The following is a 57,671-nucleotide window of genomic DNA, read 5'->3' as shown; positions in this document are numbered from 1 at the left end:
CTCGTGTTTCACGAGATTTCGGGAAGGTGTTGGCCGCCAGGAATACACCTGCTGCACCGTCACGCAATACAAAATAAGCATCTGACTTTTCGCAAGGCAGTTCCGGTAATGGAACCGGATCTTCTTTCGGCGGTGCAATATCGCCGTTGCGTAAAATTTTACGGGTATTTTTACAATCCGCATTGGTACAGCCCATGTATTTACCAAAACGCCCTACTTTCAGATGCATTTCGGAGCCACATTTCTCACATTCAATTACTGGGCCGTCGTAACCTTTAATGCGGAACTCACCCTCTTCAATCTCATAACCATCACATTCCGGGTTATTACCACAAACGTGAAGTTTACGCTGATTATCGATCAAGTAGCTGTCCATTGCCGTGCCACATTTTTTACAACGATGACGGGCACGCAATGCGTTAGTTTCTGCATCATCCCCTTCAAGCACGTTCAGCACTTCAGATTCAGGGATCAGGTTAATAGTCTGCTTACAGCGCTCTTTCGGCGGTAATGCATAACCAGAACAACCCAAGAACACACCGGTACTGGCGGTACGGATACCCATTTTACGACTACAGGTTGGGCAATCGATAGAGGTCAGCACTACCTGATTTGGGCGCATACCGCCTTCTTCAGGCTCCTGTTCGGCTTTCTCCAGTTGGTTATTAAACTCGCTGAAGAAATTGTTCAGTACCGTTTTCCAGGACGCTTTGTTAGTTGCCACGCTGTCCAGGTCGTTTTCCATACGAGCGGTAAAATCGTAATCCATTAAATCACGGAAGTTCTCTTCAAGACGATCGGTAACGATTTCACCCATTTTTTCCGCATAGAAACGACGGTTTTCCGTATGGACATAGCCCCTGTCCTGAATAGTCGAGATAATCGACGCATAGGTAGATGGGCGACCAATACCGCGTTTTTCCAGCTCTTTAACCAATGAGGCTTCGCTGAAGCGCGCCGGTGGTTTAGTAAAATGTTGTCCCGGCAGTAACTGTTCCAACTTCAGTGCAGTACCTACTGCGATTACCGGTAAGGTTTTATCCTCATCGTTTTTACGTAATGCAGGCAGCACTTTAGTCCAGCCATCAAAACGCAGCGTACGCCCTTTGGCTTTCAGCAGGAAGTCACCAGCTTTGACCGTTAACGTAGTAGAGTCATATTTTGCCGGAGTCATCTGACAAGAGACAAACTGACGCCAAATCAATTGGTACAGACGCTGTGCATCTGATTCCATATCTTTTAATTGTTCAGCCTGAACATTCACATCAGAAGGTCGAATCGCTTCGTGCGCTTCCTGTGAATTCTCTTTACTACTGTACTGATTTGGCTGTTCAGGCAAATATTTATCACCAAAATTGTCGGTAATATAGCCACGAACCATTACCAACGCATCCTGACTCAGGTTGGTTGAGTCAGTACGCATATAAGTGATATGACCAGCTTCATACAAACGCTGAGCCATCATCATCGTTTTCTTCACCCCAAAGCCCAGGCGAGTACTGGCAGCCTGTTGCAGCGTAGAGGTAATAAATGGTGCACTGGGTTTACTGCTGGTTGGTTTGTCTTCGCGCTCCAACACTTCGTAGTGCGCTTTTTCCAGCAGTGCTACCGCTGCGTGGGTTTCATCACGCGTAACCGGCTTGAACGCTTTATCATTAAAATGAGTCACCTGCATTTGCAGAGGAACATCTTTACCATGACTTAAATCAGCATGCAGTTCCCAATACTCTTCGGGAACAAAGGCTTTGATTTCACGTTCACGTTCCACCACCAGACGCACAGCAACTGACTGTACCCGACCAGCTGATAAACCGCGGGCAATCTTTTTCCATAATAACGGAGAGACCATATACCCTACGACGCGATCCATAAAACGACGCGCCTGTTGGGCATTAACCCGATCGATATTCAGTTCGCCCGGCTCTTCAAACGCCTGACGAATCGCATTCTTGGTAATCTCGTTAAACACAACCCGACGATAGCGATTATCGTCACCACCAATCACTTCCCGCAGGTGCCACGCTATAGCTTCCCCTTCGCGGTCAAGGTCGGTTGCGAGATAGATGGTATCGGCTTTTTCAGCTAACGCTTTCAGTTCAGCAACGACTTTTTCTTTACCAGGCAAAATTTCATAATGTGCTGCCCAGTCATGATAGGGATCGATTCCCATTCGGTTAACCAACGCCTGTTTAGCATCCTTTTTTACTTTGGTGCCTTTTGTTGCAGGGCTGCTTTTAGTTACCGAACCACTCGTTGGCAAATCCCGGATATGACCGACGCTGGACTTAACCACGTAGTCATTTCCTAAATATTTATTAATCGTTTTGGCCTTAGCCGGGGACTCCACAATGACGAGCGCTTTACCCATAATATTGTTTACCTAAATTAGTCCTTCTAAATGAAACTCAACATTTCAATTTCAGCAAAATGATGAGAAAGCATGGCTTCTATATTGTAGCGAAAATACAGGATCTCAACCTGCAACGCTAAATTTCGGGTGATATTGATATTACTTACAATCAGTTAACATCACCAAACATCATGCTGACTCTGCCGTTGAAAGCCCATAACTGTACCTGATAAAAAGCGCTACGCAACAAAATTAGCATATTGATACCGTTTTTATCGGTAATAGCCCATCCTGTCAAACCAGAAAAAATACGCTACCGCAACCCATTTAACACGTTGCCCTGACAAGCTCGGGTGTCTAAAATAGCCCATCCGTAAAAATTGAATGGAGGTATTTATGCTTAACCAAACATCACCTATTTCCCGTCAGGCATTACTGACTGAAGCGAATGATATTATTCGCAACCATGAGGATTTTCTTCACGGAATGGAAGCCACAGATGTAGAACAAAAAGGCGATGTACTGGTTTTTCGGGGAGAGTTTTTCCTGGATGACGATGGACTACCTACCCCTAAAACCACTGCCGTTTTTAATATGTTTAAACATCTGGCACATGTGTTATCCAACAAATACCATCTGCAAGATTAATCCTGTTCTTTTACCAGCAACTCAGCAAATGGGTTGCTGGTTAACCTGGCATCTGTGACATATCCATATACACTAATTCCCAAACATGCCCGTCCGGATCGATAAAACTATGCCCATACATAAATCCATGATCCTTGGGCTGGCGATAGGTACTTCCACCTGCGCTAATCGCCTTTGCAACCTGACTATCTACCGCTTCCCGACTCTCACAAGAGAGACAAATCAGCACTTCATTAGCTTCATGACTATTACAAATAGCTTTAGGAGCAAAATCACTAAAACGCGCCTGTGTCAGTAACATCACATAAATAGAATCACTGACAATCATGCAGGTCGCATTCTCATCAGTAAATTGAGGATTAAAACTAAACCCTAACTGAGTAAAGAATTGAACGGAACGAGGCAAATCCTGAACGGCTAAATTGATATAAATTTGCTGAGTCATAACACCACCTCCACGAATCCAGTCTGTTCAGTGTAGTTGGTTTATAACGGTTGTGGCGGCAAACGTCCTTAACGTCTTTCAAAATTAGCCTTCGCTAATGTCTATACAGGCTAGCGCCTGCCCTTCGGGGCAACGCAAGCGTTGTCCGTTGGAGTTGTAGCAGCGTTAGCTGCCCCTGGAGAATTTAGGCTCAACACACCCCGAAGCTAAGTACAAATCGTCTTCCGGCCGAGCACCATAATGATATGAGCACAATGTCATTACGGCCGGAATATCCTCAAAATCCAATTAATACACTGAAAAATAACAACTACACTAACGGCTTCTGTCCCCGCTGCCACCATCTTAACAACAAGCGGTCAGCACCTTCAGCAACACTACCCGTCAGACGATCTATCAACTTTTTACGTTGAGCATAGGTAACACCAATCACATCGCGATCTTTCATTTGAGCAATAACCAAGTCATCACTGGTGCCAATATCGTCGATTAAACCCTTCTCTTTTGCCTGAATACCAAACCAGTGCTCTCCCGTGGCAACCTGATCGATATCCAACGATGGACGTTGTTCACGCACAAAGTCTTTAAACAGTTGATGTGTTTCATTCAACTCTTCGCGGAATTTTTCACGTCCCTGTTCGGTATTTTCACCAAATAACGTCAGAGTGCGTTTAAATTCCCCGGCAGTATGTAGCTCCACATCAATATCATTCTTCTTCAGTAAACGATGGAAGTTTGGCAACTGCGCAACAACACCAATAGAACCAATTACCGCAAAAGGCGCAGCAACAATATGGTCAGCCACACAGGCCATCATATAGCCACCGCTGGCAGCAACCTTGTCCACCGCCGCCGTCAGTCGAATACCGGCTTTACGTAAACGATCCAACTGTGATGCGGCCAAACCATAACCGTGTACCATTCCACCAGGACTTTCCAGCTTCAACAGCACTTCATCACCCGGCTTAGCTACCGCCAGAATCGCAGACACCTCTTCTCTTAAAGACTCAACTTCATGGGCATCAATACTACCTTTAAACGACAACACATACAGGCATGGCTTCAGCGTTTCCTTTTCACCATTTTTGGCCGCCAGCTTCGCTTTTTTGGCCTCAGCTTTATCCTTTTTCTTTTGTTCCTTATGCCACAACTTCTGTTCCACCGGTTGCAAACGAGCAAACTGCATATCTTCCTGCATATTGCGATACTGTTCGCCTAAATCAACCAGCGTTAACTCTCCGCGACGCCCGGACTTACGTTGAGTTATGCTCACAACAACTAATGCCGCCGCTGCTACCACCACCACAAAAGTCACAATTTTTGCCAAAAAAAGACCGTACTGAGAAATCCACTCCACAGACATATTCCTATATAGTTGAACCAAACTCGCAATGAACTAACATGATGAACAATAACTCATTAAGTATAGCTATTTACTTTTACTACTCATGCAAAAGTTTGTTTAAACGCTACAATTCTATATTCGCTATACCGTGTCACTTAGTTCGTGATGCCGACAAATATACCGTAAGGAGAGACTATGCACTACCAGCCACCGTCCAATTTACTCAACAATAAAATTATCATGATAACCGGAGCCAGTGACGGTATTGGTAAAGAAGCGGCGCTAACCTATGCACGCTATGGCGCTCAGTTACTCTTACTTGGTCGTAGCGAAGCTAAACTGAAACAAGTGCAGCAAGATATTGCCGTTCAGGGTAGCCATCCTGTGCTGATTTTTCCTTTTGATTTACTAACGGCAAAAACCAGCGACTATCAGGCTCTGGCAGAGGACATAGCCAATAAAATTGAACATCTGGATGGGTTATTACACAGTGCTGGCCTGCTGGGGGAAATCGCCCCGATTAGCACTCAGGATCCAGAACTTTGGCACCAGGTTATGCAGGTAAACGTCAATGCCGGGTTTATGCTTACACAGGCATTATTACCGCTATTGCTCAAATCCTCTAAAGCGTCACTGGTCTTCAGCAGCTCTGGCGTAGGCCGTAAAGGTCGCCGTGGATGGGGAGCTTACTCGGTATCGAAATTTGCTACCGAAGGGCTAATGCAGGTACTGGCGGACGAATATCAGGGGACTTCACTGCGGGTTAACTGCATTAATCCGGGAGGAACTCGTACCAGTATGAGAGCTTCGGCTTTCCCACAAGAAGATCCCGGCCTGCTGAAAACCCCCGCTGATATTATGCCAACCTACCTGTACGTCATGGGAGACGACAGCAGCAATGAATCTGGCGTCAGCTTTGATGCTCAACCGAATCGGATTCCCGGTGCAGCAAAATAGTTTAGCTCACAAGCTTTAAATGCAAAAAAGCCGCCTGTAAGGCGGCTTTTTAATCACATCAATGCGATATTTATTTAGTCATCAGTTTTTGCAGGCAGCCAATGAACAGATTTGCAGCGGTTTCCAGCTGTTTCTCGTCAAAGTCAAACTCTGCCTGATGATGGCCTGCTTTCAGATCCGCACCCACAATAAAGTACAGTGACTTACCACCATGACGCTGAACGCGTTTAGCCAGTACGGTCGCATCTTCACTACCACCAAAGATACGCTCTGGTACTACGGTCAGCTCAGGGTTTTGCTGCACAACGCTGGTTAACAGGTCAACCAGCTCTTTATCGTTTTGCAGATCAACCGCTTCACCCATGACTTCGCTTTCTAAACGTAAGTCAAAGCTATGAGCCGCACCGGCAGCCATACGCTCTACCTGCTCAGCCATGTAGGTGTTAATGGACTCATCTTCACCACGTACTTCAACCTGAAGCTCACCATAAGCTGGAACAACGTTACGACCTTCACCGGCACGGATAACGCCCACGTTAATACGGGACATACCTTTACCATGGCGGGAAATACCTAACATTTGAGTTGCTGCATGACAGGCACCTGCCAGCGCATTACGACCTAAATGAGGCTCTGCACCGGCATGAGCTGGTGCACCGTAGAAACGGAAGTCATACTTGGTAGTGCAAAGGAAGCTATTTGGATTAACGACGATCTCACCAGTTTTAGCAATAAAACCGAGGTGCATACCCAGGAAGTAATCAGCATCGTCTACGATACCGCTTTCCGCCATTGGTCTTGCACCACGAACGCCCTCTTCAGCCGGTTGGAAGAGTAGTTTCACTTTACCGCTCAGTGAACTGCCATTCTCAACTAACCATTTGGCAATACCTAAACCGATGGACATGTGGCCATCATGGCCACATGCGTGCATCAGACCAGCGCTTTTCGATGAAAAGCCCTCTTTATTAGGAACGTGCTCACCCGCAGCACACTCCTGCACGTTAACGCAGTCAATATCAAAACGCAGAGCAACTGTCGGACCAGGTTTACCACTGTCAAATGTTGCCATACAGCCGGTTAATTCATCCATTTCAGCTAACAGTGCTTCGTCAACACCTCTTTCTCTGGCCAGCTCCAGTCCACGTGTTACTACGTCAGCTTTACGACCACGAACAAACTCACGATTAATTACCTTTGGACCAGCGATAACTTCCAGCCCCATCTTACGTAATTCAGTAATTAAACGCGCTGTAGTAGTAAATTCGGACCAACCGATTTCAGGAAAACGGTGAAGTTCACGACGCCATGTTACTAATTGGTTTAAATCAATAGTCGACATTACTCTTCCTTCCTTATTATCTGATAGTTACTGCATAACGATTTACAACATAAACAGAGCCACGAAACATACGGCGATAAGCATACCAGGAGCGGTACGTTTGATTAGCTCAACCGGGTTTGCTGCTGCTAAACCAGCACAAACAATAGTTACACCGGCAATTGGTGACATAGTACGGCCTAATGCACCAGCGATAGCGGCCGCCATACCCAGATCAGGAATGGTATATCCCAAATCGGCTGCATGACGGGTAACGGTTTCGTTAAAGGCTAATGCCGCAGCATCACCAGAACCGGTAATGATACCCATCAGGAATGGACCAATAGTACCGCCCCAGCGAGCCAGTTCAGGATGGTGAGTCAAGAAGAAAATGAAGCTGTCGATTAAGCCAGATACTTTCAGACCTGCAGCAAACACTGCGGCTGCAATGATGATACCCAGAACGTCACCGTACGCATTTCCCATACCGCTGAAGAACTGTTTGGTCATTGCAGTTGGGCTACAACGAGTAATAACCAACGCATAGATAGCACCGATAACCATCGCTGATGGAACGGTCATTTTAACCGCGCCAAACCAGTCGGTTAAACCGGCAATCAACAGCAGTACTAATGGAACAAATGGAGCGGTAGCATACAGGTAGTTAGCTTTTGGCTTCTCTTTAACTTCAGCACCTTGTGCTGCGCCTTCAGCCAACTCAATGCGGAACTCTTTACGAACCAGTGCCACAACTGACAGAGAAACGGCACCAATAACACCTACAGCAATGCTGATTGGCGCATGGTGTTTAATCAGATCGATAACTTCCATCTTGGTGAAACCTTCGGTACCAACCATAACTTCGTTATACAGGTTAGATACAAAGGCGTTATGCGACATACCCGGACTTAAGAAAGAACCGATGGTACCACTCAGTACCGCAGCTCCGGCAATGGCCGGATGGATACGAGCACCGATCAGTAATGGGATTAACGTTGCCCCTACCGCTGCCGCACATCCGGCTGCTGAAGGAATAGCAATGTTGATAAAATAGGTTACCACCACCGTCATTGGGATCAGGAAGAAACCCATACGGCTCATCATACCGGTTAGTGTACGTACCAGGTGTGTATCACACTCGGTGTACTTCATCACGTAAGCAAAACCCATACTCGCACAGATTGCCTGTATCAGGCTGCCTGAGGTCATACGTTCACTGAATGCATCCAGACCCGCCATTGGTGTCAGTGCTAACAGACACATTACCAAGCCGGAGCCAATTAGCACCATCCGCGTTTCATACTGTTTTATCAGTAAATAAATAGTAATTGCGACAACCACCAGGGAAATTATTTGTAGCATATTATACTCACCATCTGCTTTATTAAAATTGCAATCGCTTGATTGCTTCCACACTTAATTACAAATATATCAGAACTATAATTACCTAAGACTTGGTACAAATAAACTATAATCTCAAAATTCTATTTCCGCACTACTGCACTATAGCAACTGACCCGTTGATATCGTTGATGGATGTCAAAAAAAAAGAAATTGAATAACTAAAAAGAGTATGTGTATCAAAGATGTAAATGATTACCTTATTTTGAATAATGTAAGCGTGGTTATCATTTATTATTAACCATCTGTAATTTAATATTAAAAATATAAATATCGCCTGATTATGTCTTGATTGAAGGCTACAACATGTCTATAACATTTGATTTTTTACTATCCGGAAATAGCCACCATGATGGGATTGTGTACAATTTTACAGCATTATTGATTTTGATTTTTGCCAACGAATTAACAGAAGCGAAGTGAAACCTGCAATAACCATTATGTTATCAGGGTTTATTCTATTATCAGGAATCATTATTAATACTATTCAAATTACAAATAAATGGCATAACATTCGTAATTAAAAGAATTAGTTAATCATACCGTTACTTAACTGATCCGACACTATTATCACACACTTTTAATAATAAGTACGGTAACGCTATGCGCTTCGACCAAGGCTATCTTTTGCAATCACCTGAAAATCATTAAAACTTTTACTATTTAGTAGTCTTTTAGTCGCCTTTTCTCGCACAAAGGTGACAAATAAATCATAAATTGCCATCGCTTCCTCATACTCAGCCTTGCTGATTGCCAGCAGAAATATCACATTCGCGGTCTCTTTCTTATCTTTGTTCCACTCAATACCATTGGGTGCCAGTATAGTAACGACCACGGTTTTATTAGCCAGCAGACCCAGCGAGTGTGGTAAGGCAATCCCCTCACCCAATAGCGTTGAAACAATAGATTCCCGTTCAACTAATGAAGGATAAAACTCCTTGGTAATATACCCATCAGCCTCAAGCTTTTTACACACACGCTTAAACAAGGCTTCCTGAGTCATTTTACCTTTAACAATCATAAAGTGTCGTTCATCAAAGAAACGCTCAAGAATATAAGGCTTGGTTCGATCTATCATGGCCAGTCGCCCTACCTGTTCCAACTGATATGGCGTTGGAAATGGGGCTATTTTCACAATCGGTTTATCTTTTTCCGTTAGCCTGACGGTGGTGATAACAAAATCCTCATCCACTGACACCAGTCCTTCGTACTCTTGCAGGTCGATGACCCGACTTAACTTAAGCTGAGGGAACTCCCGTACGATTTTAGCTTCAATCATTCTGACGGTAGAATTACCAGAATCCGTCACCACTAAAGCGTGAGGATGGCGGGTATATCCCACACTGTAATTCCGTTCCAGGCCAACACCAATATGTACCGCTAAATATCCCAGTTCATCTTCACTGATAGGATAAGGCAGTTTATGTTCAACATTAGCCATTGCACTCAGCGTAACGTCATAGGCGAAGGGATAATATTGTTTAATATCTGACAGCAGCGGGTTTTTGCTATTAATTTGATAGCGTACACGAGTCAACATTGCCGCCAGATGAGTCGAGAGATCGGTTTTTAGCTTGGTATCATTACGTAAATCGTAATTATAAGAGTCATTGATATAGCTAAGGATATAATCCACTAACTCATCACTGTTACTTTCACTCTCTGGTTCCGCCGAAGCGACGTTATTAGGAATACGCCGGGCAGAGATCTGTACACTCAGATACTCCTCTTCAGCAAATGAAACATCATTTCCCAGAAAATAGACGAAACCTTTAGAGATTTCACTGGCGGTGCTTCTAATCACGCCATCAATACCGTCAGCGTCATAGCTAACAATTTCATGACCGCGAGTAATACGTAAAATAGAGACAGCACAGTTAATAATCAGATACTGACGCCCTTCATTAGTCAGGCGAATATCAAAGCGATTAACGCTGTTTTGCAGCACTTTTTCAATATAGGTTAGATCGATATTGGCCAGAATTTCTTGCTTAAAGTTATTCAGCGAGCGTTCGTTTTCCATAGAAAACTGATGCCATAAAATATCGGTAATACAGGCGCGAATAGCCGACTCGCCCCCCGCCAGTTTAATCCCCTGGCGAGGTACGGTATCCAGCGTTAACTGATATTTACTTAACTGTTCCCTTACCGACGTCATATCATGTTGTAGCGTTCCCCGACTGACAAACCATTCTTCGGCGATGTCATCCAGCTTAATCGGTAAAGACGCCATCAAAAACTTCAATAGCAACGCATCTACCCGCTCTTTTGCCGTGCGCGGGATGCTTTTCACCTGATATTTCTGCATCGGTAATGCGGCAAAAGCCTGTGGGTCATCCACTTTCAGACGATAACCTAATCCTCTTTCATAAGTTACGCTTGCGCCATAACTGGCCAGAACATCATTTAAAACCGCTACATCAGTACGAATCGTTCGTGTTGATACATCAAAACGTTTAGCCAGCTCCTCTTGTGGCAGGGTTTCAGACTGAATGGCATCAAATAGATAAGCAAGTCGCTGATAGGGAAATAACGTCACGAATAGGCCTTTTGCTTAGAATAAAAATAAAACCAATAACTAGCCTTTCTGAATAAGAAGCTTCAAGGTAGCAAAGACTAAAAAGTTAATCGTCAGGAGAGACGGGCGTGGGGGTCGACTTGGCGTAAGCCAACGACAAACAGGCAAAGCCTGTTTGAACAGCGCTTGCGCTGACCCCTAAGGGTGAAACACCGCAAGGTGTTTCATAACTGCCCGTAGCCCGGCTAGGCCCGACGCGCTCAAAAGCTAAGTACGAAGGTTTTTAATCTTTTCCGGCCGGGCATGAACTTTAAATAAGCACAATGCATTTACGGCCGGAATATTCTCTACTGCTGATTAAAGTAACTTTTTAGTACTCTGAAGCTTTTCTGTACAGAAAGGCTTCTATCATACAAAGATTACAATCTTAACCAACAAGCTTCTTCACCATCGCCAGTAATGTTTTCACATCTTCCGGGCGGGTGTTGCCAGTTTCAGAATCGATGATGGAACTATAAATGTGTGGGATAATTTTTTCCACACCGGCGTCCAGAGCGATTCGCATAATTTCTTCAAAGTTTTCTAAATCAATTCCACCCGTTGGTTCCAGATAGAAGTGACTTTCAGCACAGGCTTTAGCGACGTAAGCAAACTCATCTTTATAAGTCAGGCCACGCATATTGAAGAATTTAATTGAACTGGCACCCATATCTTTCAGCATGGCAATCGCGGTTTCAACCGGTACGATTGCATCAGGGAAAGTAGAACTTAATGGGCCGGTAGAAATCTTAACCCAACCCACTTTACCCGTTGGTGAAACCAGCGCGTTCACGACGGTTTCATTTTGGCCCAGTAGTGCACGGCTGACTGGTGCGCCGGTAAATACCTGATTGACGTGTTGTGGTTGAATAACTTTTGAAATCTGAGAAACCATGTCTGACTGGTTAGGATCACCTGCTCCCAGGCCAACAGAAACAGCATTTTCGATATCATTGGCATACTTAGTCATATCTTCAATGGCGCTGGCCAAATCAGGATAGTTTTTTGACAGTACGCCAACCACCACATGCTTTTCTGCTGCTGCATACACTTCACGGGCATTTTCTCTGGAACCCGCCAGGACGTTAAGACAAACACGATCTTTATAATAATTAGGACTTAATTTCATTACTTATGCTCCGGTAACCAATTTACGAATAGAAGAAGAAATAACATCTAACTGCGGCGCGGATACGCTACGCACATCAGCCTCAACTTTGCCTTCATTCGCTTTGTATTCGCGGAAATAAATGGCGGTATCGCCCTGCTTTAACAGTTTCATTATTTCGAATGTATTCTTGCCAATGGCTTTCTCATCAAAGGAGATTTCCGTTCTGGCGATATCGCGTCCGGCGGCGTCCCAGACCACTCTGGCAGAGATGCCTGGAATCGCATTCAGGTCATTAATAAACGGTGTCATTTTTTCCACCATTTCCTGACCGGTCTCTTTTTTCGCAGTCAGATAGAGTTCAATTGCCAGCGTCAGACCAAGAATACCTTCTTTACCTACTTTCATTGCACGGCCGATACCGCTGCTTTGCTGCTTAACCCACTCAACATATTGCTTTTTACCAATCACCAGACCGCTGGTTGGCCCTTCAATCGCTTTAGCACCACTGTAGATAACTAAGTCCGCGCCCATATTGTAATAAGCGGTCAGTTCTTCTTCCGCTGCAGCGTCAACGATTAAAGGTAAGTTATGTTTTTTAGCTACCGCTGCGGCATCAGTCACCGTTAGCATACTTTTCTGTACCGTATGGTGAGATTTGATATACAAAATAGCAGCAGTTTGCGGCGTAATTTTCGCTTCAACCTGAGCTGCACTGCACTCATTGGCAAAACCAGCTTCGATTACTTTACCGCCGCCCAGCGAAATCATAGTATCAACCGGCGCACCAAAGTTTACGTTGTGCCCTTTAGGAACAATGATTTCACGAGGAACAACCTTATCGGAGCTGTGCAGGTTTAACAGCAGATCGCTGTCATCTTTCACAATCACCGCGGCAACAGACTGAGCAATACCAGCAGAAGCACAGGACACCACTACGGCATTTTCAACACCCAGCAGTTTGGCAATATATTCGCCGGTCTTATTGACCAGATCTTTAATTTCAAAATACTGGTTCAGCCCGTAAGAAACCACATCAACCACTTCGGGTTTAGGGGTAGAAACACCTAATGCGGTCATTCTGCCTGAAGCATTAATCACATTCTTTAAGTGATACTTCTCATAAATTGATTGCATATTCTGACTCACCTTCTTTAGTTGCAATACTTTCCCCCGCAACAATCGCCGCGATAGGAATAAATTTTTGAGTGCCGATTCTTACCTGACCTTCTGCATCAGAAAGTTCGATTCGCTCATCTTTAATATCGAAAATCGTCACATCACCGTCATAGCCAACGTCCAGATGCCCTTTTCCTTTCAGATGAAGCAAATCTGCGGCTTTAACCGTGACGCAATCAAGAACCTGTTTCAAACTAAAACCCATGCACAGGAATTTAGTCATTACTGCCGCCAGGCTATATACCGGGCCATTAATACGGTTTTTGTGATAGATATCTGAACTGATAATGTCAGGATAGGTACCAATTCTCATGGCCTGTTCGGCAACAGAAAAACTAAAACTCTCACCACCGTGCCCTACATCGAGGATCACACCGCGCGCTAACGCACGTTGAATAGCCGGTTTAAGGTTACCATCCTGATCGAGGATGCGGTTTGGCTTGCCGTTAAAGCAATGGGTGATAATGTCACCTTTGGTCAGTAAATCTGCAATTTCATCCAGATTAGGCGGGTTATTACCGATATGTACCATCAGTGGTAAACCGCTCTCTTTTTGCATCTCTTTAGCGCGAATCAACGGCAGAATGCCGTTCTCACCGACCACGCTCTTACTCATTCGGGCTTTGATACCCACAACGAAATCAGGATGGCGTTTAATCGCCTTCTGTAAGCTTTCGTCGTCAATTTTGCTCATATCTGAGAGTTCGTTTTGAGCAATGATGCCAATTCTGGCAATGTTCAAAAACGAATAAACATTGGTCTTCGCCTTTTGCACCAGAGAATAGAAATGGTCGACATCATCAGCACCAACGCTGCCTGCATCGATCATGGTAGTAACACCACAGGCAGCACCGGCTAAATCCGGCTCATCAAAATAGATGGGGGAAGCCGGATAACAATGGGTGTGAGCATCAATCCAGCCAGCACTGATATAGTATTTTCCGTCGAGATCGATCTGTTTCTTTGCCGTCAGCCCGTTACCCACTGACGCACCAATTTCACGGATTTTCCCCTCATTAATGACCACGTCCACCACGTCGCCATTAATAAGTTTTGCCTGCTTAATGATTAAATCGTTCATGATATCTGCTCACTTATTAAAACTATGACTTATGCTGCTACCAGCGGGAAGAAATAACCGAACACCATGGCGCCCAGAATCGCACCACCCGCAACCGGTTTTTTCCATACATAGAAGATCAGCGCACCAATCAAAGAACCAATACCGATTGGAATAGATGCAGCCATGGCAGCAAGGATAATCAAAGGGCCAAGGAAACGACCGGAGGTGTTACCTGCACCCATCATCACGTCTGCACCAAAGGTAGAGTTACCTTGTCCTACGGTAAATTTACGCGCCAGAATAATCAGTAAACCTACCATTACCCCTAACACCATGCCGGTAACCAGCGAAGCGTAGAAGTTAGTCACCAGGAAGTCGAAACCACCGGCCAGTAACAGTGCCGGAACCCCCAGACCTAAACCCGTCTGAATCGCACCACCGATATCCAGAATACCGACCAGAGAGCCTTCGATAATCCGCGCAAACAGGAAGCTGGCACCAAAGGCCGCAACTGCCCCATAAACCCCGGTATCAATACCTGAACGTAACATGGCAACGAATGCCACTTCGTTAAAAGCACCAAAGCCGTGTACCACGTACATATGTGTACCGGCGAATACACCGGCAGACAACAATCCTACAAACAGAGGGAATGTCCACTCTGCGTACCAAAAATCACTTTTCAATTCTGTATTCATCATCAAGTCCTGGTAATTACATTTACTGTCGTTGATTTATATGATGACCGAGAGAGCCGGTTCCTCATTGCCACACACCGAGGAGCTCATTCGACTTAATTATTTACCGCTTAATACGTTATGGACGTGCTGTAACCAGTCTGGTACACCTAAGGCGAAAGACTGCAGCAACTTAACGTCGAAGCCACGGAAGAAACCACTCAGGACGAACAGCAGAATCACTGCGATCATCATAGTACGAGTAATTTTGTTCCAGCCGTTGTCATCAACGCCTTTACCAATCAGGATACCAAGCACTAAACCAGGAATAGCGTTACCCATGATTAACTGAGCACAACCACCAAACAGGGTTGCCCAGAAACCAGAACGACGACCCGCATCCATGGCAGCCAGCCAGAAAATAACTGGCATCACGGTATTAACCAGCAGGTTAGCCGCAGGAACCAGTACGTTAGTCGCAGTGGTTTGCAAAGATGCAGGAACCGCAGAAGCCGTAGTATTCAGGAAGGCAACCACCAGCGCACCGATAATCCCACAGGCAATCGCCATTTTTCTTGGGTTATGCAGTGTTTCAGTCACGTTGCGGTTTTTGATCATCAGTGCAGCAGCACCCCAGTTAGGAATGATGCGGTGGTCAACGTCTTGAGTAAACGCACCCGCGGCAACAGATGATGCCCAGGCGTTAAAGAAGAAACCTAAACCAAAAGAGAAGTGAGAAGCTGGATCCCCTTCACAGGAGTTCAGCTCGCCCAGGGTACGGAATGCACCCATTCCTTGAACCGTTGGAGCATGGAACATACGAGCAGCGCCGGCACCCAGGCCGAAACCGCAGAGACCACCGATAATCAGGGACTTTATCAGTATCTCAAAAACAGAAACAGTGGTATTTGCATCCATTTGTTTTTCCTCTAAAACATTTCTGCCGGTCGTTAAACCGGCTCGAAATGTATCTCTTGAACATTCAGCAAGGTCACATCTAAAGCTACATCTAAAACAACAGAGTAGAATTCACGTTTACGCGGCAGAAAGAAAAACAGGAACTTCTCGTTACTCACTTTCACCGTGGCGTTAACGATTTCTACATCTTGAGGTTCGATACGCAAAATGATGTTGGTGCTCTCTTTCAGAACCGTACGTTGTACGGAGTTCAATGCATCAGCGATGGCTTTTTGTTTAGTGTCGCCCTTACCGCTGACGCGAACCGATGTTTTAAGATGCTCTTTCATTATGCGTTGCCGTATTTTTTATTAAATGCTTTAACTAAACGCTCACCCAGCTCTTCTTTATCCATAAAACCAAAGCCCAGTACGGTGCAACCATCAGCAATAGCGGTTTCACCCTCTTCCACAGAACGCATACCGTGACGCACTTTGTAGCCATATTTGTTTTGAGCAGTAATAGCACCGGCACCACCGCTTCCGCAGAAAGAGATTCCGATATCGCCCTGCTCTGCATTCATCACATCGCCCAGTTTCATATCTGCGGCTACGCCAGGAATAACGATGGCTTTACCACCGGCAGCTTCAACACCAGCGGCAACTTTTTGTCCTTTACCTAAACGGTCACCAATCACGACTACGATTTGTTTCATGTGTTCTATCTCCAATAGGATTAAGCGTTTGAACGCGCAATTTCAAAATGAACCGACAGCAGATAAGCTTCTTCAATCGGTAAGCCCGGCAGCGCGTTTACTGCGCGCTCGGCCAATGCCATTGACTCTGCAGAAATCTCATCAAACAGGGATTTATCTACTTCCGGCAGGGGTTCACCCGTTTTAGCCCTCAGGACCATTGCCTTGACGTGTGACTCCAGCATTTGCTGCTGAACGTCGGTGGTGTAAGCCCCTTCCTGTTTTAACCAATCATCAATCACCGTCAGAAGTTCACTGGTAACGACTTCGGGTTCCAGATTGTCTTCCACCATGTTGAAACGAATATGACTCTCACTCATGCAACTTTATCTCTAATATTCAAACTCATTAATTATGGACGAATATCGGAATTTTGCCGCTAAACCATCTATGAAAGCAGACACTCTCAGCACGGCACTCCAAAATCAGTAATTTATACAAAATAAAAAACTACTGTTACTGACCGGGTTCATTGTTACTTCCGATGTCAGCACACTACACATTTTATTTATTGGTTAGGAGACTGACTTTTTCCGGTTCAAAGTGGAAATAAAGTGGAAATGGACAATAAGATTGAACATAAAGTGGAAATAAGTGGCAATACAACATGAAGGCGTTGTAACAATATCCATAGATAAAAAGAGGGTTTGATTTTTATAAATAACAAGTTGAAATATAATAATAAATAGATAGTTTATCAGATAAAAAAATAGCGCCCTGAAAGGCGCTATTCTCATCAATACTGGTTATTAACGCTTCGGTTGAGCGCTTCTTCTACCACTATTTCTGGAAGCTGGTCTTTGGCTATGTTTCTTCACCGCACGGCGAATTTGATTTGCTTTTGTGCGACGACGGTCACGTTCCACTGGCAGCTTACTTTGAGTTTCTGGCGGTAAACCAACCATTTCACGCAGGTAATTTGTTGCGTTCAGATCGAGTTCAGTCCAACCACCGCGTGGCAGCCCTTTTGGCAAGCCCAACGCACCGTAACGAATACGAATCAGGCGACTCACCTGAACATCTACCGCTTCCCACAAGCGACGAACTTCACGGTTACGTCCTTCTGTCAGCGTGACGTTATACCACTGGTTCATTCCCTCACCACCCTGGAAGCTGATAGTGCGGAATGCGGCCATGCCGTCTTCCAGCTGTACGCCTTTTCTTAACTGTTTGATTTTCTCTTCATCAACCTGACCGAACACGCGCACTGCGTATTCACGTTCAACTTCACGGCTTGGGTGCATTAAACGGTTTGCCAGTTCGCCATCGGTAGTAAACAGCAGCAGGCCTGAAGTATTGACGTCCAGACGCCCTACAGCAACCCAACGGGAACCGCGCATTTTAGGCAGGCGGTCAAATACGGTTGGACGGCCTTCCGGATCTTTACGGGTACAGAGTTCCCCTTCCGGTTTGTAATAGGCCAACACACGACAGACGGTCTCTTCGGGTTCACGTAGTGCAACCACATGACCATCGATACGCACTCGGATTGATGCACTGACTTCAATGCGATCGCCCAAAGTGGCAATTTTGCCGTCAACGCTGATTCGGCCAGCCTGTATCATCGCTTCGATTTCGCGACGAGAACCGTGACCAGAGTTAGCCAGAACTTTTTGTAACTTTTCGCTCATTGAGCAACCTCGTTTGTCGCCTTCACAGGCGTCATAATAGTGATAAATCGGTCGTAGTGATTAACTTATCAGTGGATCTGAATCATACCTTATGCGGCCCTATCCATCAACGAAACGGTGTTGGATCCCCGGCACCAACTCTCACCACGACCGGTGAGTCATCAGTCAGGTCAATGACCGTGGTAGGCTGTTGGCCTAAATAACCGCCGTTGATAATTAAATCAACGTGTTTTGACAACGTATCGCGAATCTCTTCCGGATCGGATTCCGCAAAGTCATTGCCCGGTAGCATCAGTGTGGTGGACATCATCGGTTCGTTGAGTTCAGCCAGCAGCGCCAGTGCTATTGGGTTAGAGGGGACTCGTAGCCCAATGGTTTTACGTTTTTCATTCATCAGACGACGTGGAACTTCTTTTGTCGCTTTTAATATGAAAGTGTAATTGCCCGGCGTATTGTTTTTGATCAACCGAAAAGCCGTGTTATCAACGTGAGCATAGGTGGAAAGTTCAGACAGATCGCGACACATCAGAGTGAAGTTATGGTTACTGTCCAACTGACGAATGCGACAAATACGCTCCATAGCGTGTTTATCTTCCAGCATACAGCCTAATGCATATCCGGAGTCAGTTGGGTAAACAATCACTCCGCCTTTGCGTAAAAACTCTACCGACTGGCTAATTAGCCGCGGTTGGGGGTTATCCTGATGGATATAGAAAAACTGACTCATGGGAACTCCTGTGGTACCTGGCGGTTAGCGATGTTTATGTTGTGGATCGGGCGCTAACGGCTTAAATCGATAATTTATTACAAAATCGTTTATTTTGGTTCTGTGAATATTCCGGCCGTAAAAACCATGAACGACTATCGCCATAGTGCTCGGCCGGAAGACCGTTTGTACTTAGCATCGGAGATGCGTCGAGCCTAGCCCGCCAATTAACTTTGTCATTAATATTATTAACAAACTAATTTTATCGGGTTTAACTTATTCTAACCATCAACTACACAAACCAGTTATGCCATACCGGAATGACTTTATCCGGTAGGAAAAGTCGCCGTCCCAGTTCAACCCAGGCACAGGGGTAGTGAAAATCCGAGCCCTGAGAAGCCAGTAGCTGATATTCCTGAGCATACAGTGCCAATTGTGCGCGTTCCTGTGGGGCCTGCTGGCACTGAGAGACTTCCATTGCATCACCGCCAGCTTGTTTAAACTCGATGATTAAACGTCGTAACCATTTAGCTGACAAATCATAACGCCCCGGATGAGCTAATACCGCCTGTCCACCGGCAAGATGAATGGCTTCCACTGCTTCTGTTATTGTACACCACTGAGGTGGTACATAGCCGGTTTTCCCTCGCGCCAGGTAGTTTTTAAATACCTGAGCCATATCAGAGGCTTTGCCTAATTCAATCAGATAGCGGGCAAAGTGCGCGCGGGTAATAGCTGCATCACCGGCAAAACGTTGTGCTCCGCTTAGTGCATCAGGGATATGGTGCTTTTCCAGCCGTCGGGCTATTTCTTGGGCTCGTTCTGCCCGTCTGATCGCTTGTGCCGCTAACAGCTCGGTCATGGCTTTTGAATCAGGATCGATATTCAGGCCAACAATATGAATATCAAAACTTTCCCAGCCTGTTGAAATCTCTACGCCGTTAATCAGATGCAGTGCCAATCCCTTTTCTTCAATTGCCTGCTTCGCAGCCGTTAAAGCGCTGGTGGTATCGTGGTCAGTAATGGCCAGCACGCTAACTCGCATTTCAACGGCCCGCTCAACCAACTGCGCTGGTGTTAACATACCGTCAGAGGCGTTAGTATGACTATGGAGATCGTACAGTGGAAAACGCGGCAGCTCTGAAGAGGTTATCGCTGAACTCTGTTCGTTCTCTTGTCCATCAGAGGGTATTTGTGGGCTATCTAAAGGCATGGGAATTTAAAATGGTCCTGCTTTACTGTCTGGTGGCGTAATGAATCTCTTCAACCAAATTATAATGTTCTGGTTGGGTAATATTCGTTTATTTGCCCTCTATGATAGCGCTTAATACGGATAGCCCCTAACAGATAATGGGATTTATTTCCGATTACCGGCAATATTAGTTTCACCTTTTATTGGGGGAAATATCAGTTATCAATCAGAAATAGAAAAAACTGCGAATCCAGTCCGGTATTCTTCAACAACCTTCGATATAATCACGCCAATTTCCTGCTGAATGGTAACTGAAACGATGGATTATCAACTTGATTTAGACTGGGATGACTTCTTAAACCACTACTGGCAGAAGCGTCCGGTGGTATTGAAGAACGTTATCAAAAACTTTATTGATCCAATCTCGCCGGATGAATTAGCAGGGTTGGCTATGGAGAGCGAAGTTGACAGCCGTTTGGTGAGTCAACCAAATGGTCACTGGCAAGCCAGCAATGGGCCTTTCGAAAGCTATGATCACCTGGGAGAAAAAGGCTGGTCATTACTGGTGCAGGCAGTTAACCACTGGCATGCGCCCTCTGCCGCTCTGGTTCGTCCTTTCCGTAAGTTGCCAGACTGGCGTCTTGACGATTTGATGATCTCTTTCTCTGTTCCTGGCGGTGGCGTTGGCCCACATATCGACCAGTATGACGTATTTATTATTCAGGGTATGGGCAGCCGCCGTTGGCGCGTAGGGGATAAAAAGCCGTTAAAGCAATATTGCCCACATCCTGCCTTACTACACGTAGAACCTTTTGATCCCATCATTGATGAAGATTTAGCGCCGGGCGATATTCTGTACATTCCACCGGGATTTCCGCACGACGGCTTCACTCATGAAACGGCACTGAACTATTCCGTTGGCTACCGTGGGCCTAATACCCGCGATCTTATCAGCAATTTCGCCGATTATGTGCTGGAGCACGATTTAGGTGGTGAGCACTACAGCGATCCGGATCTGAAGCTGAGAGAGCACCCGGCATTAGTTGAAGAGTATGAACTGGAACGCCTGCGCGGCATGATGATTAATCTGATTAATCAACCAGAAGATTTCAACCAATGGTTTGGTCGTTTCGTGACAACGTCACGCCATGAGCTGGATATTGCCCCTGCTGAACCCGCATACCGATCTGATGAAATTTATGATTCATTAGTTCAGGGTGAGAGTCTGATTCGCCTGAGCGGTCTGCGCGTGCTGCGCGTTGGTGACCTTTGCTTCGCAAACGGTGAGCTTATTGATACGCCGCACCTTGAAGCCGCTGATGCCCTGTGCCGTTACCCATTAATCAGCCAGAAAGAGTTGGGTGATGCACTGGAAGATCCGGCGTTTGTTGCCGTGCTGGCGCATCTAGTGAATAGCGGTTATTGGTATTTTAACGACTATTGATGCTATCTGTTGATGGTAAGTATAAGGCCTCGCATAATGCGAGGCCTTTTCATATCCATCTTACCAATGTGTGTCTACCTCGAAACGCTATACGGCTTTATCGAGGCTACAAACCTTATTTTCCTCATCCTGCTCCACGGCAAAACAGGCAATTAACTGCCCGTCATAGTTCTTCAGTGCTGGTTTAACTTCAAAACAAGTATCAAAGGCGCGCTGGCAACGAGCGTTAAAGGCACAGCCTTGAGGTGGATTTAACGGACTCGGTAGTTCACCGGTGAGTTTGATTCTTTCACGACGGACATCCGGATTTAAACGCGGAGTAGCAGAGAGTAATGCCTGAGTATAAGGATGACGCGGATTATTAAAAATCTGGTCTTTGGTACCCTGCTCTACACAACGCCCTAAGTACATCACCATCACATCATCGGCAATATGTTCCACTACCGATAGATCATGGGAAATAAAGACATAGGAGAGTCCCATTTCCTGCTGTAAATCCATCATCAGATTCAATACCTGTGCCCGAACGGAAACGTCCAGCGCCGATACCGGCTCATCCGCCACGACAATATCCGGATTAAGCATCAATCCACGAGCAATAGCGATACGCTGACGCTGGCCGCCGGAGAACATGTGCGGATAACGTTCATAGTGCTCGGTTCTCAGCCCGACTTTAGCCATAATTGCCAGTGCCTTTTCACGCCGTTCCGCTTTAGATAATGAGGTATTAATCCGCAGCGGTTCTTCCAGTATCTCACCTATCTTCTTGCGTGGATTCAGCGAACCATAAGGGTTTTGGAACACAATCTGAATTTTCTGACGACGCAGTTTTTGCGCCGCCGGATCGTGTTTCAGTAAATCCTGCCCCTGATAGTAGAGTTCACCCTCAGTGGGCACTTCAATCATGGTCAACATACGACCCAGCGTTGATTTACCGCATCCGGACTCACCAACCACCGCCAGCGTTTTCCCTTTTTCCAATGTAAAAGAGACCCCATCCAGAGACTTCACCTGCTGTTGAGCAGAAAACAGCCCATTTTTAACTGAATAATATTTTTTCAGACCAATAGCCTGTAATAATGGATATTCCTGACTCATAGCGTTGGCCTCCCCTGATCGTCAAGCGGCGTATGGCATTTCACCTGTCTTCTGGCTTCCCCTTTTAGTTCCGGCTCCTGCTGACGGCAGAAATCGGTAGCATAGGGGCAGCGAGGGCTTAATAAACAGCCTTTAGGTCGATCGTATTTACCGGGAACTACGCCTGGCAATGAGTTTAAACGCTCTTTCTCACTGGAAAACTCAGGTAATGCACGTAACAACGCCTGTGTATAAGGATGGCGTGGGGTACGGAAAATCTCTTCCGCTTTACCGCTTTCCATTACCTGACCGGCATACATCACGATAATGTACTGTGCAGCTTCAGCCACCAACGCTAAATCGTGAGTGATCAGAATCAGCGCCATATTTTCGCGGCGCTGTAGTTCCAACAGTAATTCGATAATTTGCGCCTGAATGGTCACATCCAGCGCGGTTGTTGGTTCATCAGCAATCAGTAACTGAGGGCGACAGGCGATAGCCATCGCTATCATTACCCTCTGGCTCATACCACCAGATAGCTGGTGAGGATAGTTATCCAGACGGGACTCCGGAGCCGGAATGCCAACCTGAGTCAACAAATCAATGGCACGCTGGCGGCGCGTTTTTCGGTTGCCGCCCTGATGAATCTTCAACGCTTCCATAATCTGATAACCCACGGTATAGCATGGATTAAGGCTGGTCATCGGATCCTGAAAAATCATGGCGATTTCATCACCTACAATCTGACGGCGCTCTTTTTCAGAGATAGTACGCAAATCCCGACCGTCAAAATGCAGCCCGTTAGCCATGACTTTGCCGGGAAAATCAATCAGTCCCATGATGGCCAGAGAACTAACCGATTTACCTGAGCCAGACTCCCCTACAATGCCAACCACTTCCCCTTTCTCGACGCTGTAGCTTACGCGGTCAACCGCCCGAAACGGGGTGCTGTCGTCACCGAAATGAACCGATAGCTGTTCAATATCTAATAGTGCCATTTCTTCCCCCGATTACTGCTTAAGTTTAGGGTCGAGCGCATCACGTAGGCCGTCCCCCATTAAGTTAAAGGCCAGTACGGTAAACAGAATGGCCAGTCCCGGGAATGTCACCACCCACCAGGCACTTTGAGCAAACTGTAATACGGAAGAAAGCATGGTTCCCCACTCTGGCGTTGGTGGCTGTGCCCCCATCCCCAGGAAACCCAATGCCGCCATATCTAAAATGGCGTTAGAAAAACCCAACGATGCCTGAACGATCAGCGGTGCCAGACAGTTTGGCAGAATATTGATAAACATCTGGCGCATTGGGCCTGCGCCCGCCACACGAGAGGCCGTAACGTAGTCGCGACTCACCTCAGACAACACCGCTGCCCGAGTCAAGCGCACATAGTGCGGCAATGATACAAAAGTCAGGGCCAGTGAAGCATTAACGATCGAAGGGCCAAAAATCGCCACCAACACCAACGCTAACAGTAAGCTGGGCAGCGCCAGCATGATGTCTGCCACACGCATAATCGCGATATCGATAATGCCACCCAGATAACCAGCGATAACCCCCAGAATCACCCCAAGGATCAGCGACAAACTCACCACCAAACAACCAACCAGCAACGATAAGCGGGTACCGTACATCAGACGGGAAAGAATATCCCTGCCTACGTCATCGGTACCTAAAATATGCTGCATACTGCCGCCGTCCTGCCAGGCCGGTGGCGTTAACAATGCATCACGGAACTGTTCTGCCGGTGAATATGGTGCCAGCCATTGAGCACCAACGGCAATAATTAGCATAATGATGATATAAATCATCCCCACTACTGCGCCTTTATTGCGACGAAAGTAGTGCCAGAACTCCTGCAGCGGCGTCATTGGTTTTGGCGCAGATACGGTTACTTCACTCATGATGCGCCTCCTATTTTCTATGCCGAATACGTGGGTTTACCACGCCGTAGAGAATATCTACCAGCAGGTTAACCAGAATAATCATAATGGCGATCAGTAATACGCCACCTTGTACCACCGGGTAATCCCGGCGCTGTAAACCATCAATTAACCAACGCCCCAGCCCTGGCCAGGAGAAGATAGTTTCAGTTAAAATTGCACCCGCCAACAGCGTACCTATCTGTAATCCAATAATAGTTATTACCGGCAACAGCGCATTACGCAGTGCATGAACCACAATCACCCGAATACGACTCAGCCCTTTGGCTCGTGCGGTACGAATATAGTCTTCCCCCAGCACTTCCAACATTGACGAGCGAGTCATACGTACAATGACCGCTAAAGGAATAGTGCCCAGTACCAGAGCAGGCAGAATAATATGGTGAACCGCATCCCAGAAGTCACCAGGTTCCCCATACAATAAAGTATCCACCAGCATTAAACCGGTTAATGGTTTACTGTCATCAAGAAAAATAAAATCACTGATACGTCCGGAAACCGGCGTCAGATTAAAGTGAACGGAAACCAGCATAATTAGCATCATTCCCCACCAGAAAATAGGCATGGAATAACCGGTTAATGCAAGACTAACAGAGACATGATCGAATACCGAACCACGTTTTACCGCGGCCAGTACGCCAACCGGAATGCCGACTGCGATAGCGAATAACATCGCACAGAAGCCCAGCTCAAACGTCGCCATAAAACGAGGAACGAATTCATCCCAAATAGGGATTTTAGTATTGATGGATACCCCTAAGTCGCCATGCAACAAATTAACCACATAAGTGATGTATTGCTCATACAGCGGCTTATCCAGTCCCAGTTGAGCCATCATCTGCGCATGACGTTCTGCTGATATACCCCGCTCGCCAGCCATTATCATTACCGGATCGCCGGGAATGACATGAATAAAAGCAAAGCTTAATAAGGTAATTCCGATGAAGGTTGGAATAATTAATCCGAAACGTCGGAGGATGAATTGAAGCATAATTGTGTATCTCAGTAGTTATTATAATTACGACAGATTATTGCTCTGTTACAGAGAGACGAGGTTTAGTCGACTGACCCCGAATCAGCATTAATTACTGATACGGGGTCAGAGTTAACTACTTTTTATTTTTCAACGGACGCGGTAGCAAAAGCGTGACGACGGCCATCAATCACGTAGCCTTTCACCTCTTTACGTACCGGTTCAGACACAGTTGAGTGTGCAATCATCAGTGCCGGAGCCTGATCGTGCATCACTACCTGAGCTTGCTTATACAGCTCAATACGCTTGTTATGGTCAGATTCAACGCGGGCAGCCTGAATCAGATCTTCAAACGGCTTATAGCACCAGCGAGAATAGTTTGAACCATCTTTAGCGGCATCACAGCTAAACAGGGTAGCGAAGAAGTTATCCGGATCCCCATTATCTCCCGTCCAGCCAATCAGCATCGCCTGATGTTCACCATTTTTAGTACGCTTCAGATACTCGCCCCACTCATAGGTAACAATCTTGGCTTTCACACCGATCGCCGCCCAGTCGGATTGAATCATCTCAGCCATACGGCGCGCATTCGGGTTATAAGGACGCTGTACCGGCATTGCCCACAGATCGATACTGAAACCATCTGGCAAACCTGCTTCTTTCAGCAGCGCCTTCGCTTTAGCCGGATCGAATTCATAGTCTTTTACGTCATCGTTATAAGACCACATTGTCGGTGGGATCAGGTTTTTCGCTGGCTGACCAGCCCCCTGGAATACTGCATCAATAATTGATTTTTTATTCACCGCCATGGTTAACGCCTGGCGAACTTTCAGGTTATCCAACGGTGGTTTTAACATATTGAAAGAAAGATAGCCGATATTCAGACCCGCTTTTTGTTGCAGAACGATATCTTTATCCTGCTTCATTTTTTCCAGATCCGCAGGGTTTGGATATGGCATTACCTGACATTCATTTTTCTGAATTTTTGCATAACGCACAGAAGCATCAGGGGTAATCGAGAAGACTAAACGATCGATTTTTGGCTTAGTGCCCCAATACTGGTCGAATGCTTTATACAGAATGCGGGCATCTTTTTGATACTGCATCAACTGGAATGGGCCAGTACCGATAGGTGACAGATCCACTTGTTCTGGCTTGCCCGCTTTCATCATGGTATCGGCATATTCTGCAGAGAAGATAGAGGCAAAATCCATCGCGATATCGGCGATAAATGGTGCTTCCGGACGAGTTAATACTATCTTAACGGTATAGTCATCTACCTTCTCAATACTCTGAATCAGATCCTTCATGCCCATATCGCCAAAGTAGGCATAGTTGCCGCCTGACACTTTGTGATATGGATGATTTTCGTCTTTTTGGCGCATAAAGGAGAAAAGAACGTCATCCGCATTAAAATCGCGGGTTGGTTTGAAATCTTTATTGCTGTGGAACTTCACGCCTTTGCGCAGATGGAAAGTATAGGTTTTACCATCGCTGCTCACATCCCACTTCTCGGCCAGGCCAGGAATGGTTTCTGTACCACCAATTTTAAACTCGACTAAACGGTTATAAATAGGTACCGAGCTGGCATCAAAGGTTGTACCACTGGTATACAGTTGTGGACTAAAGCCTTCAGGCGATCCCTCAGAGCAATATACCAATGTATTTGCCTGTGCCCCGGCGACAATACCCAGCGCAGCCAGTCCAATACTCAGATTAAGTAACTTCTTTTTCATTATTAACTCCCACGATAATAGGATGTTGTTTGCTTGCTTTGTTTACGATCCGGTTAACGGCTGTTTCTTTGCATTTTAATAACGCAATTTATTATTTATATTGATAGTTTTTAAATCTGGCGATCAAAAAACAATCAGTTGCCAGCATAACCCCATATGGAGATAAATAACAAATCGCATAAAAGATACATTTCATTAACATTTACGCAAATGAAGTATAGTCATAAAATTTAAATCAGAATAGTTGGCGTGATTTTGTGTTTTTACGCTAAAAAATAATAAAAATTTAGTTTTTTAAATCGTTAATGTTATTTTTTAGTTCAAAATACCAGATGAGAAATCGTTGTAATCTATTTTCACAGAAAGAGAAAAATAAGAATTAGGTAATGCAGGAAGGATTACTTTTAAAACTCTGAATATCATCACACTTTCTGAACCGGTTGGTTCAGAAAATAAACAAAAAAGGTTGCACTTAATAGTGACAGCGTCACCTACGGTGCAACCTGATTAATTTTTTTAACTCAAAAAGTATGCGTTTTTGCTTTATCCGCAGTTAATTCTGCAATACGCATAATAACTGACACCGCCTTTTCCATACCATCAACCGTAACAAACTCATGTTTACTATGAGCATTGTAGCCACCGGTAAAGATATTCGGGCAAGGAATTCCCATATAAGAAAGCACTGCCCCATCGGTTCCCCCACGGATAGGATTTATTATTGGCTCAATATGGTTATCCAGCACCGCCTGGCGTGCAATATCAATAACGTGAGGATGGCGTGCAACTTCATCACGCATATTGTAATAAACATCTTTAATGTTAACTTCAATATGACAGTCCCGGTGCAACCCTTCTCCTACCTGCTGCGCAACCTCAATCAACATACGCTTACGGCGTTCAAAACCATCACGTTCAAAATCACGGATTAAGTAGCTCATTTCGGCGTAATCAACGCTGCCGCGCATCGCATTTAAGTGGAAAAAACCCTGATGCCCATCGGTGTGCTCAGGCGTCTCCAGAGCGGGAAGTGCCTGTTGAAAACGCGCAGCCAGAGAGAGTGCACTAACCATTACCCCTTTTGCCCGGCCAATGTGTACCGCATTACCTACAATTTTGACCGTCGCCTGAGCGGCATTGAAGTTTTCACATTCCAGCTCACCCACCCCACCACCGTCTACGGTATAGGCCCATTTAGCGCCAAACTGTTCAACATCAAAATTCTTCATGCCTTTCCCCACCTCTTCATCTGGGGTAAATGCAATTCGAATATCGCCATGGGGAACATTACTCCCCTTAAGGCGTGCTATCGCGGTAATAATTTCTGCGATACCGGCTTTATCATCAGCGCCAAGCAGGGTTTTGCCATCGGTGGTGATCAGCGTGTGGCCATATAGCTGATGTAATATGGGAAACATCACGGGAGACAACACTTCATCACCAATGCCCAGCGCAATATCGCCACCGCGATAATTTTCTACGATTTGTGGTCTTACACCTTTGCCTGAAACTTCTGGTGATGTATCCATATGGGCAAGAAAACCAATAGTGGGAACTGACCAGCCAACGTTAGAAGGCAGCGTTGCCATCAGACAGCCACTGTCACTTAACACAACATCTGTTAATCCCAGTTCAATCAATTCCTTTTGCAGGTTTTTTGCCAACACGGTTTGCCCTTCCGTACTTGGAATCTGACGAGCATTAGGCCTTGACTGAGTATCAAACGAGACATAGTGAAAAAAGCGATCGAGTAGTCTGTCCATTTTTATCCCCTTAAATATATTCTTTCATTATGCGTATCCCTTGGTTCAATATATTGCGTCAAGTCAGTTTTAGACCTGTTTTTGCATGATATTTAAAGGAAATAGACAGTAAAAAAATAACATCCAAATGCCAATTTCTTCTCTTCGGCAACTCGTTGTTAACCATTAAAAATTTTACTGATAAAAAAACAGACAATAATTGCCGAAATAGGCTTTCATTTATTAACGTCAGGGTCTATTATCCGCGCTCGAAAAATCGAATGGGGTCACTGGTTTTGGATTGGCAGAAATAAGCGGAATAAGTCAATTGCGCTACACTTATGTTTATCCATGCAGTCTTTTCCAGTGATGGTTCTATCTGCCTTAATCCACGGGATAGAGTAACTAAATTAAATGACTGATAACACCTCTATTTTACCGGTTGTCGAACTTAAAAACGTACGTAAAGCATTCGACGGTCGTGACATCATTAACCATTTTAATTTAACGATTAATGATGGTGAATTCCTGACTATCCTGGGCCCTTCCGGCTGCGGAAAAACCACAGTACTTCGCCTGATTGCCGGTTTAGAAACCGTCGATGAAGGACAGATTTTACTGACTAATCAGGATATTACGCATCAGCCAGCGGAACAACGGCATGTGAATACCGTCTTCCAGAGCTATGCGCTATTCCCTCATATGACGATTTTTGAAAACGTCGCTTTTGGCCTGCGTATGCAAAAAACGCCGGCTGACCAAATTACGCCTCGCGTAATGGAAGCATTGAAGATGGTGCAACTGGACTCTTATGCCCAGCGTAAACCTCATCAACTTTCTGGTGGTCAACAACAGCGCGTTGCCATTGCTCGTGCCGTAGTCAATAAACCAAAAGTTTTACTGCTGGATGAATCACTCTCCGCACTGGATTACAAATTACGTAAACAGATGCAGAGTGAGCTACAGGCATTACAACGCAAACTGGGTATCACCTTTGTGTTCGTGACTCACGATCAAGAAGAAGCCCTGACTATGTCTGACCGTATTGTGGTTATGCGTAACGGTCAAATCGAACAAGATGGTACTCCTCGTGAAATTTACGAAGAGCCAAAAAATATGTTCGTTGCTCGCTTTATCGGTGAAATCAACGAATTTGATGCGGTAATTATCAACCGTATTGACGAAAAACGCGTCTGGGCTAATGTTGAAGGCCGGGAGTGCGGTATTCTGACCGATCTGGATGTACAATCAGGGGATAAAGTTAAAGTTCTGCTTCGTCCTGAAGACCTTGCTGTTGTAGCCGTGAAAGACGGTGAAAAAGTGGATGGTCTGGTTGGCTATATCCGCGAGCACAACTACAAAGGAATGATGCTGGAATCTGTGGTTGAGTTAGAAAGCGGTAAAATGGTGATGATCAGTGAGTTCTTCAACGAAGACGATCCTGATGTCGATCACTCACTGGACCACAAAGTCGCAGTGACCTGGGTTGAACGCTGGGAGGTGGTACTGGCAGATGAACTCGCACAATAAGCCGTCACAGCGTAAGCTGTTTCAACAGGTTTCTATCGCTATCATCGTATCCTGGTTGGTACTGTTTGTTTTCTTACCTAACCTGATGATTATTGGAACCAGTTTCCTTACCCGGGACGATGCGAATCTCATCTCGCTGGTATTCAGTCTGGACAATTACAGTCGACTGTTTGACCCGATGTATCTACAGGTGATGTTGCACTCGCTAAATATGGCGCTGATCGCGACATTCTTCTGTTTGATTATCGGTTATCCGTTTGCTTACTGTATTGCCAGCATGCCTAAACGTGCCCAGCCGATTATGCTATTCCTGTTGATTATTCCATTCTGGACTAACTCACTGATTCGTACCTATGGTCTGAAAATATTTATCAGTACCAAAGGAATATTGAATCAGATTTTGTTAGGTATTGGTTTAATCGATGAACCACTGCGTATCATGTATTCGCAAGAAGCGGTCATCATTGGTCTGGTATACATTTTGCTGCCGTTTATGGTGCTTCCTCTCTATTCCAGCATTGAAAAACTGGATAAAAACTATATTGAGGCAGCCCGTGACTTGGGTGCGAAAAAGGTTCAAACCTTTGTACGCGTGATTATTCCATTAACCATGCCGGGAATTATTGCCGGTTGTTTACTGGTTTTACTGCCGGCAATGGGCATGTTCTATATTGCAGACCTGTTAGGTGGTGCGAAGAACTTACTCGTCGGTAACGTAATAAAGAACCAGTTCCTGAGATTGCGCGACTGGCCATTCGGTGCAGCAACCAGTATTAGCTTAACCATTTTGATGGGTCTGATGCTGTATTTCTATTACCGCGTAGCTAAGTTACTTAACCGGAAGGATGAACTGGAATGATTGGACGCCTTTTCCGTGGCGGCTTTATGACCGCCGTTTATGCCTTTTTGTATATTCCGATCGGTATTCTGATCGTTAACTCCTTTAACTCCGCGAAGTATGGCGTGACCTGGAAAGGATTTACTACCCAGTGGTATGAAATCCTGATGAACAACGACAGTCTGTTACAGGCTGCCGGTCACTCAGTAGTGATTGCGACTTTCTCTGCCACCTTTGCCACCCTGATTGGCTCACTGACGGCAGTAGCGTTATATCGCTATCAGTTCCGCGGTAAGCACTTTGTCAGTGGCATGCTATTTGTGGTGATGATGTCGCCGGATATCGTGATGGCAATTTCGCTGTTGGCATTGTATATGCTGTTGGGGTTATCGCTGGGCTTCTGGTCACTGATGCTGGCTCATATCACTTTCTGTCTGCCTTTCGTGGTAATTACCGTTTATTCTCGTCTGAAAGGTTTTGACGTCAGAATGTTAGAAGCAGCTCGCGATCTGGGTGCTACAGAGTTCACCATTATGCGTAAAATCGTATTACCTATCGCTATGCCTGCCGTGGTAGCCGGTTGGTTACTGAGCTTTACGTTATCAATGGATGACGTTGTGGTCTCCTCATTTGTGACCGGGCCATCCTATGAAATCCTACCGTTGAAGATTTACTCAATGGTGAAAGTAGGTATGTCTCCGGAAGTGAACGCGTTAGCCACTATCATGCTGGTGTTCTCGCTGTTCATGGTGCTGGCCAGCCAACTGGTTATGCGCGATCGCAATACCAAATAAGTTTGTCGCCGGGGCCCTGCTCCGGCGTTTAATCTCCAACCGCTCCCTTTTAAGGAGATACGCTGAATGAAAAAGTGGTCTCATCTGCTGGCTGCAGGAGCCATGCTGCTCTCTATCGGTGCTGCACAAGCCGATAAAGATGTCGTTTATTTCTATAACTGGTCTGAATATGTTCCTCCGGGATTAATGGATGATTTCACCAAAGAGACCGGTATTAAAGTGATCAACTCATCATTTGAGTCGATCGATACCATGTATACCAAGCTAAAAACTTACAAAGATGGTGCTTACGATTTAGTGGTACCTTCCGCGTATTTCGTTGCTCGTATGCGTGATGAAGGTATGATTCAAAAGATCGATACCAGCAAACTGAAAAATTTCAAAAATATTGATCCGGCATTACAGTCAAAACCTTTTGATCCAACCAACGAATGGTCTATTCCCTATACCTGGGGCGCTACGGCTATCGCGGTAAATACCGATGTTATCGATCCTAAAACCGTGACCAGTTGGGCTGATTTGTGGAGCCCACGTTTTAAAGATCGCATTCTGATTCTGGACGATGCCCGTGAAGTGTTCCCAATTGCTTTACAAAAACTCGGTTATTCCATTAACACTACCGATCCTAAGCAAATTCAGGAAGCCTACGAAGAATTACGTAAGCTAATGCCTAATGTGGTGGTATTCAACTCCGATGCACCAGCCAACCCTTATATTGAAGGGGATATTGATATTGGCATGCTGTGGAACGGTTCTTCTTATATGGCTCGTCAGGAAGGCGTTCACCTTCAGTTTATCTGGCCTAAAGAAGGTGCCATTTTCTGGATGGATAGTATGGCTATTCCATCAAACGCCAAGAACGTTGAAGGCGCACTGAAATTAATTGATTACCTGTTACGCCCTGAAGTTGCAGCTAAAATTGCCAATGAAATTGGTTATCCAACGCCAAACATTGAAGCCAGAAAGCTATTACCTAAGTCACTAACAGAAGATAAATCTTTGTACCCTGATGAAGAAACGCTTAAAAACGGCCAATGGCAAGGTTCTGTCGGTGAGTCTGGTTTATTGTATGAAACACTATTCCAGAACCTGAAAGCAGGCGGTTGATAAACGTTATTTTATTATCGCAACACAGGTTAAATAACAGTGCCGGAGAATGCGTTATATCGTTTTCTCCGGTATTTTTTTATCTGTTACCACCCTTTCATTTCTGCTCGTCTTACTGCTCTATGTAAGGCGGATATGATGTATATCAAGTCAATGCTGAAATTAGACTGAAGTCTAAATTATCCCTTGTTATGATGATCGGGCATATTGTTACCGTTAATCATATTGTTTCACATGCGTGGGTTTATTTATTTCATGGTTTACTGATATAAAGAATAAACACTCATCGCAATACTAAACATCCTGAAATTTGAGGATGACAAGAGGATAACTGGAATGGTTCAAGCACTAACAAAGCAATCAGCTCTCGACCTTTTTGAACAAATTACTGCCTTCAGCGTTAATGATTCAACACCCGGAATTACCCGTCTGGCCTACTCAAAAGAAGACGAGCAGGCCCATAAAATGATGATCGAGAAAATGCAGCAAATGGGGCTGCAAGTACGTCAGGATATGATGGGAAATATTTTCGCTCGCCTGCCGGGTAAAAATCCGGAACTACCGGCTATCGGTACCGGCTCTCACATTGACTCAGTACCTCAGGGCGGAGCTTATGATGGTGTTATCGGCGTTATTGCTGGCCTGTACGCTATCTCCCAGTTTAAACCTCAACAATTAAAACGCTCCCTTGAGTTGGTGATCTTCCGTGCAGAAGAGTCCAGCCGTTTCGGTTTTGCCTGTATGGCCAGTAAAGTCATGGCAGGTCAGGCCGACTTTGATAAGTGGGCAAAAAATACCGACAGTGAAGGAAATAATATTTTTCAGGTGTTAGATAACTGCGGTTATCAGAGCCAGAAACTGGATGAGTGCCGCCTGCCCGCGAATTATTTCGATGCTTTTATCGAAACCCACATTGAGCAAGGCAAAGTGTTGGAACATCAACATAAGCGTATTGGTGTGGTTAACGGTATTGCGGCTCCGTGTCGCTATCGCGTTGAAGTTCACGGTCATGCAGACCACTCAGGCGCAACCCCCATGTCTCAACGTCATGATGCGTTAGTAGCCAGCTCCGCGATTATTACCGATATCAACACCGCCGCCTGTTATGAGTCAGCGTATGGCACCGTGGGAACGGTTGGCCGCCTTGACGTGACGCCTAATGCGATTAACGTGATTCCTGGTGATGTGACTTTCTATGTGGACATTCGTGGCGTCGATAAAGCCAGTGTAAACCGCGTAGTGGCTAAATTTCTCTCATCCGTAGAGCATGCTAAAGCAGCACAGGATGTAGTGATTCACGTTTCTGAGCTGGCGAATGATATGCCGGTGTTGATGAAAGATGAGATTGTGCAACGTCTGGAGCGTATTTGTCAGGAACACAGTGTTCCTTACGTTACCATGATGAGCGGCGCAGGTCATGACACCATGTATATGGCGCAAGACTTCCCGGCAGGTATGTTGTTTATTCCTTCAAAAGAAGGCGTGAGCCATCATCCGGATGAGTATAGTGAGTTTGAGGATGTGATTCTGGCAGCGGAAATTCTGCGGCAGGCGATGGGCGAGTTAGCGGACGCTTGATATTTGACAAGAGCTTTTAAATTGGCTTTAAAGAATATTCCGGCCGTAATGGCAATGTGCTTATATTGCCGATGTGCCCGGCCGGAAGACCATCAGTACTTAAGCCCGGTAAGCGCCGGGCTTGCCCGCTCAATTAAAATCGCCCTGTGAGGACATTCCGGCCATAATGGCAATGTGCTTATATTGCCGATGTGCCCGGCCGGAAGACCATCAGTACTTAAGCCCGGTAAGCGCCGGACTTGCCCGCTTAATTAAAATCGCCCTGTGAGGACATTCCGGCCGTAATGGCGATGTGCTTATATTGTCGGTGTGCCCGGCCGGAAGACCATCAGTACTTCAGCCCGGTAAGTGCCGGGCTTGCCCGCTTAATTAAAATCGCCCTGTGAAGACATTCCGGCCGTAATGGCAATGTGCTTATATTGCCGATGTGCCCGGCCGGAAGACCATCAGTACTTCAGCCCGGTAAGCGCTGGGCTTGCCCGCTTAATTAAAATCACCCCGTGAGGACATTCCGGCCGTAATAGCAATGTGCTTATATTACCGGTGTGCCAGGCCGGAAGACCATCAGTACTTCAGCCTGGAGCGCGTTGGGCCTAGTCCCCCTAGGGGCGCTCCGGCAGCTAAAGCTGCTACGACCCCAACGGCGGCCTCTCCCAACGATTTGCTATAGCTAAAAAAGAAAAAATATTCAGGGCAACGCCCTGAATACTAAACAATCCTTTGACCTTCTTCTGTTGACCTTTAAGAGCACTGGAATTCAGCTGACGACTGAGAGAGGCCAGCACGGCTGGCATGAATGCCAGTCGAGGCACTGCTTCGCCGGGAACGAATCAGTGCCGGTGCGTTGAGGCCGAACGAAGAAGGAAGGGAGTCGCGTAGCGACCTGAATTCGTGTGCGAAGGCGCGGAGGTGCAGGAGGCGTTCGCCTTAACGCCTCCTGCTCGTCCACTCGCACAAATGCTCAGACAGATTCTGTTCTATTAGTGGACGAAACTTACTCTGTTCTAAATGCCCTACTTATAACGCAGTTTTCTTCAACCTCAACCGCAATATCGGATATGCCTTCCCCATACCATCCAGTTCAGAGCGCCCCGCTACCTCAAATCCACAATTAAGATAGAAACCCACTGCCTGTGGGTTTTGTTCGTTCACGTCTACTTGAGTGATATGTTTCTGAGCAATGGCATAGTTTAATAACCGTTTGCCCAATCCCTGTCCACGATAGTCAGGATCGATAAACAACATTTCAACTTTATCTTCCGCTATGCCAATAAATCCGCTGATGCGGCTCTGCATAGTTTTGGTGCAAAACAGCGTTACCATCGGAAGAAATTCATTCAATATCAGCGGGCGAAAGAACTGAATATCCTCTTCCGGTAAAAAATCATGAGTGGCTCTGACAGAGCGTTCCCATAGTTCGGTGACTTCCGGATACTCTGATGCAGTAACCGGAAATATCAGGTTATTGTTCATCGCGTCTTGCCTTTGTAATTGATTTTTTTTAGTTAAAGATGATCGGGTATATCAAATAATTAAGATTTTATGGTTAATAAATAATCCCCTTATTTATTAACCATCTACTATTATTATTTCTTTACACAATCAGTTGTAAGCATGTTCAGAAACGTATCCTGAATATATTTCGGTACCACTTCACTGGCTAAACCATAGTGTTTTTCTGTAAAGCTACTGCCAACCTGACTCTCTTCCAGATTCAGCTCTACAGTATGGGCACCATATAAACGGGCACTGCGTACAAACCCGGCGGCAGGATAAACGTGCCCCGACGTGCCAATGGCAATAAAGTAATCTGCTTCTGCAATAGCCTGATTGATTTTATCCATTTCAAACGGCATTTCACCAAACCAGACAATATGCGGACGCATCGGTTGCGGAGGCTGGCAACAGTCACAGCGGTCGTTAACTGACAAATCCCCTTTCCACTCGCTAACTTTGCCCGACTTAGTACAACGAACTTTCATTAACTCACCGTGCATATGGATAATTCGCATATTACCGGCACGTTCATGTAAGTTATCGACGTTTTGCGTAATCAGCAGAAAATTATTACCTAATGAGTCTTCCAATTTAGCCAGTGCTTTATGCGCTTCATTGGGTTGAATTTCAGGATTGAGCAATTGGCGGCGGCGGGCGTTATAGAATGTCTGAACCAATTCAGGATTGGCTTCAAAACCTTCCGGAGTTGCGACATCTTCAATGCGATGCTCTTCCCATAATCCATCTGATGCCCGGAAAGTACGGATTCCGGATTCAGCAGAAATACCGGCACCGGTTAATACCACTACCGATGGATTTTGGCTGGCTTTCACCTCTTCACAGGCTGAACACAATACGCTGTGATAATAACGCATACGATGGCGCTGATGTCGTATATGTTTCACTCTCGAACGAAACAAACGGCGATGAACTCGCATTGCTACAAACTCCTTTTATTACCCGGATTTAATCCAATAAATTTAAAAACGCGGCACCACGAACACCGCCAGAATCGCCCCAGCGAGCTTTTTCGATGCGAGGTACTGTTGCCACGCTTAATAAGTGTGGCTTAATTCGCTCTGGTAACAAAGGATACATCTCATCAAAGTTGGATAATCCACCGCCAATCACCACCAGATGTGGATCGAGAACGGTAAAAATATTGGCCAGACAAACCGCCAATAAATCTAAGAAACGCTCAACGTGTTCAACCGCCTTCGCCTCTCCAGCACGATAGTGCTGAATAATTTGCTGAGCTGATAATGCCTTCCCAAAAAAATGCTGGTACACCCATTCAAAACCCCGACCAGAAATATAGTTCTCAATACAACCTGCATGCCCACAGCCGCAGGCTACCCGAGGTATATCTCTGCCAAGTACTTCCAGCGCATCAACCGGCAATCTTAAATGGCCAAATTCACCGGCAATATAGTGGCGACCGCTAAAGGTTTTTCCATTAATAACAATACCACCACCAACGCCGGTACCCAGAATAATCCCTAATACGCTGGCATATTGACGGAACTCACCATCCCAGGCTTCTGACAGGGCAAAACAGTTGGCATCATTGTCTATTCGTACCGGACGTTGAATTAAAGTGGCTAAATCCGTAGCCAATGGTTTACCCATTGCGGCGGGAACATTTGCAGTAAATAACTTTCCTGTTTCCCCATCGGGCATACCGGGAATACCAATACCTACTTTGCCCTGGCATCCTAATTGACTATCTGCCTCGAGAACCAACTCTGATAATACCTTCAATAAGGCCGGATAATCATCACGAGGAGTGGGAACCCGTTTTTGAATCAGACGATGATGTTGTTCATCAAAAGCACCGAACTCTATTTTGGTACCGCCCATATCAAAACCGTAGTACATATTCCTTCCCTTATCGCTTCTCAGGTAATAATAGCGGTTACTGTCCGCTCAGTACGCGTGCAGGATCAATGCGGCTTGCGCGTCGGGCTGGATACCAGCTGGCTATCAGACTCAGAATAATCGAAGTGACCAGTACGCTAATCACATCAAGCCAATGCAATTCAGATGGCAAGAAATCAATAAAATAGACGCCACCCGATAAGAAATGGTGCCCAATCATGTTTTCTATCATCTTTATAATATTAGTGAGCTGCATGGATACGATCACACCGACTACTACACCACTAATACTCCCAATCAAGCCCGCCATTAAACCGTACCAGATAAACACCGAACGAATCAGCCGGTCTTTCGCACCCAGGGTTCGCAACACAGCAATATCTGAGCTTTTATCTTTTACTGCCATCACCAGCGTTGAAACAATATTGAAGCAGGCAACACCAATTACCAGAATCATCGCCAGATACATAATGCTGCGAACCAGTTGAATATCGCGGTACATATAACCATAGGTCGAAATCCAACTGCGGTAATAGGCATATTTACCCGTCGCTTCTACCGCACGCTTAGAGACCACATTGGCAGTAAAAACATCATTCGCTTTAAACGCAATGCCTGTAACACTATTTCCCATCTCCAGATATTGCTGAGCATCACTTAAAGGCACCATTCCAAAGCTGTGATCGAGCATTCCACTCAGTTGTAAAATGCCCGCAATATGCAGTCGAATGCGCTGCGGCTGACCAATTTTCATCTCACCGCTTGGGTCACTGCTTGGGATCATTACTGTCACCCAATCCCCTTGCTTTACATTTAGCTCATCAGCAATGCCTTTACCTAAAATCAGCTGTTGCTCACCGGCTTTAAACGCTTTCCAGGCGTTATTCTGCACAAATTGCGGCAAAGCACTGAGCTTTTCTTCCTGATCCGGTTCAACACCACGAACCTGAATCGCACGCAATTGAGTCCCGCTTTCCACCAGACCAGTAAATGAAATAAAAGGCGCTGCCGCAGCTACACCGTCCGTCTGCTCAACCTTTTTTAATGCAGCAGGCCAGTCATTAAATGGCTGATCAACAGCCTCAATTTCACCATGAGGAACTACCGCCAGAATGCGATTTTTCAGCTCACGTTCAAAACCGTTCATGGCGCTCAAGCCAATAATCAATACCGCTACACCCAACGCAATACCAATAGTCGAAATGATGGATATCAGTGATACCATCCCACTACGGCGTCGCCCACGGCTAAAACGAAGTGCGATCTTTAACGATAAAGGCGCCGCAGACATTACTCAGCCTCCAGCATCATTGACTGCTGACTCAGGTGGCCGTCACGCATTTCAAGCTGACGATCGAGGCGACGAGCCAGTTTCAAGTCATGAGTGACTACCAGAAACGCCGTGCCCTGCTGGCGATTCAGGTTTCCTAACAGTTCAAAAATACTGTCGGCAGTACGTTGGTCGAGATTACCTGTAGGTTCATCCGCCAGTACCAGTGCCGGATTGTTAACCAGTGCCCGGGCAATCGCCACACGTTGGCGTTCCCCACCGGAAAGCTCCGATGGACGGTGTGCCGCTCGTTTTTCCAATCCAACCGCCGCCAACATAGCTCTGGCACGATCTTCAGCTTCGGAAGGTTTCACCTGACCAATCATCAATGGCATAGCCGCATTTTCCAGAGCGGTAAAATCTGGTAACAAATGGTGAAACTGATAGATGAAACCCAGTTGTGTATTACGCAGTTCAGCTTTGGCCGTTGAACTCATAGAACTTAAAGAGCGGTCTTTAAATATCACATCACCGGAGGTTGGGGCATCCAATCCGCCCAGCAGATGCAATAGCGTACTTTTACCCGAGCCAGAGCTACCGACAATCGCCATCAGCTCACCTGGAGCCATTGAAAAGGCAACATTCTTCAACACTTCAGTTTTCAGTTTGCCTTCCTGATAGGTTTTGCAAAGGTCTACACATTGCAGTAACAAAGATTTATTCATAGCGTAATGCCTCTGCGGGTTGTACGGCGGCGGCCCGCCAGGAAGGGTAAAGCGTGGAAAGCAGCGCCAGTCCCATAGAGAACAGCGCAATAATAATCACTTGAGAATAATTGATAACTACAGGTAAACCCGCCCCGGACAAGGAACGCCCAATAAACGGCATCAGTAAATTCAAGTTACTGGCGAGAAGAACGCCCAATAATGAGCCCAATAATGCACCAATAATGCCTGCCGTTGCCCCCTGAACCATAAACACGCTCATAATATGGCGGCGTTTAAGCCCCTGAGTTTTCAGGATAGCGACTTCCCCCTGCTTCTCCATCACCAGCAGGCTAAGGGAGGTAACAATATTAAAAGCGGCTACGGCGATAATCAGGCCAATCAGCAACCCCATCATGTTTTTTTCCATCCGAACTGCCTGAAACAGCTCCCCTTTGCGCTCCCGCCAGTCTTTCATCACCAGCCCTTCGGGCAATGGCTGTTGGCTAAGAGAAACCACATCCAGTGGTTTTTGCATATACAAACGCCAACCGCTGATATTACCCACCGCATAACGCATTAAGCGGGAAGCATCCTGCTGATTCACCAGCAATTCGCTGGCATCTACTTCGCTACCGGCAGCAAAAGTACCAATAACGGTAAACAAACGTTGGCTGGGAATGCGCCCCATTGGTGTAAATTGACTGGCGCCGGTTACCATGACTCTGATTTGATCGCCGAGCTTTATGCCCAACTGCTCTGCCAGCTTCTCACCGAGAATCGCCCGATAGCTACCTGGCTCTAACTGCGAAACGTGGGCACCATATACGGCTCCTGCCAGCGGGTCATTGTCTTCTTTATTGATACCCAACATCACGCCAACGGAGAGGCCTTTGGCGCTTTGTAAAATGACATCACCAGTGGTTAACGGAACAATGCGTGTTATGCCCGGCAAGGATGATAGTTGGGCAACCGGATACTCCTGAGGATTGATATTCCCCTGCTTAGTGGTGACCAGAGCCTGTGGCATCAGCCCCAAAATATTTTTTTCCAGTTCCTGTTCGAAACCATTCATTACCGATAACACAGTAATCAATGCCATCACACCGAGGGTAATACCGATGGTGGACAACCACGATACAAACTGGCTAAACCGGTCTGTCGCTCTTCCACGCATGTAGCGCAGACCTATAAATAACGCAACGGGTTGATACATTAAGATCTATTTACTCTTTTTATGGACGCTTACCTTTAAAATTTTCCCGGTAAGTCAGTCAGCCAGTAATAAAAATCATCGTATTAGGACGAAACGCTTTCATTGCATTATCGCTCAGGGATAATAAAGGCTGATGGCACTTTATGGAACCTTTAAGCGCTTATCTGCCGATATTTCTTTCGGGCACATTTTATCATTGATATACCAATGGAAAAATCCCCGTTACCCGAACCTTTACACAGATTTAAATCTTATTTCACCGGACAACACCCCATAGATTAGATTAAAATAGATCTCACCATGACCTGTGCCATGAGGCACTGCGTTACATACACTCAGCCAGATTGGTATGGGATAGCGCCTTAAGCGCCCATCCCTGCAGGTTTTATAACCTGCCAGATAAAGAGATTTTATTACAGAATGTCCCTTCAACATGGTTTTACGTTACCAGAGCGCCCGGGTGATCTGCGTCAGATCGGTCGTTTATACGGTTCTTCCATTGCGGTTATCAGTGCTGAAATTATTAACCGGCATTCTGGTTCGGTTCTGTTAATTGCTGCGGATATGCAGCAGGCTCTGCGTATTAACGATGAACTACGTCAGTTTACCCGCAAACCTGTCACTGCACTGCCTGATTGGGAAACGCTGCCTTATGACAGTTTCTCTCCTCATCAGGAAATTGTCTCTTCACGTCTCTCCAGCCTGTATCAACTACCACAGATGCACGATGGCGTGATGATTCTGCCGGTAAATACCCTGATGCAGAAAGTTTGTCCTCATTCATTTTTGATGGGGCACGCACTGGTGGCGAAAAAAGGCGATCGTCTGTCGCGGGATAATCTGCGAGCACAACTTGAACAGGCTGGATACCGCTCGGTGGATCAGGTGTTGGAACACGGTGAGTTTGCTACCCGTGGCGCCCTGTTGGATCTCTTTCCTATGGGAAGTGAAGAGCCTTATCGACTGGACTTCTTTGATGATGAGATCGACAGTATCCGCCTGTTTGATGTAGACACTCAGCGCACCCTGAATGAAGTGGAGCATATTAATCTCCTTCCGGCCCATGAGTTCCCAACGGATAAAAATGCTATTGAGTTATTTCGTAGTCAGTGGCGTGAGCAATTTGAAGTACGACGTGACCCGGAACATGTTTATCAGCAAGTCTCTAAAGGTGTCTGGCCCGCCGGTATCGAATACTGGCAACCACTATTTTTTAGTCAACCTCTTCCGGCTTTGTTTAGCTATTTACCAGAGAATACCCTGCTGGTGAGTCTGGGAAATATTGAACAAGCCGCTGAACGTTTCTGGGCGGATGCTTCACAGCGTTTTGATAACCGTCGCGTTGATCCTATGCGCCCTCTTCTGTCTCCGGACAACTTGTGGTTACGCGTTGACCAACTATTTGCTGAATTAAAACAGTGGCCGCGTATTCAGCTTGACCATGAAAGCGTTAGTAAAAAAGCAGGCAGCCTGAATCTGGACTATCAGCCGCTACCGGATATTGCCGTTCAACATCAGAATAAGTCACCGTTAGATAATCTGCGTCGCTTTATTGAGTCTTTTGAAGGGCAAGTTGTGTTCTCGGTGGAGAGTGAAGGTCGCAGAGAGACATTGCAGGAACTGTTAGCGCGCATCAAGTTACGCCCTGTGTTAATAGATGAACTAACCCAGGCACAACAGCCCGGCCAATATCTGATGATTGGCGGCTGTGAACACGGTTTTCTTGATAATAACAACCAGCTTGCCGTCATATGTGAAAGCGACCTGTTAGGCGAGCGCATTATGACTCGCCGTCAGGATAATCGACGGACAATTAATACCGATACACTGGTGCGTAATCTGGCGGAACTTCGCCCGGGACAGCCGGTCGTTCATCTTGAACACGGCGTTGGCCGCTACGCGGGGCTGACCACATTAGAAGCTGGTGGTATTAAAGCTGAATATTTAATTCTGACTTATGCCGGTGAAGACAAGCTGTACGTTCCAGTCTCTTCTTTGCATCTTATCAGTCGTTATTCCGGCGGTGCCGAAGAAAATGCGCCGTTGCATAAACTGGGTGGTGAAGCCTGGAGCAAAGCGCGGCAAAAAGCGGCAGAAAAAGTACGTGATGTGGCGGCAGAACTACTGGATATTTATGCCCGTCGTGAAGCCAAGCCGGGATTCGCTTTCAAACAGGATCGTGAACAGTATCAGCAATTCTGTGAATCATTCCCTTATGAACCAACGCCAGACCAAACCAATGCCATTGGCGCCGTATTAGGCGATATGTGCCGTGCTAATGCCATGGATCGTTTGGTATGCGGTGATGTTGGCTTTGGTAAAACCGAAGTAGCAATGCGCGCCGCATTCCTTGCGGTTATGAACAATAAGCAAGTTGCTATTCTGGTACCCACTACGCTGTTAGCCCAACAGCATTATGATAACTTTCGCGATCGTTTTGCCAACTGGCCGGTACGCATTGAGGTGATGTCGCGTTTCAGAACGGCTAAAGAACAGCAGCAAATTTTAGAGGCTGCCGTCGAAGGTAAGATTGATATTCTGATTGGTACCCACAAATTACTCCAAAGCGATCTGCGCTGGAAAGATTTAGGCTTACTGATTGTCGATGAAGAGCACCGCTTTGGTGTCCGTCAGAAAGAACGCATTAAGGCAATGCGTGCCAATGTGGATATTCTGACATTAACCGCTACCCCTATTCCACGTACGTTAAATATGGCCATGAGCGGTATGCGCGATCTGTCGATTATTGCCACACCACCAGCTCGTCGTTTAGCGGTAAAAACCTTTGTCCGCGAGTATGATGACCTGATTATTCGCGAAGCTATTTTGCGGGAAGTGTTACGTGGCGGACAGGTCTATTATCTCTATAATGACGTGGCCAGCATTAATAAAGCAGCAGAACATCTGACTCAGCTAGTACCAGAAGCTCGTATTACTATCGGCCACGGCCAAATGCATGAGCGGGATCTGGAACGCGTCATGTCAGACTTCCATCATCAGCGTTTTAACGTTCTGGTGTGTACTACCATTATTGAAACCGGTATTGATATTCCCAATGCCAATACCATCATTATTGAACGTGCTGACCGTTTTGGTCTGGCGCAACTTCACCAATTACGTGGACGTGTGGGTCGTTCTCATCATCAGGCTTACGCCTATCTGCTCACACCACATCCAAAAGTTATGACTACCGATGCGGTTAAGCGTCTGGAAGCCGTGGCTTCACTGGAAGATTTAGGGGCTGGTTTTGCGTTAGCAACACACGATTTGGAGATTCGTGGTGCCGGTGAGCTATTAGGAGAAGATCAAAGTGGTCAAATCACCACTATCGGTTTCTCTCTGTACATGGAGCTTCTGGAAAGCGCAGTAGACGCACTGAAAGATGGCCGCGAACCGTCATTAGAAGATCTGACTCAAAGCCAGACCGATGTAGAACTACGAGTCCCGGCGCTGTTGCCAGATGACTATATGCCAGATGTGAACACTCGCCTGTCATTCTACAAACGTATTGCCAGCGCAATGACTGAAGACGATCTGGACGAACTAAAAATCGAACTGATTGACCGTTTTGGCCTGTTACCTGATGCGACCCGTAATCTGTTACAAACCGCAGCTATACGCCAACGCGCTAAAAAGCTGGGAATTAAGCGTATTGAAGGCAATGAAAAAGGCGGATTTATTGAATTCAGTGAACGCAACCATGTTGATCCAAGCTATCTGATTGGCCTGTTGCAGAAACAACCTCAGCGCTACCGTCTGGATGGCCCAACCAAACTGAAGTTTAATATCGATTTAACCGACAGAATAAAACGGTTGGAATTTATCACTGAATTGTTGGGAAATTTTGAACAACACCGATTGGCATCTTAGTTAACCAGTTCTGATATCGGGATAGTTTAAAGGGGAATTCAGCTGTTAACTGAATTCCCCTTTTCATTTAGTGCCTGATGAAATAATTAATGCAGCTTCAACCTTGGTCGAATAATCCGATTAATACTTCCCACCAGCACAATCAGCCCGGTCTTCACACAACCAAATAGCGCTACCTGATGCATACGGTACAGAGAAATGTAGGCCAGACGAGCCAGACGGCCTTCGATCATCATTGAGCCTTTGGTCAGGTTACCCATCAGGCTGCCAACGGTACTGTATTTCGATAACGAAACCAGTGAGCCCCGGTCAGTATAGCGGTAGCTTTTCAAGGTGCTGCCGTTAAGCAGAGCCATAATATTGTGGTAACACAGCGTTGCCATTTGATGCGCAGCCTGAGCGCGTGGAGGAACTGGCGTACCATCATCTTGCATGCAGTTAGCGCAATCACCTAACGCGAAAATAGAAGGATCGCGAGTAGTTTGTAGTGTTGGTTCAACTACCAACTGATTAATACGATTGGTTTCCAGACCTGCGATATCTTTCATAAAGTCAGGTGCTTTAATACCCGCAGCCCATACCAAGAGATCGGCTTTAATAAACTCACCGTCTTTAGTATGTAATCCATTGGCATCAGCGCTGGTTACCATGGTTTTGGTTAATACGTTTACACCTAAATTGGTCAATTCCTGATGGGCAGAAGAAGAGATGCGCACCGGCAACGCAGGTAGAATACGTTCACCCGCTTCAACCAGCGTAACGTTTAACGCTTTACTATCCAGCCCTTTGTAACCATAGCTGTGTAGCTGTTTTACTGCATTGTGCAACTCAGCTGACAGTTCAACGCCCGTCGCCCCGCCACCAACAATGGCAATATTAACCCGTTCTTCTTCATGAGGTTGTGAAGAAAACTTCAGGAACAGGTTTAGCATTTTATTATGGAAAAGTTGCGCCTGTTTCGGATTATCCAGATAGATACAGTGATCTTTCACTCCTGGCGTACCAAAATCATTAGAAACGCTGCCCAGCGCCATTACCAGAATGTCATAAGACAAATTGCGCTCAGGTACCAGCTCTTCTCCCTGCTCATTATCAATACGCGCCAGACGAATAAACTTCTCGTCACGGTTAATATCAATCAATGTTCCCAACTGGAAGCGAAAAGCGTTGTTTCTGGCATGAGCCAGATAGCTTAATGCATCGACACCATCATCCAGCGCACCGGTTGCCACTTCATGCAGTAGAGGCTTCCATAAGTGACTGTGGTTGCGATCCACCAGCGTGATTTCAGCCTTTCCTTTACGACCCAGTTTTTTACCCAGACTAGTCGCAAGCTCAAGACCACCCGCGCCGCCGCCAACAATGACAATTTTTTTAGTTTCTGTTTCCACGTTAATATCCCACTAAAAAATAAACCACGAATTCGGGTAATGGTTTTCTCTCATCGCCTTTTAAAACAACAGCTCGACTTGATTCTCATTACTACATTGGAGACAGAATATCATAACTGGGCATTTGGTCATACCAAAATTGATGTAAATCAATTTATGCCAAAATCACATAAATTCACTTCATCACTGTGAATCACAGACATAAAAAAACCGGCAGAGGAAATAGCTGCCGGTTGATTATTGGAAAGTGAAATTATCGCTGTTTAAATGCCTTTATAGCCTGTAGATGGGACGAAATTTCTTTAAACTTATGCCCCTGTTTTTCATCCCAAATCAATGGGTAATATGGGCTAAGTACTTCTGCACTACGCTGGCTATCCAGTGCTTCATCGTGACGGGAGAGGATCACCAAACAGTTATCCTGATTTTTAGTACGAAACTCAGCCACACACTTAGTGGCAATGTCCAGGTACTCTTCAGGACGGTCAATTTTTCCCGGCATATTCTCGTGAGGAAACAGATTGGGATTAAAAATAGTTTGGCGAATACCGCACAGAAACCCTATTCTTTCAGCCCAAAAACCGCCAAGCCCAACACCACAAATCAACGGTGAGCTATCATCTGATTGCTGAACAGCTTTATCTGTCTCTTTCAGTAAATATTGCATGTCATGACGCGGGTGGCGTGTGCTGTAACTGATAAAACGCACATCCGAATCAATAAATTGTAGCTGTAAGACCTTCTCATGATTCCCCGGACTGGTTGAATCAAAACCGTGTAAATAAATAATCATATTTAGCCCCACTGCCTACCGGTGTATGACGTCATTACCTTATCTTGCCCAAAAAGCGTGTTTCTGTTCAACCCTTTTATCGATTCAGCCTTGTCTTTCTTTCATTTGCTGTTTGTGTTGCTCCCAGCGTTCACTTAATTCACTCAGTTGTTTATTCGCCTGTTTCCAACGAGGTAATGCCAGTAAGTCACGACGAGTCATCTTATTTTTATGATAAAGTGACGTGATACGCTCAGCATGAATACTCATATCGGAAGGTAAACTATCCAGAACGCTTACGGCGCCTTGTCGGTTATTACAGACCAGAATCATGTCACATCCGGCATCCAGAGCAGCCTGCCCACGCTCTGCGTAACTTCCCATGATGGCAGCACCCTCCATCGACATATCATCAGAAAACACTACCCCGCTAAACCCTAATTGTTGGCGAAGAATGTTCTTTAACCAATAAGGTGAACAGCTGGCCGGGCGCGGATCAACTTCACGATAAATCACATGAGCTGGCATAACAGCATCCAACAGCCCCGCTGAAAACAGATGGCGGAATACCGCCATATCTTTATCAAACAGTTGCTGATAAGTACGGGTATCTACAGGTGTTTCTTTATGGGAATCAGCAGATACAGCACCATGCCCCGGAAAATGTTTACCGGTTGCGCGCATTCCGGCACTATTCATACCCTGAATAAACTGACTGGCTAACAACATGACCACTTCCGGATCGCTATGGAATGAGCGATCGCCGATTGCCGCACTGGTATGACCGACATCGAGTACCGGCGCAAAGCTGATATCAATATCCATCGTAGTCAGCTCCGCAGCCATTAACCAACCAGCCTCCTGAGCCATCTGTTCTGCCTGACGATCTTCCAATAGTGCAGCAAACGATTGTGGAGCAGGTAATTGAGTAAACCCTTCACGAAAACGCTGCACTCGCCCACCTTCCTGATCTACAGCCACTAACAAGCGATGATGAGACGCTTCTCTGACCTGACGAACCAATTCGGCTAATTGCTTAGGATCGTGAAAGTTACGGGCAAAAAATATTAAACCACCCACTAAAGGATGCTTTAATATCTCACGCTCTTCGGCATCAAGCTCATAGCCGGCAACATCTAACATCACTGGTCCCACATTAACCTCACTTTTAATACTTTGAATAAATAGAAATCTGAACGGGCTATATAGTTCATTATGCTTAAAACAACGCCCTGTTATAAAAACAGGCCAAATCTGCATAAAACAGATTTAGCCTTTTAGACAGATTAGCCTGATAGCCAATTAACGCATTAACGCTGAGTATTTCCCTGACCAGACCAGATAATTTCACCGGTTGAAGTCTGCAGCAGTTGAATCATAATTTCCGGCAGACTTGGGTTACCGCTGGCCGATGCATAGACCACATATTTAGCCCCTAAATAACGGGCTAAACTCACCGCCTTCGCCCGGGAAATCAAACTGTCATCCCCCTGGAGCCCTAATGCCTGACGAGCTTCATTCAGCTTATTCTCAGGTACCAGCTCAAAATGGCTGTTGGACTGCATGGCTTCTTTTAATGCATCAGTCGCGTCTACCGTCGAGATGTTACCGGAAGTATTATTTTTTACCTGATTCAGCAGCAAAATACCGTTATTGGTTTCTGCCGCAGAAGCACTAATCATCTTATTAACCAGAGGCTGCACACTGGCCATCCAATTAATTGGCGCCTCCGGTGGTGGTAATGTCGGCGGAGTTGGTGGTGGCTGATACGGCGGCTGAGCTGGTGGCGGAGGCGTTACCACTACCGGCGGCTTAGGTTGGGGCTTAGTCCCCTGACAACCTGCAAGCGCTAAAACCGCTAAACCTAACCCCAAAAGCAAAATCTTTTTCATTATCAGCTCCAGTTAACGGGATAGCATTGGCCCCAGAACTTTACCACCCAATAAATGCATATGGATGTGGTAAACCTCCTGGCCACCATGGCGATTACAGTTGACTATCAGACGATAACCATCTTCAGCAATCCCTTCCTGTTCAGCAATTTTAGACGCTACGATCATCATTCTTCCCAACGCTTGCTCATGCTCTGGCTTCACATCGTTTATTGTTGGAATCAGAATATTAGGGATAATCAGAATATGGGTTGGAGCCTGTGGAGAAATATCGCGAAATGCCGTTACCAGTTCATCCTGATAAACGATATCTGACGGAATTTCACGACGAATAATCTTACTAAAAATAGTCTCTTCAGCCATAGTTGCCTCTTATATATAAATAAGCATGAGTCAGATGCTTTCAGTATGAGTGAGATAATCCTGCTGTTTCAAGTTTTAAGATAAATGAAAAGCATCAATAATCAGCGTTAAGCCTGCAATAGCGGCGATTACAATTAAAAAATAGCGTAGATGGAATCTTGTCCCTCTGGATGCCAGTACCAGACAACCAACCAGAATAATTATGCGAAAAATTGACTCTGAATCCATGATACCTATCCATAAATAGCCAGAAAGTACTTGCGGCAACGAATTAAATATTGGCGGATTATAGCCCGAATCAACAGGGAGCACTATGATGAAGCTTCTTTAATGACAGGAAAAATCATAAAAAAAACCAGCCTCCTAAGAGGCTGGGAATAGATTGGATAGTCTACTATAACTCAAACGATTAGAAACGGCCTTGTACACCCGCGTGGATAACATAACCGTCGAAATCACCTTCAAAGCTTTGCAGATATTTCGCATCCATGTAGAACGAAGTATTCTTAGTTGCGTTAGCTGTCATACCTGCACCAGCTTGCCACCAAGTGGAATCGAAATCTGCTTGAATGTCAGTCCCGCCAACATTAACGCTAGGATCTTTACCAATCGTCGAAACAGCATCTAATGTCAGATATGGTTTAAAGAATTCGCTTTCTTTATTCACCGCCTGATCGCGGAAGAAACGGATACCCGCACGCGCTAAACCACCATTGTAATCATCACCTTTAATATCAGAAATTTCATCACTGAAGTTTTCAGACGTCAGGTATTGATAGGCGATTTGGCCTTGTGGTTCAATTTTCCAGTTTCTGGTCACACCAAACGGTTTACCACCTTCCAGAGAAACAATGGCACCATAGCTCTTCTGGTCTGCATCATAACGGCTGTTATAGCTGTTATCGTAATAGGTAAATTGAGACACTGCGTCAATATAACCGCCATTCTGGGCATAACGGGTATAGTATCCACCGATGCTGTAAGCGTTGGTAGTAATATCCCCTGTATTGATGCTTTCACCGGCAGCAGTACGACCTTTATCTTTGGCTTTAGTATGTTCCTGACCTAACGTTACCGTTAAACCACCCGTTACAGAGGTACCCGCTGAGGTTGTACTCTGATAGATATCACGACCAAACTGGGCAAACATCGTATCAACATCATAGTTAAAGCGACCAGATTTTGACTCAAGATGGCTGCCACCAAAACGGCCCCAAGTCTTATTATCAGCACCTCTGGCAAACTGTTGGCTATCACCCATACGTTCATGCAATGTACCAATAGTTTGGTAGCCATACAGCATGTTGACATAAGGCGCAGCAATGTATCCCGGAACTTCCTGACGATAAGCCTTCACTGACTGTGCCGGAGCTACCGGGCCAGTCGGAACTTCAGGAGATGCAGGGTCAACAGGAGCAATAGGGTCTACTGGATCGACAGGATCGATGACCGGCGGTGGTGCTAAATTACGTAAATACCAGTCATTAAGATCCACACCGGCTACATCACCTTCATACAGGTAGTAGTCGAAAGCGCCCATACTGACATAGTTGCCATTACCCAACGTAAATTGAGATGTACTGTTACCATCAATTTGAACAACTTTAATACCATCATCAACGGTATAAGCACCATTACCATGACCATCAACAAACAGACGGTAATTACCTTCTGCATCTCCCGTTACGTGAATTTGGTCAGAATTGGTGTTGGCACCACCTTCATTCAATTCAGTATGAATGTAAAAATCACCGTTACCTGACAAACTGTTAGTTGTTAATACACGGTTATAAGTGGTACCTGTTGGTACAGAAAATTTCACAGAACTGTTTGCCATCTACAAAGAGGTAATGGTTGAAGAATCCGTCATGTTCCAGGTACTATCCGTAGCCTGCAACTTGATGTCACCATTAGCTTTACCAGTAAATTCTGAATTGGACATAACGGTGTTTAGCGTAGCCCCGCTATCCGTATTCATATCACCGGTAATATTAGAATCTGTAAATGTTGAGCTCCAGTCACCACCCGTTACTTTAACTGCGTTACCGCTGGCAATGCTCAATTCTGAATTAATAAAACTCAGTGTTCCGTCAGTATCCGGCCCATCTAAAACAATCAGGTCTGAAGCTGAAGTGGTTAACTTGCTTCTTATGGTGCTATTTCCGATAGCAACTTCGGAACCTTCGTTGGCATAAATTGCTTCTTTAGCGGATGTAATCTCAGCACCACCACTTAAAGTCACTTTACTATCACCCGTAGCAGAAATACCGGTTCCTGCAGAATTGATTTTAGTTAAGCCTTTGATTAAAACTTCACCACCAGCCTCTCCGCCAACACCTGAGCTAAGCGCAGAATGAGTAGTAACAGTAATATTTCTGTTTAATGTAACAGAACTGCCAGCCCCCTTAGAGATAACACCAATACCCGCGCCACTGGATGGGGTGGCTGTAACTGATGTACCATCAGCACTTACTGTGGAGAAAACACCTGTTGTAATGTTTATATCACTGATATTACCGTCAAAAACAACCTTACTCCCCACTTCCGCGCTTAGACCATTTCTGGAATCAGAGTAAATTTCTTTTAAAACGTTCTGATCGTCTACCAGTGTTCCGCCGCTGTAGGCACGTAAAACATAAGCGCCTGAGCTGTTCACCGCATAAATAGTAGTATCCGGGTTAGCTGAAAGATCCAAAACACTACCATTCGCTTGTGTTGAAGTAGTATTTACATCAGCAACAGACACATTGCTATACATTACCGTTCCAGCCAGAGCTACAAAAACAGATAATGGTTTCAATTTCGCATTAACTATCAACATATCTAAATATCCCTATTGATAAATATTATCTGCACCAACTTATTTCTGTTCAAATAAATCACAGCGCAACAATATGGTTTTCACTTAACGTCATCATCTTATTAGCGGGGATTAAAGATAATCCCCAAAATATAAGAAAAGCCTTAAATCAACTAATATGAGAGTTCTAACAAATCAAATAAAGTTAAAAGTACAAAGAATACACAGGCGTCTAACCATACGCATCCGTTACTCAATTAGAATCCAAAATGACTATAATCAATATTCAAAAAAAATAAAGATAAAATTGCCATTAAATATCTTTTGGGAAAATCTAAAAAAGCACAGTCATCTCATATGAAGAGGTTATAAATTATTTCATTTATAGGAGTTAATTTACACATCAAATAAAAAATACTTTAAAATCAAACGGAAGAGACGCAATCATCAATAATAGATCATTTTTTAATGATTATTTAAAAACAAATAAATATTTTATATAAATAAAAAAACATCATTAAACCACTTGTACTACCCTCTTCCATTATCATCTGTGAAAATTAAACAGAAAATAATTAAAAAAATATCAACAAAAAACACTTAAAGTGAATAAAAAATAGACGAAATAAAGTTAATAACCAAACAAATATTTTATCATTTACTATAAAACCATATTACCAGAAAGAAACTATTACCATGCGTTAGTATAGTGATTAACTGGTGTTAATAATATTTCCAACCTCTGAAAAAACTAATATCTTAAGAAGAGTGTTTTCAATTTTATGGAAACTTAATAATAATTCTGAAGACCCCCTAAATTAACGATAAAAACTAACACAATGAAATCACCTAAAAATCAGCGTATAATCATTGTCGGATACAGAGGAGTTTAGATATGAGCCACAATCTGGCAGATCTTCCAAAAGAAGAGCGCGAAAAGGTCGATGTTGATCTACATGCATCTGGTATTGCCTATAAAGAACGCTATGGTATGCCGTTTAACTTTCGTGAAATCGAAGCATTGATTCCCGTCAATCTTCGTGAATACTTTAAACAACGAGTCGATTTCTATCGAAGTAATCCTTACCACTTGGGTAAGCTACCTTACATTGCTAATGAAAAATAGTTATCAGATGTACACCTGGCAGAACAGTACCTGTTAATCAAGATAGGTACTTTCCAATGTCATAATTCATTTACTTCATCATCGGCCGCTTTATCTATGTAACTCAATCAATCCCAAACAAAGCCCCCTGCATAATATTGATAACATTCTTACAAGACTTAACGTCATAATTGATAAAACTTAACAATATCAGATAAATGATATCTGTAATCATAACTATCCAGTTCGTCTTTTTATGTATACAGCTTAAAAAAAGAGAAGTTTTATCCATCTATTGATGTTTGTCATAATGTGACTAAAATCACACTCACAACGAGATTCTGTGATAATTATCACACTAAGATTTAAACGGAGGGTATGCTATGAAAACGATGAAATCGATGTTTTCTCGTCTTAATCAATTGGTAAATGATCTATCAAAACCAACTTTTTACTAAGACAATCTGGGGCAGCTTCTGCTGATATTCCCCTATGACAAAGCCACCATTCGGTGGCTTTGTCATTTTTGTTGCTTATCTTACAACCAGAACACAAGTATTGGCATATCTCACAATACCCGACGCATTTGAGCCCAATAAATGGGTAGTAATATTTGGCCGCCGCGAGCCAATAACAATCAAGTCAGCAGCCACTTCACTCGCCACTACGGCTATTTCATCTCTGGGTGAACCGAATGCAATCGAATAAGAAACCTGCCCCTTAGGAAGATCGATTGAGTCTACTAACTTTTTAAGGTCTTCCTCTGCTTTAACAGAAGCTTTATCTTTAAGCTCGGGATAACCTAAAGCATAAGAGTTAATGATGGCTGATGAGATTGGTAATACATGGAGTAATCTCATATTTGCATCTGATAATTTAGCCAAATATACCGCATGCTTGACCGCATTCCCTGTCAGCTCTTCTTCCAGAATATCCACCGGAACTAAAATAGATTTGTACATCATGCACTCTCCTCTATTTAGAAACTGAAAAGATCGGCTAACAACATTATATTTGATTCAACATCATTTTTTGTGAGTTGGTTAACTTAACAGCAATAACCTGTCGTTAGTGAACGATAAATCATCTTTTTTATCATCACTGCAAAGTATGAACTTTACATTAAAAGGTATGATCGATTAGCATCTTCACCGACATTGTTTATCTTAAATAACGATTATGTTATTAGTGCCGGCGTATAAGCTGGCATTTTTTTATCCAGCAGGCTGATATGACGATAACTCGTATATCTTCTTAGCGGTCTTTTATGCCAATCCAAATGACTAAAGCACTACTTTCAGGTCTAATTAGCAACCTTAACTATTAACAGCTCGATTAAATTAAAAAAAGAAAATGCTATATAGCAATCATTAGGAAAGGATAGTGGCTAAAACTAAACAGCGGGATTCAGATATTCCCAATAATTAAAGATCTGCTGCAAATGAGCAGGTAAGCTAACTTCTTTTTCAGTATCAATACAGATGAACATATACTCAGAGAATAAATAAAGTTCATTAATTACATTGAGATATTTTATTAAAAATGGGAGACGATACTCCCACTTACGGTGGCAATGTTATCACTGCATTACGACATCACTCTGCCGAGCCAATTAGCTCCATCAGGCATTTTCTCTAGCCCATTGTCAATTAGTTTAATGGCAATATCTTTGATTGTATCAATCGGTAGTGATTTTAATTTATCAGCCAACTTTGACTTATCATTATCATCTAAATTTGATTTTTCAATGAAATTATTAAAACACTGAACCGTATCCTCATGATATTTAATCGTTGAAACATTCAATATGGCATTCACTCCCCCATCATTCAGGAGAAAATCGATACCTTTATTCGTAATGCGTAATTGCCCAAGATTTATCATATAATCGTTCACACAACGGGTAATACCGCTGGTCAGAAGATTATGTTCTTCAAGATAGAGTAAATTAGCAACAAGAGTATCTTTATCACCAGCGACTGAAAGCAATGGTAACCATTCCTCTCTATGGATATTATTCGGGTATACATTCGATAGAATTTTCAATATTGTATTCTGCAGATCTCTATTGATTTTCAAAACATGCTCTCCCTTAACTTTTCCCAATAAGAATAACACTTAGCCTAATTTAATTACATAGCTTATTATTATAAATACCATAAATATATTACTGATAAACTTTTAGTATTTTCAATAGTTAAATTAAAATTTATGGATATCTATTTTAAGAAATAATTAGTAATTTAGTTGTTGAAAAAGTCGTTAAACGAATAAAAAATAGACATATAAGGTGTACATAAAAAGTCTATATACCTTCTGGCTTTTATAAATGGTTCATATTAGTAATATTATTATTTCCATTTAACCTGTTTAAATTATTTCACTTCTAATATTGTCTCACGATGTCATCCGATGTTTCACCAAACACTCAGCAATAATATTAATGTAACCATACAAACTATAGTTTTAGGTAGCCGATGACATCGTTCGCAAAAAATAAAAGTCGCTCTCATCAATCCATTCTCCTGAACTTATTGATGAGAGTCTGGCTGACATCGGTGCCATCACACTACGTAAAGGCCATCTTTCCATCGAAATAAAGTCGATGTAGACTGACATACATCAGGTGTAGCTTACAAAGAACGCTATAGATACCGTTTAGTCTACATGAAATAAAAAAACCGCATCCCTGCCCTGCATGAGTATTTCAGTGAACGGGTAGCATTTTGGGTAATCTGTACAACGGGAGGTGCTGCCATATGAACCGCAAGAATAAGATACTATGGCAATAAATACGCTCATCTTTATTGCCATCATATTGATGATAATAGTTTCTATCATTTCTAAGGTAATCACACAGTCCATAGCGAAGCCGTCAGGCATGAGTATTATTTTTAGGATACTCATCTTTTCCGCTATATCAGGACTCTTGTTCTTTATTATTATGTCTATTGTTTTAGCTGAGCTGTAACACCATTAATCTGATTTAAGAACCCACCATATGCGTTTTTTATCACCTGAATTTGACGTAGATATGAATAACGAGTCTATCGCATTAAAAATAGATGTTGAAATACTGGCTGAAAAACAAAGATCCTAAGCAAATTTTAGGACACAAGAGCCAGCATCAAACAGATATGATGATATTCGGGACAAGGATTAGATAAAAACAGCACTATACTTCGGGTTTATTCTGTACAGTTTTTTCAAACCAAAAAAGCAGCACCTAAAAAAACGGGAACCATCAGGCTCCCGTTAATATTAGTGACGCATTCAACAATTACATGCAGCCGATCACATCTTTGCCAAACTCGCTACAGGAGCGCTCTTTAGCGTCATCCATCATACGGGCGAAGTCATAAGTGACAGTTTTGTTCTTAATTGCCCCTTCCACGCCTTTGATGATTAGGTCAGCCGCTTCGGTCCAGCCCATATGACGCAGCAGTAGATTGGCAATATTGAAATAACCAATTGAATTATAAATATAAACAAACGATTTGGATGATTAAAATAGTGTCTTTAAGTGCATTTGTAACCTATTGACTTATAGAAACTATTTTTTAGTTTTGATAATGGTTTTTTTCGGAAACTGGGGGTTTACAACTAAAGATTAAGAGTCGCTGCCGGTGACCAGCTTTACCGGCGCAATGAATACCTAATGAATAAATCAGTATAGATAGAATTTGAAAAGAGCCGCGGATCATCTGCGGCTCATGTAATGCTACTTCTCTAATTCAGTCAATTATTTTTCTAAATATTCATGTGACATTTTAATCTCGGGGTAGCGTTGGCCAGGTAAAATCAGGGGTCATAGATACATCAACGGCTTTCACAGCTTTGATGTATTGCATCCACGCGATCAAGTCCGCTTTGTCTCCGTCACTAATGATGCCCAGTTGCAATTCCGTTTGCCAGAAACTGAT

Annotated in this window: 51 protein-coding genes (1 of these 51 running past the window's edge); 10 read left to right on the top strand and 41 right to left on the bottom strand. The window is 44.7% G+C overall.

The window, feature by feature from the left end:
• Positions 1 to 2,368: the 5' portion of a type I DNA topoisomerase gene (gene topA / locus I2494_RS00255; RefSeq protein ID WP_218465942.1), read on the bottom strand. It extends 221 nt beyond the left edge of the window; 2,368 of the gene's 2,589 nt are visible here — the first part of the coding sequence; the start codon lies at positions 2,366 to 2,368; its stop codon lies off the left edge, out of view.
• A gap of 378 nt (positions 2,369 to 2,746) precedes the next feature.
• On the opposite strand from topA, the gene I2494_RS00250 reads away from it, so the two are divergent.
• A complete protein-coding gene (locus tag I2494_RS00250; RefSeq protein WP_218465943.1) occupies positions 2,747 to 2,998 on the top strand; it encodes a YciN family protein in 252 nt (83 codons plus the stop codon).
• 40 nt (positions 2,999 to 3,038) lie between these two features.
• Here the strand turns inward: I2494_RS00250 and I2494_RS00245 are convergent, their stop codons facing one another.
• Positions 3,039 to 3,443, bottom strand: a complete 405-nt coding sequence (locus I2494_RS00245; protein ID WP_218465944.1) for a VOC family protein — start codon at positions 3,441 to 3,443, stop codon at positions 3,039 to 3,041.
• A gap of 310 nt (positions 3,444 to 3,753) precedes the next feature.
• Positions 3,754 to 4,800, bottom strand: coding sequence for a protease SohB (sohB, locus tag I2494_RS00240; protein WP_218465945.1), 1,047 nt, complete (start codon positions 4,798 to 4,800; stop codon positions 3,754 to 3,756).
• 183 nt (positions 4,801 to 4,983) lie between these two features.
• Between sohB and I2494_RS00235 the strand changes: the two genes are divergently transcribed.
• The gene (locus tag I2494_RS00235; protein ID WP_218465946.1) at positions 4,984 to 5,745 is read left to right on the top strand and encodes a YciK family oxidoreductase; all 762 of its coding nucleotides are present in this window, start codon (positions 4,984 to 4,986) and stop codon (positions 5,743 to 5,745) included.
• A gap of 70 nt (positions 5,746 to 5,815) precedes the next feature.
• On the opposite strand, the gene I2494_RS00230 is transcribed toward I2494_RS00235, so the two are convergent.
• The 14 genes from I2494_RS00230 to rnm all read right to left on the bottom strand — a co-directional run bounded on the left by I2494_RS00230 (position 5,816) and on the right by rnm (position 20,192).
• Positions 5,816 to 7,087, bottom strand: a complete 1,272-nt coding sequence (locus I2494_RS00230; protein ID WP_130591129.1) for an amidohydrolase — start codon at positions 7,085 to 7,087, stop codon at positions 5,816 to 5,818.
• A 42-nt stretch (positions 7,088 to 7,129) separates the two neighbouring features.
• Positions 7,130 to 8,428 (bottom strand): C4-dicarboxylate transporter DcuC, encoded by a 1,299-nt coding sequence (gene dcuC / locus I2494_RS00225; protein WP_218465947.1) that lies wholly within the window; start codon positions 8,426 to 8,428, stop codon positions 7,130 to 7,132.
• A 640-nt stretch (positions 8,429 to 9,068) separates the two neighbouring features.
• Positions 9,069 to 11,006 (bottom strand): BglG family transcription antiterminator, encoded by a 1,938-nt coding sequence (locus tag I2494_RS00220; RefSeq protein WP_218465948.1) that lies wholly within the window; start codon positions 11,004 to 11,006, stop codon positions 9,069 to 9,071.
• Between the two features lie 406 nt (positions 11,007 to 11,412).
• Positions 11,413 to 12,153 (bottom strand): 2-dehydro-3-deoxy-phosphogluconate aldolase, encoded by a 741-nt coding sequence (gene dagF / locus I2494_RS00215; RefSeq protein ID WP_218465949.1) that lies wholly within the window; start codon positions 12,151 to 12,153, stop codon positions 11,413 to 11,415.
• A 3-nt stretch (positions 12,154 to 12,156) separates the two neighbouring features.
• On the bottom strand, positions 12,157 to 13,269 hold the full coding sequence (locus I2494_RS00210; RefSeq protein WP_218465950.1) for a DgaE family pyridoxal phosphate-dependent ammonia lyase: 1,113 nt from the start codon (positions 13,267 to 13,269) through the stop codon (positions 12,157 to 12,159).
• Positions 13,253 to 14,392, bottom strand: a complete 1,140-nt coding sequence (locus tag I2494_RS00205) for an amidohydrolase/deacetylase family metallohydrolase (RefSeq protein ID WP_218465951.1) — start codon at positions 14,390 to 14,392, stop codon at positions 13,253 to 13,255. The genes I2494_RS00210 and I2494_RS00205 overlap by 17 nt, the downstream gene beginning before the upstream one ends.
• 29 nt (positions 14,393 to 14,421) lie before the next feature.
• Positions 14,422 to 15,072 (bottom strand): DUF4310 family protein, encoded by a 651-nt coding sequence (locus I2494_RS00200; protein WP_130593627.1) that lies wholly within the window; start codon positions 15,070 to 15,072, stop codon positions 14,422 to 14,424.
• 99 nt (positions 15,073 to 15,171) lie between these two features.
• The gene (locus I2494_RS00195) at positions 15,172 to 15,969 is read right to left on the bottom strand and encodes a DUF4311 domain-containing protein (protein WP_130591123.1); all 798 of its coding nucleotides are present in this window, start codon (positions 15,967 to 15,969) and stop codon (positions 15,172 to 15,174) included.
• Positions 15,970 to 16,001: 32 nt separating this feature from the next.
• The gene (locus I2494_RS00190) at positions 16,002 to 16,298 is read right to left on the bottom strand and encodes a DUF4312 family protein (RefSeq protein WP_130591122.1); all 297 of its coding nucleotides are present in this window, start codon (positions 16,296 to 16,298) and stop codon (positions 16,002 to 16,004) included.
• Positions 16,298 to 16,663 carry an SFCGS family glycine-rich protein gene (locus I2494_RS00185; protein ID WP_130591121.1) on the bottom strand — a complete coding sequence of 122 codons (366 nt, stop codon included), beginning with the start codon at positions 16,661 to 16,663 and terminating at the stop codon, positions 16,298 to 16,300. Before I2494_RS00185 ends, I2494_RS00190 begins: the two co-directional genes overlap by 1 nt.
• 20 nt (positions 16,664 to 16,683) lie before the next feature.
• Complete coding sequence (locus tag I2494_RS00180) at positions 16,684 to 17,022, bottom strand: transcriptional antiterminator (RefSeq protein ID WP_218465952.1); 339 nt, start codon at positions 17,020 to 17,022, stop codon at positions 16,684 to 16,686.
• A 429-nt stretch (positions 17,023 to 17,451) separates the two neighbouring features.
• On the bottom strand, positions 17,452 to 18,333 hold the full coding sequence (gene rluB / locus I2494_RS00175) for a 23S rRNA pseudouridine(2605) synthase RluB (RefSeq protein WP_218465953.1): 882 nt from the start codon (positions 18,331 to 18,333) through the stop codon (positions 17,452 to 17,454).
• A 106-nt stretch (positions 18,334 to 18,439) separates the two neighbouring features.
• On the bottom strand, positions 18,440 to 19,060 hold the full coding sequence (locus tag I2494_RS00170; protein ID WP_130591118.1) for an L-threonylcarbamoyladenylate synthase: 621 nt from the start codon (positions 19,058 to 19,060) through the stop codon (positions 18,440 to 18,442).
• Between the two features lie 271 nt (positions 19,061 to 19,331).
• Entirely contained in the window at positions 19,332 to 20,192 is an 861-nt protein-coding gene (gene rnm / locus I2494_RS00165; RefSeq protein ID WP_407657846.1) for an RNase RNM, read from the bottom strand.
• Positions 20,193 to 20,550: 358 nt separating this feature from the next.
• Here rnm and I2494_RS00160 point away from each other — a divergent pair, with 358 nt between their 5' ends.
• Positions 20,551 to 21,675: a ribosomal protein uL16 3-hydroxylase gene (locus I2494_RS00160; protein ID WP_218465955.1), complete on the top strand. Its 1,125-nt coding sequence runs from the start codon at positions 20,551 to 20,553 to the stop codon at positions 21,673 to 21,675.
• Between the two features lie 87 nt (positions 21,676 to 21,762).
• Here the strand turns inward: I2494_RS00160 and dppF are convergent, their stop codons facing one another.
• The 6 genes from dppF to pepT form a co-directional block, all read right to left on the bottom strand.
• Entirely contained in the window at positions 21,763 to 22,773 is a 1,011-nt protein-coding gene (gene dppF / locus I2494_RS00155; protein ID WP_218465956.1) for a dipeptide ABC transporter ATP-binding subunit DppF, read from the bottom strand.
• On the bottom strand, positions 22,770 to 23,750 hold the full coding sequence (dppD, locus tag I2494_RS00150) for a dipeptide ABC transporter ATP-binding protein (protein ID WP_218465957.1): 981 nt from the start codon (positions 23,748 to 23,750) through the stop codon (positions 22,770 to 22,772). The genes dppF and dppD overlap by 4 nt, the downstream gene beginning before the upstream one ends.
• 12 nt (positions 23,751 to 23,762) lie before the next feature.
• A complete protein-coding gene (dppC, locus tag I2494_RS00145) occupies positions 23,763 to 24,653 on the bottom strand; it encodes a dipeptide ABC transporter permease DppC (protein WP_218465958.1) in 891 nt (296 codons plus the stop codon).
• Between the two features lie 10 nt (positions 24,654 to 24,663).
• The gene (dppB, locus tag I2494_RS00140; RefSeq protein WP_218465959.1) at positions 24,664 to 25,683 is read right to left on the bottom strand and encodes a dipeptide ABC transporter permease DppB; all 1,020 of its coding nucleotides are present in this window, start codon (positions 25,681 to 25,683) and stop codon (positions 24,664 to 24,666) included.
• A 125-nt stretch (positions 25,684 to 25,808) separates the two neighbouring features.
• The gene (dppA, locus tag I2494_RS00135) at positions 25,809 to 27,401 is read right to left on the bottom strand and encodes a dipeptide ABC transporter periplasmic-binding protein DppA (protein ID WP_218465960.1); all 1,593 of its coding nucleotides are present in this window, start codon (positions 27,399 to 27,401) and stop codon (positions 25,809 to 25,811) included.
• A gap of 521 nt (positions 27,402 to 27,922) precedes the next feature.
• Entirely contained in the window at positions 27,923 to 29,164 is a 1,242-nt protein-coding gene (pepT, locus tag I2494_RS00130) for a peptidase T (protein WP_218465961.1), read from the bottom strand.
• A 393-nt stretch (positions 29,165 to 29,557) separates the two neighbouring features.
• On the opposite strand from pepT, the gene potA reads away from it, so the two are divergent.
• The 5 genes from potA (at position 29,558) to I2494_RS00105 (ending at position 34,990) form a co-directional block, all read left to right on the top strand.
• Positions 29,558 to 30,673: a spermidine/putrescine ABC transporter ATP-binding protein PotA gene (gene potA, locus I2494_RS00125; protein WP_218465962.1), complete on the top strand. Its 1,116-nt coding sequence runs from the start codon at positions 29,558 to 29,560 to the stop codon at positions 30,671 to 30,673.
• Positions 30,657 to 31,532 (top strand): spermidine/putrescine ABC transporter permease PotB, encoded by an 876-nt coding sequence (gene potB / locus I2494_RS00120; RefSeq protein ID WP_218465963.1) that lies wholly within the window; start codon positions 30,657 to 30,659, stop codon positions 31,530 to 31,532. The genes potA and potB overlap by 17 nt, the downstream gene beginning before the upstream one ends.
• The gene (gene potC, locus I2494_RS00115; RefSeq protein ID WP_218465964.1) at positions 31,529 to 32,305 is read left to right on the top strand and encodes a spermidine/putrescine ABC transporter permease PotC; all 777 of its coding nucleotides are present in this window, start codon (positions 31,529 to 31,531) and stop codon (positions 32,303 to 32,305) included. Before potB ends, potC begins: the two co-directional genes overlap by 4 nt.
• Positions 32,306 to 32,371: 66 nt before the next feature.
• Positions 32,372 to 33,412: a spermidine/putrescine ABC transporter substrate-binding protein PotD gene (potD, locus tag I2494_RS00110; RefSeq protein ID WP_218465965.1), complete on the top strand. Its 1,041-nt coding sequence runs from the start codon at positions 32,372 to 32,374 to the stop codon at positions 33,410 to 33,412.
• 336 nt (positions 33,413 to 33,748) lie between these two features.
• Positions 33,749 to 34,990, top strand: a complete 1,242-nt coding sequence (locus tag I2494_RS00105; protein ID WP_218465966.1) for a Zn-dependent hydrolase — start codon at positions 33,749 to 33,751, stop codon at positions 34,988 to 34,990.
• Positions 34,991 to 36,007: 1,017 nt separating this feature from the next.
• Here the strand turns inward: I2494_RS00105 and I2494_RS00100 are convergent.
• The 6 genes from I2494_RS00100 to lolC all read right to left on the bottom strand — a co-directional run bounded on the left by I2494_RS00100 (position 36,008) and on the right by lolC (position 41,555).
• Positions 36,008 to 36,463, bottom strand: a complete 456-nt coding sequence (locus tag I2494_RS00100) for a GNAT family N-acetyltransferase (RefSeq protein WP_218465967.1) — start codon at positions 36,461 to 36,463, stop codon at positions 36,008 to 36,010.
• A gap of 113 nt (positions 36,464 to 36,576) precedes the next feature.
• Complete coding sequence (gene cobB / locus I2494_RS00095) at positions 36,577 to 37,425, bottom strand: Sir2 family NAD+-dependent deacetylase (RefSeq protein ID WP_218465968.1); 849 nt, start codon at positions 37,423 to 37,425, stop codon at positions 36,577 to 36,579.
• A 28-nt stretch (positions 37,426 to 37,453) separates the two neighbouring features.
• Positions 37,454 to 38,365 (bottom strand): N-acetylglucosamine kinase, encoded by a 912-nt coding sequence (gene nagK / locus I2494_RS00090; RefSeq protein ID WP_218465969.1) that lies wholly within the window; start codon positions 38,363 to 38,365, stop codon positions 37,454 to 37,456.
• A 37-nt stretch (positions 38,366 to 38,402) separates the two neighbouring features.
• Positions 38,403 to 39,656 (bottom strand): lipoprotein-releasing ABC transporter permease subunit LolE, encoded by a 1,254-nt coding sequence (gene lolE, locus I2494_RS00085; RefSeq protein ID WP_218465970.1) that lies wholly within the window; start codon positions 39,654 to 39,656, stop codon positions 38,403 to 38,405.
• Positions 39,656 to 40,360: a lipoprotein-releasing ABC transporter ATP-binding protein LolD gene (lolD, locus tag I2494_RS00080; RefSeq protein ID WP_130591099.1), complete on the bottom strand. Its 705-nt coding sequence runs from the start codon at positions 40,358 to 40,360 to the stop codon at positions 39,656 to 39,658. Before lolD ends, lolE begins: the two co-directional genes overlap by 1 nt.
• Positions 40,353 to 41,555 (bottom strand): lipoprotein-releasing ABC transporter permease subunit LolC, encoded by a 1,203-nt coding sequence (lolC, locus tag I2494_RS00075; protein WP_218465971.1) that lies wholly within the window; start codon positions 41,553 to 41,555, stop codon positions 40,353 to 40,355. Before lolC ends, lolD begins: the two co-directional genes overlap by 8 nt.
• A 420-nt stretch (positions 41,556 to 41,975) precedes the next feature.
• Here lolC and mfd point away from each other — a divergent pair, with 420 nt between their 5' ends.
• On the top strand, positions 41,976 to 45,425 hold the full coding sequence (mfd, locus tag I2494_RS00070) for a transcription-repair coupling factor (RefSeq protein ID WP_218465972.1): 3,450 nt from the start codon (positions 41,976 to 41,978) through the stop codon (positions 45,423 to 45,425).
• An 86-nt stretch (positions 45,426 to 45,511) separates the two neighbouring features.
• Here the strand turns inward: mfd and I2494_RS00065 are convergent, their stop codons facing one another.
• The 8 genes from I2494_RS00065 to I2494_RS00030 form a co-directional block, all read right to left on the bottom strand.
• Complete coding sequence (locus tag I2494_RS00065; protein WP_218465973.1) at positions 45,512 to 46,816, bottom strand: NAD(P)/FAD-dependent oxidoreductase; 1,305 nt, start codon at positions 46,814 to 46,816, stop codon at positions 45,512 to 45,514.
• 253 nt (positions 46,817 to 47,069) lie between these two features.
• Positions 47,070 to 47,609 (bottom strand): alpha/beta hydrolase YcfP, encoded by a 540-nt coding sequence (gene ycfP, locus I2494_RS00060; protein ID WP_218465974.1) that lies wholly within the window; start codon positions 47,607 to 47,609, stop codon positions 47,070 to 47,072.
• Between the two features lie 84 nt (positions 47,610 to 47,693).
• Positions 47,694 to 48,743: a beta-N-acetylhexosaminidase gene (gene nagZ / locus I2494_RS00055; RefSeq protein WP_218465975.1), complete on the bottom strand. Its 1,050-nt coding sequence runs from the start codon at positions 48,741 to 48,743 to the stop codon at positions 47,694 to 47,696.
• Positions 48,744 to 48,898: 155 nt separating this feature from the next.
• Positions 48,899 to 49,480, bottom strand: a complete 582-nt coding sequence (gene lpoB, locus I2494_RS00050; RefSeq protein WP_218465976.1) for a penicillin-binding protein activator LpoB — start codon at positions 49,478 to 49,480, stop codon at positions 48,899 to 48,901.
• A 12-nt stretch (positions 49,481 to 49,492) separates the two neighbouring features.
• Positions 49,493 to 49,843, bottom strand: coding sequence for a purine nucleoside phosphoramidase (gene hinT, locus I2494_RS00045; RefSeq protein WP_218465977.1), 351 nt, complete (start codon positions 49,841 to 49,843; stop codon positions 49,493 to 49,495).
• 75 nt (positions 49,844 to 49,918) lie between these two features.
• Entirely contained in the window at positions 49,919 to 50,071 is a 153-nt protein-coding gene (locus I2494_RS00040; RefSeq protein WP_218465978.1) for a hypothetical protein, read from the bottom strand.
• A gap of 181 nt (positions 50,072 to 50,252) precedes the next feature.
• On the bottom strand, positions 50,253 to 51,680 hold the full coding sequence (locus I2494_RS00035) for an autotransporter family protein (RefSeq protein WP_228350794.1): 1,428 nt from the start codon (positions 51,678 to 51,680) through the stop codon (positions 50,253 to 50,255).
• Positions 51,681 to 52,664, bottom strand: coding sequence for a hypothetical protein (locus I2494_RS00030; protein WP_218465980.1), 984 nt, complete (start codon positions 52,662 to 52,664; stop codon positions 51,681 to 51,683).
• Between the two features lie 874 nt (positions 52,665 to 53,538).
• On the opposite strand from I2494_RS00030, the gene I2494_RS00025 reads away from it, so the two are divergent.
• A complete protein-coding gene (locus I2494_RS00025) occupies positions 53,539 to 53,769 on the top strand; it encodes a DNA polymerase III subunit theta (protein WP_130591089.1) in 231 nt (76 codons plus the stop codon).
• 512 nt (positions 53,770 to 54,281) lie between these two features.
• On the opposite strand, the gene I2494_RS00020 is transcribed toward I2494_RS00025, so the two are convergent.
• From I2494_RS00020 to I2494_RS00005, 4 genes are all read right to left on the bottom strand, one after another.
• Positions 54,282 to 54,710, bottom strand: a complete 429-nt coding sequence (locus tag I2494_RS00020; protein WP_218466044.1) for a universal stress protein — start codon at positions 54,708 to 54,710, stop codon at positions 54,282 to 54,284.
• 625 nt (positions 54,711 to 55,335) lie between these two features.
• A complete protein-coding gene (locus I2494_RS00015) occupies positions 55,336 to 55,827 on the bottom strand; it encodes a hypothetical protein (RefSeq protein WP_218465981.1) in 492 nt (163 codons plus the stop codon).
• Positions 55,828 to 57,028: 1,201 nt separating this feature from the next.
• The gene (locus tag I2494_RS00010) at positions 57,029 to 57,232 is read right to left on the bottom strand and encodes an isocitrate/isopropylmalate family dehydrogenase (RefSeq protein WP_218466045.1); all 204 of its coding nucleotides are present in this window, start codon (positions 57,230 to 57,232) and stop codon (positions 57,029 to 57,031) included.
• Positions 57,233 to 57,518: 286 nt separating this feature from the next.
• Positions 57,519 to 57,671 (bottom strand): tail fiber assembly protein (locus tag I2494_RS00005; RefSeq protein ID WP_228350831.1); only part of this gene is annotated, 153 nt, incomplete at its 5' end.

This window comes from Limnobaculum allomyrinae, from assembly GCF_016649425.1.
Classification (GTDB): Bacteria; Pseudomonadota; Gammaproteobacteria; order Enterobacterales; family Enterobacteriaceae; genus Limnobaculum; species Limnobaculum allomyrinae.
This window is presented reverse-complemented; position numbering and strand designations above follow the sequence as displayed.

Coding starts and splice junctions, on each gene's coding strand:
- I2494_RS00185 (WP_130591121.1), bottom strand. CDS start 16,663: ATGAAACAAATCGTAGTCGTGATTGGTGACCGTTTAGGTAAAGGACAA.
- I2494_RS00190 (WP_130591122.1), bottom strand. CDS start 16,298: ATGAAAGAGCATCTTAAAACATCGGTTCGCGTCAGCGGTAAGGGCGAC.
- I2494_RS00100 (WP_218465967.1), bottom strand. CDS start 36,463: ATGAACAATAACCTGATATTTCCGGTTACTGCATCAGAGTATCCGGAA.
- lolC (WP_218465971.1), bottom strand. CDS start 41,555: ATGTATCAACCCGTTGCGTTATTTATAGGTCTGCGCTACATGCGTGGA.
- dppD (WP_218465957.1), bottom strand. CDS start 23,750: ATGGCACTATTAGATATTGAACAGCTATCGGTTCATTTCGGTGACGAC.
- dppA (WP_218465960.1), bottom strand. CDS start 27,401: ATGAAAAAGAAGTTACTTAATCTGAGTATTGGACTGGCTGCGCTGGGT.
- potC (WP_218465964.1), top strand. CDS start 31,529: ATGATTGGACGCCTTTTCCGTGGCGGCTTTATGACCGCCGTTTATGCC.
- rluB (WP_218465953.1), bottom strand. CDS start 18,333: ATGAGCGAAAAGTTACAAAAAGTTCTGGCTAACTCTGGTCACGGTTCT.
- dppC (WP_218465958.1), bottom strand. CDS start 24,653: ATGAGTGAAGTAACCGTATCTGCGCCAAAACCAATGACGCCGCTGCAG.
- I2494_RS00170 (WP_130591118.1), bottom strand. CDS start 19,060: ATGAGTCAGTTTTTCTATATCCATCAGGATAACCCCCAACCGCGGCTA.
- I2494_RS00245 (WP_218465944.1), bottom strand. CDS start 3,443: ATGACTCAGCAAATTTATATCAATTTAGCCGTTCAGGATTTGCCTCGT.
- I2494_RS00235 (WP_218465946.1), top strand. CDS start 4,984: ATGCACTACCAGCCACCGTCCAATTTACTCAACAATAAAATTATCATG.
- lpoB (WP_218465976.1), bottom strand. CDS start 49,480: ATGAAAAAGATTTTGCTTTTGGGGTTAGGTTTAGCGGTTTTAGCGCTT.
- ycfP (WP_218465974.1), bottom strand. CDS start 47,609: ATGATTATTTATTTACACGGTTTTGATTCAACCAGTCCGGGGAATCAT.
- I2494_RS00200 (WP_130593627.1), bottom strand. CDS start 15,072: ATGAATACAGAATTGAAAAGTGATTTTTGGTACGCAGAGTGGACATTC.
- I2494_RS00230 (WP_130591129.1), bottom strand. CDS start 7,087: ATGTCGACTATTGATTTAAACCAATTAGTAACATGGCGTCGTGAACTT.
- I2494_RS00030 (WP_218465980.1), bottom strand. CDS start 52,664: ATGTTGATAGTTAATGCGAAATTGAAACCATTATCTGTTTTTGTAGCT.
- potD (WP_218465965.1), top strand. CDS start 32,372: ATGAAAAAGTGGTCTCATCTGCTGGCTGCAGGAGCCATGCTGCTCTCT.
- potA (WP_218465962.1), top strand. CDS start 29,558: ATGACTGATAACACCTCTATTTTACCGGTTGTCGAACTTAAAAACGTA.
- mfd (WP_218465972.1), top strand. CDS start 41,976: ATGTCCCTTCAACATGGTTTTACGTTACCAGAGCGCCCGGGTGATCTG.
- I2494_RS00035 (WP_228350794.1), bottom strand. CDS start 51,680: ATGGCAAACAGTTCTGTGAAATTTTCTGTACCAACAGGTACCACTTAT.
- I2494_RS00180 (WP_218465952.1), bottom strand. CDS start 17,022: ATGAGTGAGAGTCATATTCGTTTCAACATGGTGGAAGACAATCTGGAA.
- hinT (WP_218465977.1), bottom strand. CDS start 49,843: ATGGCTGAAGAGACTATTTTTAGTAAGATTATTCGTCGTGAAATTCCG.
- I2494_RS00025 (WP_130591089.1), top strand. CDS start 53,539: ATGAGCCACAATCTGGCAGATCTTCCAAAAGAAGAGCGCGAAAAGGTC.
- pepT (WP_218465961.1), bottom strand. CDS start 29,164: ATGGACAGACTACTCGATCGCTTTTTTCACTATGTCTCGTTTGATACT.
- I2494_RS00195 (WP_130591123.1), bottom strand. CDS start 15,969: ATGGATGCAAATACCACTGTTTCTGTTTTTGAGATACTGATAAAGTCC.
- I2494_RS00205 (WP_218465951.1), bottom strand. CDS start 14,392: ATGAACGATTTAATCATTAAGCAGGCAAAACTTATTAATGGCGACGTG.
- lolE (WP_218465970.1), bottom strand. CDS start 39,656: ATGTCTGCGGCGCCTTTATCGTTAAAGATCGCACTTCGTTTTAGCCGT.
- I2494_RS00160 (WP_218465955.1), top strand. CDS start 20,551: ATGGATTATCAACTTGATTTAGACTGGGATGACTTCTTAAACCACTAC.
- I2494_RS00210 (WP_218465950.1), bottom strand. CDS start 13,269: ATGCAATCAATTTATGAGAAGTATCACTTAAAGAATGTGATTAATGCT.
- lolD (WP_130591099.1), bottom strand. CDS start 40,360: ATGAATAAATCTTTGTTACTGCAATGTGTAGACCTTTGCAAAACCTAT.
- cobB (WP_218465968.1), bottom strand. CDS start 37,425: ATGCGAGTTCATCGCCGTTTGTTTCGTTCGAGAGTGAAACATATACGA.
- nagK (WP_218465969.1), bottom strand. CDS start 38,365: ATGTACTACGGTTTTGATATGGGCGGTACCAAAATAGAGTTCGGTGCT.
- I2494_RS00040 (WP_218465978.1), bottom strand. CDS start 50,071: ATGGATTCAGAGTCAATTTTTCGCATAATTATTCTGGTTGGTTGTCTG.
- I2494_RS00250 (WP_218465943.1), top strand. CDS start 2,747: ATGCTTAACCAAACATCACCTATTTCCCGTCAGGCATTACTGACTGAA.
- dagF (WP_218465949.1), bottom strand. CDS start 12,153: ATGAAATTAAGTCCTAATTATTATAAAGATCGTGTTTGTCTTAACGTC.
- I2494_RS00105 (WP_218465966.1), top strand. CDS start 33,749: ATGGTTCAAGCACTAACAAAGCAATCAGCTCTCGACCTTTTTGAACAA.
- I2494_RS00020 (WP_218466044.1), bottom strand. CDS start 54,710: ATGTACAAATCTATTTTAGTTCCGGTGGATATTCTGGAAGAAGAGCTG.
- dppB (WP_218465959.1), bottom strand. CDS start 25,683: ATGCTTCAATTCATCCTCCGACGTTTCGGATTAATTATTCCAACCTTC.
- dcuC (WP_218465947.1), bottom strand. CDS start 8,428: ATGCTACAAATAATTTCCCTGGTGGTTGTCGCAATTACTATTTATTTA.
- potB (WP_218465963.1), top strand. CDS start 30,657: ATGAACTCGCACAATAAGCCGTCACAGCGTAAGCTGTTTCAACAGGTT.
- dppF (WP_218465956.1), bottom strand. CDS start 22,773: ATGAGTCAGGAATATCCATTATTACAGGCTATTGGTCTGAAAAAATAT.